Source organism: Kitasatospora sp. NPDC059812 (genome assembly GCF_042732075.1).
GTDB lineage: Bacteria > Actinomycetota > Actinomycetes > Streptomycetales > Streptomycetaceae > Kitasatospora.
In genome coordinates, this window is sequence record NZ_JBHWIO010000062.1 from 1 (window position 1) to 51,715 (window position 51,715).

Below are 51,715 nucleotides of genomic sequence, written 5' to 3' on the forward strand. Positions count from 1 at the left end.
GACGACGGCGACGCCGCGCGGGCCGGCGGTGCCGGCCCCCCCCCACCCCCCCGCGCCCGTTCGTCGAACGGCGCTGTCAGGCCAGGCTGGTGAGCACCGCCGGGTCGTACGGGACGGTCCGGGCGAGGTTTCCGCGCAGAGCCTTGGCGGCCCAGTCCGGGTTGGCGAGCAGGGTGCGGCCGACGGCGACGAGGTCGAACTCGTCGCGCTTGAGGCGGGCCAGCAGTTCGTCGATGCCGGTCACGCCGGCCTGGCTGGTGTAGCCCTGGGCGAACTCGCCCTCGCCGTACTGCTGGTCCAGGCCGACCGAGCCGACCGTCACGGCGGCCTTGCCGGTGAGCTTGCGCGCCCAGCCGGCCAGGTTGAGGTCGCTGCCGTCGAACTCGGGCTGCCAGTAGCGCCGGGTGGAGCCGTGGAACGCGTCGACCCCGGCGTCGGCCAGCGGGGTCAGCAGCTGCTCCAGCTCGGCCGGGCTCTGCGCGATGCGGGCCCCGTAGTTGCCGACCTTCCACTGGGAGAACCGGAAGAAGACCGGGAAGCCCGGGCTGACGACGGCGCGGACGGCCTGCACGATCTCGGCGCCGAAGCGGGCGCGGGAGGCCGGGTCGCCGCCGTAGCGGTCGGTGCGCCGGTTGGTGCCGCTCCACAGGAAGTCGTCGATCAGGTAGCCGTGCGCGCCGTGCAGTTCGATGCCGTCGAACCCGAGCCGCTCGGCGGTCGCCGCGGCCTCGGCGAAGGCGGCCACCGTGTCGTCGACGTCCTGCTGGGTCATGGCCCGCCCGGCCGGGGCGCCGTCCAGGCCGATCCCGGACGGGCCTTCGGCGGGCGGCTCCGTCCCGGTGCGCACGACCCCGGTGTGCCACAGCTGCGGGATGATCCGGCCGCCGGCCTCGTGCACCCGCTGCACCACGCGGGCCCAGCCGGCCAGCGCCTGTTCGCCGTGGAAGTGGGGCACGTGGTCGTACGCGCGGGCGGCGGCGCGGTCGACGTAGGTGCCCTCGGTGATGATCAGTCCGACCTGGTGGGCGGCCCGGCGGGCGTAGTACTCGGCCACCTCCTCGCCCGGCACGCCGCCGGGGGACTGCATCCTGGTCATCGGGGCCATCACGATGCGGTTGGGGACCGTCAGATCACCCACGACGAACGGCTCGTCCAAGCTGGACATGCTTTTCTCCCGAGTTCTCGGCACTCATGGTGTGAACATTCCGTGTGCGCCCTCTCCGCCGCTCCGGCGAATCGCCGCCGGGTCGTGCGGAAAACGGTCTGGGCGGCTGCACATGGGTAACTCACGATTATCGACCCTGTTGATCGCGGCGTCCAGCGGGTGCTCTTGTCCGTGCTGCATTGCCTCAGGCGATCCACCGCATCGACACAATCATGTTGACCGTGTCCGGGAGATCACGGATAGTGGTGCAGGTGGTTCCGCGTCGCCTTCTGGGTCGCAACTGGAGAATTGATTCCCTTGCCGACCAGTGCCGCGGAAATGAATTTCCAGGAACGAAAGGTGGCGGAACCCAGGGTGAGCGAGAGTCGCCTTACCGCGCAGATTTCCCACGACTTGGACGGCAAACGGGCCGTCGTCACCGGCGGCAGCCGGGGCATCGGCGCCGCGATCGTGCAGCACCTGCTCGACGCCGGCGCCACCGTCGTCACCTCCGCCCGCAACCCCACCGAACACACCCCGTCCGCGGCCAAGTTCATCCGGGCCGACCTCAGCTCGCCGGCCGGGGTGCGGGCGTTCGCCGACGCCGCGCTGGACTCCCTCGGCGGGGTCGACATCGTGGTCAACAACGCGGGCGGCTGCCGGGCCTTCCAGACCGCGCTGGAAATCGAGAACGACTGGCAGTACACGGTCGACATCAATTTCCTGGCCGCCGTCCGGCTCAATGCCGCACTCGTGCCGGCCATGCGCGCGGCGGGCGGCGGGGTCATCGTGCACCTCTCCTCCATCGCGACCATTTCCTCCTACCCGATGATCCTGCACTACGCCGCCGCGAAATCCGCGCTGGAGGTGTACAGCAAGGGTCTCGCGGTCGAGTTGGCACCGGACGGAATCCGGGTCGTCGCGATCTCCCCGGGAAACGTGATGACTCCTGGGGCGGATGAGGCGCGCGAGAAGATCGTCGACTATCTCGGCATGGAACCGGAGGGGGACTGGGCCGACGAGGTCCCGCTCGGGCGGATCGGCCAGACCGAGGACATCGCCGAGGCCGTCGGCTTCCTGGTCTCCCGGCGCGCCTCGTGGATCACCGGCAGCAACCTCGTCATCGACGGCGGCAAGAGCGCGTCCCTGTGACCGCCCGCCAGGACTGGAAGGACTGACACGATGACCGCGACAGAAGAAGGGCCGCGGGCCTATCCGTTCGGTCCGGCCGAACAGCTCGACGTGGACCCGAAGCTGGCCGAGGCCTGCGGCGAGCAGCCGGTGCTGCGGGTGAGCCTGCCCTACGGCGGCGACGCCTGGCTGGTCACCCGCCACGCCGACGTCAGGACGGTGCTGGCCGACCCCCGGTTCAGCCGGGCCGCCGCCGCCGGCGAGGACGTGCCCCGCATCGTCTCGGCCGGCCTGCCCCGCACCTCGATGCTGAGCATGGACCCGCCGGAGCACAGCCGGCTGCGGCGCAGGGTCGCCAACCCCTTCACCGTGCGCCGGGTCGAGGCGATGCGCCCGCGCGCCCAGCAGATCGTCGACGAACTGCTCGACACCATGATCGCCACGGGCTCGCCCGCCGACCTGACCCAGATGCTGACCTGGCCGCTGCCGATCACGATGATCTGCGAACTGCTCGGCGTGCCCGTCGAGGACCGCGACCGGTTCAACGCCTGGGTGGACGGCCTGCTGATGCTCTCCGACCCGGCCCGCTCCGCACGGGACCGCGGGCACCTCAACGACTACCTCGCCGGCCTGGTCGCCGAGCGCCGCGTCGAGCCCACCAGCGACCTGCTCGGCGAACTGGTCGCCGTGGAGGACGAGGAGAACCGGCTCACCGAGGAGGAGTTGGTCAGCCTCGGGGTCAGCCTGCTGTCCGCCGGCCAGGAGGCCACCGCCAACCAGATCGGCAACTTCGTCTACACGCTGCTGACCAGGCCCGAGCTGTGGCGCGAGCTCGTCGCCGATCCCGGCCTGATCCCCGACGCGGTCGAGGAGCTCTCCCGGATCATCCCGATCAGCGCCACCGCCGGCTTCACCCGGATCGCCACCGAGGACGTGGAACTGGGCGGGCAGACCGTCCGCGCCGGCGACGCGGTGGTCACCGAGTTCTCGCTCGCCAACCGGGATCCGGAGGTGTTCGACCGCCCCGAGGAGATCGACTTCCACCGGGGGACCATCCCGCACGTCACCTTCGGGCACGGCATCCACCACTGCCTCGGCGCGGCGCTGGCCAGGATGGAACTGCGCGTCGTCCTGGAATCCCTGGTGCGCCGACTGCCCGGCCTGCACCTCGCCGTGCCGGCCGACCAGGTGACCTGGCGGACGGAACGGCTCATCCGCGGAGCGGACACGCTGCCGGTCGCCTGGTGAGACGCCCGTCGGCCGGAACGACCGCCGGGGCCCGACGGGCCGGCGGCCGCTCCGGCCGGCCCGCCCCCAGTTCACACGTCGACATCAGCCGGACGCCGGACATCAACCGGATGCCGGACACCAGCCGGACGCTAAGGGAGGGCTCAGCATGGCCGAACCACTGGAGGCGATCACCGCGGCCGTGCGTGATCCGGACAAGGGACTCGCCGAGGCCATGGCGGCCATCATGGAGGGCTACGGCGACCGGCCCGCCCTCGGCGAACGCACCCGGGAGCCCGTGACCGGGCGCCTGCTGCCCGGCTTCGAGACCGTCAGCTACCGCGAACTGTGGGCCCGGGTACGCGCCGTAGCCACCGAGTGGCACCACCACCCGGACCACCCGCTGAGCGCCGGCGACCGGCTCTGCATCCTGGGCTTCACCAGCACCGACTACGCCACGCTCGACCTCGCGTGCCTGCACGCGGGCGTGGTGGTTGTGCCGCTGCAGTCCAGCGCGCCGCTGTCCCAGCTGGCGCCGATCGTCGCGGAGACCGAACCGCGCGCCCTCGCGGCGAGCATCGAGCGGCTGGACACCGCCGTCGAAGCCGTCCTCGGGGCGCCCTCGATCCGGCGCGTGATCGTGTTCGACTACCGCCCCGACGTCGCCGAGCAGCGCGACGCCCTCGCATCCGCCCGACGGCGCCTGGCCGGGGCCGGCCGCCCGGTGGCCGTCGACCCGCTGGCCGCCGTGATCGACGCCGGAGCCGGCCTGCCGCCCGCGCCCCTGTTCGTCGCCGCCCCGGGTGACGACCCGTTGGCGCTGCTCATCTACACCTCCGGCAGCACCGGGACGCCGAAGGGGGCGGTGTACCCCCAGCGGCTGGTCCGCACCGCGTGGAACGGCTTCAGCTACGGTGCGGAGGACGCGCCCCCGGTCAGCGTCCACTACATGCCGCAGAGCCACCTCGCCGGCCACTGGGCGCTGATGGGCTCGCTCTCCCGGGGCGGCGTCGGCCACTTCACCGCCAGGAGCGACCTGTCCACCCTGCTCGACGACATCGCCCTGGTCCGCCCCACCGAGCTGACCATGGTCCCGCGCATCTGCGACCTGCTCTTCCAGCGGTACCGCAGCGAACTGGACCGGCGCTCCGGCGAACCCGGCGACATCGACACGGCGGTCAAGACCGACCTGCGGGAGAACGTCCTGGGCGGGCGCGTCACCAAGGCCTTCTGCGGCACCGCCCCGCTCTCCGCCGAGGTGGCGGCCTTCGTCGAGTCCTGCCTGGGCTTCCACCTGTACACCGGCTACGGCTCCACCGAGGCCGGCGGGGTGCTGCTCGACTCGGTGGTGCAGCGCCCGCCGGTCATCGACTACAAGCTGGTCGACGTCCCGGAACTCGGCTACTTCCGGACCGACACGCCGCACCCGCGCGGGGAACTGCTGCTCAAGACCGCCACCGCCATCCCCGGCTACTACAAGCGGCCCGAACTCACCGCCGAGATCTTCGACGCGGACGGCTACTACCGGACCGGCGACATCATGGCCGAGACCGGGCCGGACCGGCTCGTCTACGTCGGTCGCACCAAGGACGTCCTGAAGCTCTCCCAGGGCGAGTTCGTGGCCGTCTCCCGCCTGGAGACCGCCTTCGTCGCCAGCCCGCTGATCCGGCAGGTCTTCGTGTACGGCAACAGCGAGCGCGCCTACCCGCTCGCCGTGGTCGTCCCCGCCCCGGACGCGCTGGCCAGGGCCGGCGGGGACACCGAGTCGCTCAAACCGCTGCTCATCGAGTCGCTCCAGCGGATCGCCAAGGAGGCCGAACTCAACTCCTACGAGATCCCGCGCGACATCCTGATCGAGACCGAACCCTTCAGCGCCGCGAACGGCCTGCTCGCCGACAGCCACAAACCGCTGCGCCCCCGGCTCCGGGAGCGCTACGGCGAGGCCCTGGAACGGCTCTACGCCGAACTCGCCGACGGGCAGGAGCGCCGGTTGCACGACCTGCGCCGGGCCGGGCCCGACCAGCCGGTGCTGGACACGGTCGGCCGGGCCGCCCAGGCGCTGCTGGGCTGCGCGGGCGCCGAGTTGAGCGCCGACGCGCACTTCACCGACCTGGGCGGGGACTCGCTGTCCGCGCTGTCCTTCGCCGCCCTCATGACGGAGATCTTCCAGGTCGAGGTCCCGGTCGGGGTGGTGATCAGCCCGGCCAACGACCTGGCGCGGGTGGCGGGTTACATCGAGGAGCGGCGCCGCTCCGGCGCCGCGCGGCCCACCGCCGCCTCCGTCCACGGCGAGCACGCCGCCGAGGCCCGCGCCGGCGACCTCACCCTGGACAGGTTCCTCGACGCGGCGACGCTCGCCGCCGCCCCGACGCTGCCCCGCCCCGACGGCGCCGTCCGCACCGTCCTGCTCACCGGGGCCACCGGCTACCTCGGCCGCTTCCTCTGCCTGGAGTGGCTGGAACGGCTGGCGCCCGCGGGCGGCAGGCTGGTCTGCGTGGTCCGCGGCGCCGACGCCGCCGTCGCGGCGAAGCGGCTGGAGGCCGCCTTCGACAGCGGCGACGACGAACTGCTCCGGCGGTACCGGGAGTTGGCCGACGGGACGCTGGAGGTGCTGGCGGGCGACATCGGCGAGCAGCGGCTGGGCCTGGCCGAGGACACCTGGCAGCGGCTGGCCGACACCGTGGACCTGATCGTCCACCCGGCCGCCCTGGTCAACCACGTGCTGTCCTACGACCAGCTGTTCGGGCCCAACGTCGTCGGCACGGCCGAACTGATCCGGCTGGCACTCACCACCCGGCTCAAGCCCGTCACCTACGTGTCCACCGTCGCCGTGGTGGCCGGCGCCGCGGCCGCGGCCGCGGCCCTCGACGAGGACGGCGACATCCGCGCCACCAGCCCGGTGCGGCACCTCGCCCGGGGCTCCGGCGGCGGATCCGCGCCCGGATCCGACGGGTACGCGCACGGCTACGCGACCAGCAAATGGGCCGGCGAGGTGCTGCTCCGCGAGGCCCACGACCTGTGCGGACTGCCGGTCGTCACCCTGCGGTCGGACATGATCCTCGCGCACGGCAGGTACCGGGGCCAGCTGAACGTGCCCGACGTGTTCACCCGCCTGCTGCTCAGCCTGCTCGCCACCGGCATCGCCCCGGGCTCCTTCTACCGGGGCGGCGGGCGCGCCCACTACGACGGCCTGCCGGTCGACTTCACCGCCGAGGCCGTCACCGCGCTGGGCGCGCGGGCCACCGAGGGCTACCGGACCTTCAACGCGCTGAACCCGCACGACGACGGCGTCTGCCTGGACACCTTCGTCGACTGGCTCATCGAGGCCGGCCACCCGATCCGGCGGGTCGACGACTACGACGACTGGCTCGCCCGGATCACCACCGCGCTGCGCGCCCTGCCGGAGAAGCAGCGCCAGCACTCACTGCTGCCCCTGCTGCGCGCCTTCGCGCGGCCCGGGGAGGCCGTCCCCGGGTCGGCGATCCCCGCCGCCGGGTTCCGGGCCGCCGTGCGGGCCGCCAAGGTCGGCGCCGACCAGGACATCCCGCACCTGTCGGCGGCCCTCGTCCGCAAGTACGTCACCGACCTGCGCCACCTCGGCCTGCTTCCCCGCTCAGAGCACCACCGCACCACCGCGCCACCATCCCCGCATTCGACCCGACGGACACAGGAGTTCGGCATGGCACAGAGCATCGGCGAGACGGTCATCTCGGGTCTGCGGCGGCTGGAGGCGAACGACTTCGCCGGCTTCCGGGCGCTGTGCACCGAGAAGGCCACGGTGTGGCAGAACGACGGCAAGGACGAGCAGGCGATCGACGAGCGGCTCGTGCACTTCAAGGCCTTCGCCGCCGGTGTCGAGTCGCTGCGGTTCGAGGTCCTCCGCCAGTTCGAGAAGCCGGACGAGGTGCTCCAGCAGCACGTCATCCACCTGCTGTCGGCCGACGGGGTCGTCCAGGAGGTCCCGACCGTCGTGTACTTCCGGTTCGAGGGCGGCCTGATCGACCGGATCGAGGAATTCCTCTACACCGTGCCGCAGAGCAACACGGCCTGACGGACCGACCGCCCGCCTTCCTGAACCTGAACCGTCAGGCGGGCGCTGCGGCGCGGGACTCCCGGAGGCTGCGGCGGGCGGCGGCGGTGACGAGCAGGACCCAGAGCAGGCTGAGGCCGCCCAGGGCGTAGACGCCGCCGTGCAGGAAGGCGAGGTCCAGGTCCGTGCCGGCCGGCGGGGCCCAGCCGTCGGGGTCGACGAGGACGGTGGTGGTGGTGCCGGCGGAGGAGGACCCGGAGCAGCCCGAGCCCTGGAACTCGGGGTGCGGCAGCGGCTTCCCGTCCGCGCGGCGGATCGCGCAGGACCAGCTGATCCGGCCGCTGCGGTCCTTCGAGCTGTGGGCCTCGGTGACGACGACCTCGGTCCGCTCCCCACGGTGCGCGAGCACCTCCGCCCGGATGGTGGTGGGTGGCAGGGCCAGCAGCAGGATCCCCAGCAGGACGCCGGGCCAGAGCACCCAGCCGGCGGCCCGGACCATCATCAGCCCGCCCAGGGAGGAGATGAGCACCAGCACGGCGATGACCGTGAACAGGGCGGAGTAGTCCGGGTCCACGGCGAGCGCCATCAGGCCGACGAGCAGCAGCGGGGCGAGCACCGCGACCAGGACCGCCGCCCGGCGGATGGTGCGGGGCGCGAGCGGCGTGTCCTTCCGGGGCTTCCGCTTGGCGCTCTTCGGCCGCTGGGCGGCGGCGGCCGCCGCGCTCAGTGGCCGCTTCTGCTTCTTCCTGCCCTGTGCCATGTGGCCCCCGTTCGGTGCTGCGTCGGACTGCTCGCGACAGTCTGACCTGCGGTGCGGGGGTGCGGAAGACCGGGGGCCGCAAGCCGTCACGGCCGGCCGGGTCAGGCCGGTCAGACCCGCCCGAGTCCGGCCTGCTCCAGGTCGAGGTCGCGCTGGAGGCGGCGCAGGGTGGTGTCGCTGATGAGGTGTTCCTCGTAGAGGCGGTGCAGCCGGGCGTTCTGCACGGTGATGACCTCGCGCCGGAGTTGACGGTAGGCGGCGTCGGCGGTGGTGCCGTCGGGGGTCTCGGGGGTGCGGTCGAGGCGGGCGGCGAGGCCGCGCCGGACCCGGTCGATCGCGGTGTCGGGCATGACCTCCAGGGCGGCGAGGTGGTCTACGTGGTCGAGGGCGGCGCGGTTGAGGGCGTCGCGGGCGTCGTCCTCCTCGCGGGCGGTGTGCTCGGGCTCCAGGGCGAGCCCGGAGCGGTGGACCACGGCGGCGAGGGTCAGGCCCTGCACGACCAGGGTGAGGACGACCACCGCCGTGGTCAGCACCAGGACGAGCGGGCGCCCGGGGATCCGGTTGCCGTCCGCGGTGAGCAGCGGGATGGACAGGGCCGCCGCCAGCGGCATGACGCCCCGGGTGCCGGCCCAGGTGACGACCCCGGCGACCCGCCAGGACAGCCGGCCGCGGGAGGGCTTGACCCCGCGGGTCAGCGGCAGCGTCCACAGCACGCGGACGGCGATCAGCACGGCCGCCAGCGCGAGCGCCTGGAGCGGCCACCAGCCGGTGCCGGCCGGCAGGTCCCGGACCAGGGCGGGCAGTTGCAGGCCGACGATGCTGAACACGACGCTCTCCAGCAGGAACACCACCACCGCGGAGACGGCGTGCAGTTGGAGCCGGATGCGGGCGTCGGTGAGGCGGTGGCCGGAGCGTCCGAGCAGGACGCCGGCGACCACGACCGAGGTCACCCCGGAGGTGTGCGCGGACTCCGCGAGCACGTACGCCGCGTACGGGGTGACCAGGGCTATCACCGTCTCCAGGACGGGGTCGGCGGTGCGGCGCCGGATCAGCCACACCAGGCCGGCCACGGCGGCGCCGACCAGGCTGCCGCCCCCGCCGAGCAGCAGGAGCTCGCCGCCCGCCGCCGGCAGGTCCACCGTGCCGCCCACGGCCACGGCGACGCCGACGGCGACCTTGAACAGCACCAGCGAGGTGGCGTCGTTGAACAGGCTCTCGGCCTGCACCAGCACCTGGACGCGCCCCGGCAGCGCCAGCCGGCGGCCGAGCGCGGTGACGGCCACCGGGTCGGTGCTGGACAGGACGGCCCCCAGCACGAACGCCATCGCGGGCGGGAGCCCGGCGACGGCGACGGCGACGAAGCCCACGGCGGCGGCGGAGGCGAAGACCAGGCCGAAGGAGAGGATCGTCACCGGGCGCCACACCGTGCGCAGATCACGCAGCGACAGTTCCTCGGCGGAGGAGTAGAGCAGGGGCGGGAGCACCACCAGGGCGATGGCCTGCGGCGGTACGTGCAGCGCGGGCACGCCCGGGACCATCGCGACCGCGAGGCCGACCAGGACCAGCAGGGAGGGCGCGGGCACCCGCAACCGCTGGGCGAAGGTGGCCACGCTCGTGGCCAGAACCACCAGAACCAGAACGATCCCCACGGCGCGCATTTGCGGAAACGACCCATCACGACGATCGGGGTCGCCGCCGCCCGAGCGCTGCAGTCGTCCCCCGAGCCGACCAGACTTCCCGGCACACCGCCAGTCATCTTATCGGGTCGTTTGCGCGGGACGGTAGGGTGCCCGGCCGGTCGTGCCTCAGCGGCGCCCGAGCAGCCTCGCCAGGAAGCCGCCGCCCTTGCCCTTCGTCCGGTCGCAGGCGCAGCGGCCGGACTTGGGCACCCCGGCGAGCACCTGCTCGACGTGCATGCCGCACCCCGCGTAGCTTGCCTTGCCACACGTCCGGCAGGTGGTTCGTCGACACATCGCGCTACTCCTCACGTCGCACCCCCGGATGGGGCGGCCAGTTCTTTCAGGATACCCCACCCGGTATTTTTGGACGTGTGCCCCGGGGCCGGCGGATCGGCGCCCCGGACCCGCCGTGCCCGGCCGGGGCTGTCCGGCCTGGCACGACGGGCGTTCCTCGTGGTGTGCCGTGCGGTCAGACGGCCTGTAGGTAGAACAGGTCCGGTCGGCTGTCCTGGACGATCTGGTAGCCCAGGCCGTCGCTGTGGTTCTGGGCGGCGACCCACTTGCCGGAGTTCACGTTCTGGAGGGCGAAGCGGTTGCTGCCCGGAACCTTCGCCATCCAGAACGCCTGGTTCTCGGGGACGACGTCGCCGCAGCCGACCGTGATGATCCAGTTGCCGTCGTCCTTTCCCCAGCGGTCGACGACCATGCACCAACCGCGCCAGCTGTCGCGGAAGTACACCAGCTCGCGGCCGTCGGAGGCGTGCTTGCGACAGACCTGCCACTTCTGGTTCGACTCGTCGCCCCAGAAGTACTGGATGACCGAGCCGTGGTTCCCGGAGGAGAGGGCGACGGTCAGCGGCCGGTCGGCCCCGGCGGTGTTGATGCGGTAGAGGCCGGGGTCGCAGGGGTACTCGCTCTCCGGGTCCGCGGCGAGTGCGGTGGCCGACGTGGGGGCGGCCAGGGCGGCGGGGGAGGCGGTGAACAGCAGGGCGCCGACGGCGGCCGCCGTGCCGAGGACGTTCAGCGGGCGTCGGGCCCGGGAGCGTCGAGGGTGCGGTTCGGGCATGGTGGACTCGCTTTCGCAGCAAATGGGTTGGGTCGTTTCCGCGATCCTGGGCATCAGCAGACGAGTCGCGCCCGGGCGGCCGCGCGCAGGGTGCCGGCCGGCTCCGGGTAGGCGCAGGAGACGGTGCCCTGCTCCGGGACGTCGAAGGTGGTGAAGGTGCCGGGGCCGTTCGGGCTGGTGTTGATCCAGTAGCCGGTGTTCCCGCTGCGGGCGCAGATGTAGCGGACCCACTCGCCGGTGACCTTTCGGGTGCCGCGGTAGAGGCCGTAGTAGCCGGGGCTGTTGAAGTTCACGGTGTCGGTGACGGTGGTGGTGCGGGTGGTCGATTTGGTGTTGGCCACGGAGAAGCCGACCTTGACGCTCACCTTGGCGAAGATCGCCTTGAATTCGGCGCTCACCTCGGTGCTGGTGTTGATCGTGGTGCTCACCGAGTCGACCTCGCTGAGGGTCTTGGTGTAACTGCCGGTGGTGCCGGGGGTGATCGCGACCGCGAGGAAGTCGGTGACGGTCGGTTCGACCCGGGCGGAGGCGATGTCCTCCCACAGGTAGTCGCGGGCGGGGTCACAGGTGGCGGTCGGCGGTGTGGTGTCGGCGTGTGCGGGCGCGGCGCCGAGGCCGAGCCCGGTCACCGCGACCAGCGCGGCGACTCCTGAGGTGAAGGCGGTGCGCCGGGTGCGCGAGCTCATGAGGGTGCTCCTCCGCTGGAAATGGGTGCACTGCGAGCCGTCATGTGCATGACGTGAATCCCCCGTGGGGAAATCTTCACGTTCGCGGCGGGGTCGCGGCCATCCCAGATTCCTGGGGGCGTACGGCGGGGCGCGCGCCTGGGGCGCGGGGCCCCGGGTCAGCAGCGCCCCCCGCCGAGCATGATCCGCGCGATCAGCTCCTGCCGGCTGCCCACCCCGGTCTTGGTGAACACCGACTTCAGGTGGTCCTGCACCGTGTACGGCGTCATCGCGAGCAGCCGGGCCACGTCCCGGGTGTCGCTGCCGCGCACCAGCAGCAGTGCCACCTCCTGCTCGCGGGCGGTCAGCCCGTACGCGGCCAGGTAGAGCGGCATCACCTCGGCCGGCGAGGCGAGCGTGGCCACCACCGTCACCTCGTCGGCCGCCGCGTCACCGCGCAGCGCCGATCCGTGCAGCAGGTACCAGCGATCGTCCCGGGTGCGGACCCGCACCGGCGTCTGCGGCGCGGCCAGCCCGTGCGCCGCCCGGCGGGCGTGCTCGGCGGCCATCGCCACGGAGGTCGGGATACTGAGCGAGGTGGGGGTGGGGTCGGCCAGCCGGTCGAGCAGGTCCTCGGCCGGGCCGGACATCGCCCGCAGCCGGTTGCGCCGGTCGAGCATCAGGACCGCAGGCCCCGCGTCCTCGTGGTCCGGCGCGCCGGCCGGAACGTGGCTCGCCCGCAGCGCGTTGCCCAGGTGGCGGGCGGCGGTGTCGGCGAGCTCGCGCTGGCGCCCCAGGTAGGGGCCGCGGTCCGGGGCCCGCATGAACGCCGCGCACCCCCACATCCCGCCCGCCGCGTCGAACACCGCCCGCAGCTCGTCCCCGAATCCGGCCGGCGCCACCTGCTCCCGGAACCGCACGCTCTCCTGCGGGCGCCCCTTGGTCGCCCGGCTCAGCGTCTCCGCCTGCACCCCGCTGCGCCGGATCTTCGGAAAGGTCGCCAGGTCGTCCTCCCAGACCTCCAGCCTGACGGCGTGCTCGTACGCCGTCAGGCTGAGGTCCTCGCTCTGCACCGAGTTCACCAAACCGGTCGCCGGATCCGCCGTGTGCCAGCACACCGCGTCGAACTCCAGCACCGGGCGCAGCAGTTCGTCCGCCCGCCGGAACACCTCCGGCGCCGTCAACCCCTCCCCGGCGAGCTCCCGCATCCCCTCGATCGCCGACCGCGCCGCCACCCCACGAGCCCCACGTAATCCCATGGCGGGAAGCTAACACGCTGTTCGTACCCCCACCCACGCGCCGATCGGCGGGGGGCGCCTCCTCCTTGGGGTGGTCCGAAGGCCCCCGGCGTCATCCTGACGTACCGTCATGTCGGTCGGGGGCGGCGTGCGCCGGGGGCTCAGCCGGGCAGCGAGTCCATGAAGGAGCTGACCGAGAAGACGGCCTTGCCGGGGCCGGCCGGGCCGTAGCCGGGCGGGGAGGAGAGGCCGAACTCCTCCAGGGTGGCACGGTAGGTCTGGAGCAGGCGGATGTGGTACTCCAGCGGGGCGCCCTGGGGGTTGGCCTTGCCGAGCGGAGTGGTGGGTTCGGGGCACCAGGTGGTGAAGCGGGGCACCACGCCGTGGGACATGAAGAAGCGCAGGCCCTCCCGGGTGGAGGCGATGGCCTCGTCGACGGTGGTGAAGCCGAAGGGCTGCGCCATCTCGACGCCGGCGACGAAGTTGGGGATCACGTTCTCCGGGCCGAACACCTCGGTGGAGTCGAGGATGCGCCGGTGCCACTCGTCGCGGCCGACGTAGCGCTCCTTGCCGGGGCAGTACAGCTCGAACAGCCGCTTGTCCCAGACCTCGAAGTTGGGGTGGTAGATCCGCACGCCGTAGTCGTGGAAGCGCTGGACGTCCTCGCGCGGCAGGGCCTGGGCGACGACCTTGCCGATCCAGCGCCCGGGGAAGCGCTCCTCGATGGCCTTGGCGTACTGGCCGTAGAAGTCGGCCTCGTCCCGGCCGCCGACCTGCGAGGTGATGGCGCCGCCGGTGAGGGTGTACGCCTGGGAGGCGCGGGCGGTGTCGTGGCGGTCGATGAGCTCCAGCGCCTCCAGCACCTCCTCGACCGGCTTGACCCCGGTGTAGGGGCGGCCGGCGGCCTTGTGCTGGCGCCAGTTGTGGTTGATGTCGCAGTACTGGCACTCCTCCTTGGCGCCGAAGTACTGGCAGACCCGGAAGACCGTCAGGTAGATCAGGTAGCCCCACTGGATGGTCGGGGCGACCTCCATCACCGACTTCCCGTTGGCCAGGGTGTGCCGGTAGTAGTCCGGCATCGGGGGCAGGCCCACGTCGGCGATCCGCGCGCCGTCGAGGTACAGGCCGAGCGTGCCGTCCTCCCCGGCGCCGACCCGGTACGGCGAGTCCGGGTTGACGCGCACCGACACCACGGTGCGGCGCAGCCCGTACGGGCCGCCGGTGAGCACGACCTCCTCCGGCGGGCGGTTGAGCGCGGCCGCGCCGAGTTCGGGCAGGGTGCGGTGGTCGAAGGAGAAGATGAAGTACGACTTCGGCTTGACCTCGCCGCTCCCGTCGGCGCCGGTGCTGCCGCTGAGGGCGGACTCGTCGAAGGCCATGCCGCCGCGCAGCAGGTCCTCCTTGATCACGGCCTCCCGGGGCACGTCGGGGAAGCGCTCCATGAGGTCCTCGACCAGTGCGGTGCGGCTGCGGCCCTGGGTCTCCATGTGTTGGTACGTCCTTCCTGGCCCCGTTCCGTCGCGGGGTCGTGGCCATTCTTCTCCCCCTTACACCGGCGGGCGCGGCGGACCGATGCATGAGGAGGCGGCGTTTCAAACGCCATACGGGCCTACGTTCACCTGATCGGGTGTAGAAGATCGTCCGGAACGTTTCCGAACCGGCCCCCGCGCCTACGGTTGTGAACCGAGCGAGACGGGGGCGCGTTCGAAGACCGCCCACGCCGTCGGCCAGGTGACGAGCCGTCATGTCTTGCGATCCTTCATCAGAGTCAGAGGAGGCTCCATGCCCCTGTGCACCAGAGCGGGGACACCCTTCGAGCGCACTGCCGCCGCGGCGGTGGGGTCATGAGCTCCTCGGCGATGGAGCGGATCCTGCGCGGGCCGAGCGGCCTGGGCACCGCGGGCCTGAACCTGGCGCAGAGCGCCCCCGCCCCGAGCGCGCCCGCACTCAACACCTCCGTGCCCGGCGTCCCCGCGTCCGACAGCCCCTCCCCGGGCGGTTCGAAGCCGGGCGGTTCCAAGCCGGGTGGTTCCAAGCCGAAGCCCGGCGACGCCATCCCGGGCCTCTACCACCATCCGGTGGCCGAGCCCGACCCGGTGCGGGTGGAGGAACTGAGCCTCAGGATCAAGGCCTGGGCGCTGGACGAGGTCGAGCTGTACCCGCCGGACTGGGAGAAGCAGTTCGACGGCTTCTCGACCGGCCGCTACATGGTGGCCTGCCACCCCGACGCGCCCAGCGTCGACCACCTGATGCTCGCCGCCCGCCTGATGGTCGCCGAGAACGCGGTCGACGACTGCTACTGCGAGGATCACGGCGGCTCACCGGTCGGCCTCGGCGGGCGCCTGCTGCTGGCGCACACCGCGCTCGACCCGCTGCACACCACCCCGGAGTACCACCCGGAGTGGGAGGCCTCGCTGCACGAGGACGCGCCCCGCCGGGCGTACCGCTCCGCGATGGAGTACTTCACCCGGGCCTCCACGCCCTCCCAGGCGGACCGGTTCCGGCACGACATGGCCCGGCTGCACCTCGGATACCTCGCCGAGGCGTCGTGGGCCGAGACCGAGCACGTCCCGCAGGTGTGGGAGTACCTGGCGATGCGCCAGTTCAACAACTTCCGCCCCTGCCCGACGATCACGGACAGCGTCGGCGGCTACGAGCTGCCGGCCGAACTGCACGCGCTACCCGCCATGCAGCGCGTGATCGCCCTGGCCGGCAACGCGACCACCATCGTCAACGACCTGTACTCGTACACCAAGGAGCTGTCCATCCCCGGACTGCACCTGAACCTGCCCGTGGTGATCGCCGAACGCGAGGACTGCTCGCACCAGGACGGCTACCTCAAGGCGGTCGAGGTCCACAACGACCTGATGCACGTCTTCGAGGCCGAGGCGGCCGCGCTGGCCGCGGCCTGCCCCGTCCCGACCCTCGTACGGTTCCTGCGCGGTGTGTCCGCGTGGGTCGATGGCAACCACTTCTGGCACCGGACCAACTCCTTCCGCTACACCCTGCCCGACTTCTGGTAACCACCGTTTCCGGCAGCCATCCCTCTTCCGTTGATCACCCGCTAGGAGCTGACGCATGTCCCTGACCGACGACATCACCACCCCCGCCGACAACGCCGCCATCCCCGGGCCGGCGACTCCCTACCAGGGCGACATCGCACGCTACTGGGACCACGAGGCACGGCCGGTCAACCTTCGCCTCGGCGACGTGGACGGCCTCTACCACCACCACTACGGCATCGGCGACGTCGACCAGGCCGCCATCGGCGACCCGGCCGACAGCGAGCGCGAGAAGAAGGTGATCACCGAGCTGCACCGCCTGGAGTCCGCGCAGGCCGAGCTGCTCCTCGACCATCTGGGCGCGGTTCCGTCCGACGCCACCCTGGTGGACGCCGGCTGCGGCCGCGGCGGCTCGATGGTGATGGCCCACCAGCGCTTCGGCTGCCGGGTCCAGGGCGTCACGCTCTCCGCCAAGCAGGCCGAGTTCGGCAACAACCGGGCCCGCGAGCTGGGCATCGGCGACTTCGTCCGCTCGCAGGTCTGCAACATGCTCGACATGCCGTTCGAGACCGGCCAGGTGGCGGGCTCGTGGAACAACGAGTCCAGCATGTACGTCGACCTGCACGACCTGTTCGCCGAGCACTCCCGGATCCTCGCCGTCGGCGGCCGGTACGTGACCGTCACCGGCTGCTGGAACCCCGCCTACGGGCAGCCGTCCAAGTGGGTCTCGCAGATCAACGCGCACTTCGAGTGCAACATCCACTCCCGCCGGGAGTACCTGCGGGCCATGGCCGACAACCGGCTGGTGCCGCAGGCCGTCATCGACCTGACCCCCGCCACCCTGCCCTACTGGGAGCTGCGCGCCACCTCCTCGCTGGTCACCGGCATCGAGGAGGCGTTCATCAACTCCTACAGGGACGGTTCCTTCCAGTACGTCCTGATCGCGGCCGACCGGGTCTGATAGGTCTGACGGTCCGGGTCCGTCCGGTCCGGGTGTGACGGTGGCTTCCCCGCAGGTACGGGGAGGCCACCGCCTTCGGCTACCGACCGGTCACCGCCGGGTGAAGGTGAGGTGGGTGACGCCGCTCGGACTGGTCACCGCCTCGGTGCGGAAGCGCTGTTCCAGGCCTTCGAGCCCGTCCCAGAGCCGCTCGCCGCGGCCGAGGACGATCGGCACCACCACCAGGTGCAGGTGGTCGATCAGGTCCGCCGCCAGGAAGGCCCGGACGGTGCTCGGGCCGCCGCCGATCCGGACGTCCTTCCCGTCGGCGGCCTCCCGGGCCTGGCGCAGTGCCTCCTCGGGCGTGGCGTCGAGGAAGTGGAAGGTCGTCCCGCCCGCCATCTCCAGCGTGGGGCGCGGGTGGTGGGTGAGGACGAAGACCGGGGTGCGGAACACCGGCTCCGGCCCCCACCAGCCCTGCCACTCGTGGTCCTGCCACGGGCCGCGCTGCGGGCCGAACTTGTTGCGCCCCATGATCTCCGCGCCGATGCCGTCGCTCCAGGTGCGGGCCATCGCGTCGTCGACGCCGGTGTCGCCGCCGGTGTCGCCCTCCCGGCCGTGCATCCGCCGGAAGGTCCGGGTCTGGAAGAACCAGCCGTGCAGCCGGTCGCCGGCGTGACCGAACGGCGAGTCGAGGCTCTGCCCCTCGCCCGTTCCGTAGCCGTCGAGCGAGATCGAGAAGTTGTGGACGCGGACCAGGGACACGGGAGTTCCTCCGGTGCTCGGTGCTGCGGCGCGGACCGGGCCGCGCCTGCTGGACGGCCCACGCTAACCCGGGCGGGAGCGGTACAGCCGTCACGCTATTGTCGTGTCTTCTTCACCCGAAGCTCGCCCTGGTGGGCGATGCTTCGTCCGACCGTCCGGGAGGGGCGGCCGGAGGCACATCCGCACTTGGGGGGACAGTACCTGTGACCGTACGCCGCACCGCCGCCGCCATCCTGGCGGCCGGCCTGCTCGCCGCCGCCGCGGCCCTGATACCGGCGACCGCCGACGCGGCGCAGGACGCGGCCGCGAGCGGCCCGGCGGACCTGCCGTTCGGCTCGGCCACCACCGTCGGCCTGCACAACACCTACGACCCGGCCGCCTACCCGTACCTCGCCCAGGGGCTCGACACCGGCACCGGGATGATCGAGCTGGACATCTGGACGGACATCGTCACCAAGGAGTGGAAGGTCAGCCACTCCAACCCGCTCGGCAACTCCAACAATTGCACCGCCGCCAGCACCCCGGCGCAGCTCTACAGCGGCGGCGCCAACAAGAACCTGGAGAACTGCCTCGACGACGTCCGGGTCTGGCTCGGCGCCCACCCCGGCGCCGGCCCGCTGGTCGTCAAGCTGGAGCTGAAGGCGGGCTTCTCCGCCAACCTCGGCATGGGGCCGACGGAACTGGACACGCTGATCGCCGCCCACCTGGGCCCGGCCGTGCTGCGCCCCGCCGACCTGCTCGCCAAGCCGGGCGGCGGCTCGTACGCCGGCGTGGACGAGGCGGTGCGGGCCGGCAACTGGCCGAGCCGCGCGGCGCTGGCCGGAAAGGTCCTGCTGTACGCGATCCCGGGGACGGTCGAGGAGAGCAACCCCTTCGACACCCTGCACACCGATGTCGAGTACGGCCGCCACCTGCGCGACCTCGCCGCCGCGGGCCGGATCGGCGACGCCCAGCTGTTCCCCGCCGTGCACGGTGCCAAGACCGGCGACCCGCGCAGCGCGTACACGGGCGCGGACGCCGGGATCCGGCCCTGGTTCGTGGTCTTCGACGGCGACGCCGCCACGTACCTCAACGGCGTCGACACCGCGTGGTACGACCGCTCGCACTACCTGCTGGTCATGACGGACGCGCACAACGTGGCGCCCGCCATCAGTGCCACCGACCCGACGGCCGAGCAGGCCCGCGCCCGCACCGAGCAACTGGCCCGGGCGCACGCCAGCATCGTCTCCAGCGACTGGCGCAAGCTGCCGGCCGTCCAGTCCCTGGCCCTGCCCCGGGGCTGACGCCGAGACGCCGGACGCGCCACCGGGGCGGTGAACGCCCCGGTGGCGCAGGCGTGTCCGGCCTCGGCTCGGCTCGGCTCGGCTCGCCTCGGCGTAGGGCGGGCCCGGCCCGGCTGCTTTCCAGGTCAAGTCTGCCGCGAGTACGTCGAGTTGACCCGAGATGAAGAGTTGGATCAGGGCTTTCGGCGGGCCGGGCCGGTCGCCATGCTGGTTGTCATGACCCGAACTCTACGCGCGTGGAAGTCCCGCGCCGCCGCCGTCACCGCCGTCGCCCTGATGACCCTCGCGCCCGTCGCGGTCGCCACCGAGGCGCACGCCGCGGTGAGCGGCTCGGTGTGCCTGTCCGCCCTGCCGTCGCAGGCGCGCACCACGCTCAACCTGATCGCCTCCGGCGGGCCCTTCCCGTACAGCCAGGACGGCGTGGTGTTCCAGAACAAGGAGCGCGTGCTGCCGAGCCAGTCCTACGGCTACTACCACGAGTACACCGTGGTGACGCCTGGCTCGCCGACCCGCGGCACCCGCCGGGTCGTCACCGGCCAGCGCACCCGCGAGGACTACTACACCGGCGACCACTACGTGACCTTCCGACTGATCAACTTCGGCTGCTGACCACGCTGTTCACGCTCCAGGGCTCCCGGTACCCCCGGCGCAACGGGGGACCGGGAGCGCCGCGCCGTCGCCGTGTCACACCTCGGTGAGCGCCCTGCCCGAGGGCTGCGCGGCCGCACACGGTAGCGTCGCGGCACTGTCCGAGGAGCCCCGCGAGGCTCCGTCTCCCGGGAGGTCTCCGTGCCGCAGATCCTGGTCGACCACTCCGCCGGCCTCGCCCTCGACCAGGCGGGCTTCGCCGAGGAGGTCCACCGGCTGATCGCCGAGGTGATCGACACCACCGTGGCGGACTGCAAGACGCTGTTCCGCCCGGCCGGGCGCCACGTGGTCGGCGACGGGGCGGACGGGCGCGCGGTGGTGCTGGTGGAGATCAAGATCCTGGCCGGCCGCAGCACCGCGCAGCGTGCCGAGCTGACGGCCCGGGTGCTCGCCGCGCTTCAGGCCCGCCTCGACGTGCCCGCCGTGATCGGCGTGGAGGTCACCGAACTGGACCGCGAGACCTACCGCTTCGTCCACCACCCCGGCCGGTAGCACCACCCCGGCCGGTAGCACCGGCCCGCCGGGGGCGGCGGACCTCGCCGCGTCCGATACCGCGGCACCCTGATCGGTGCCATGCTGAGGCCATGACAGATCGGACCGGAACCACCCCGCCGCCCGAGGAGCCGCAAGCCGGCCGGAGGCGACGGGAGTTGGCCGCCGCCACGGTGGGCTCGGTGGTCGAGTCCTTCGACTGGAACATCTACGCCGTCCTCGCCCCGTACTTCGCGGCGGACCTCTTCGGGCACGGCAAGGGCGGGGTCAGCGGCCTGCTCGGGGCGTACGCGACCTTCGCGGTCGGGTTCGTCGCCCGGCCGGTCGGCTCGTACCTGATCGGGCGGCTCAGCGACACCCGGGGGCGGCGCTTCGCCCTGACCCTCGGCATGTCCGTGATCGCCGCCGCCAGCCTCGGAATCGCCATGCTGCCGGACCAGCGGACGATCGGCGCCTGGGCGGCGGTCCTGGCCGTCGCCGCACGGGTGGTGCAGGGGCTGGCCTTCGGCGGGGAGGCGCCCAGCGTCGCCGCGTACGTGACCGAGACGGCCCCGCCCCGGCACCGCTTCGCGTTCAGCTCGGTCTCCTACGGCGGGATCATCGTCGGCTCGCTGCTCTCCTACGGGGTGCTCGCGCTGCTGCTGCACACCCTCGGCAAGTCCGGTGTGACCAACGGTGGTTGGCGCTGGGCCTTCGTGGTCGCGGCGCTGCTCGGGCTGGCCGCCGTCTGGGTGCGCCGGGCGGCCCCGGAGAGCGCGGAGTTCCGCCGCGCCCGGGCGGAGTCGACGGGTGCCCGCCCGCCGTTCCTGCGGGTGCTGCGCGAGCACCGCTGGGCGGTGCTCACCGTCTTCCTCAACACCCTGGGCGGGACGGTCGGTTACTACTTCGCCCTGGTCTACCTGCCGCAGTACGCCGCCGCCTACGGGGTGGTCGACCGGGAGGAGGCGACCTCCTTCATGACCGTGGTGCTCGCGGTGGTGCTGGCCACCATGCTGCTCAGCGGCGCCGCCGCCGACCGCTTCGGCCTGCTGCCGGTGGCCCGGGCCGGGTTCGCGCTGCCGGTGCTGCTGGTCCCGGTCCTGCTGATCGGGCTGCGGCAGGGCTGGCTGCCGTTCCAGCTCGTCGCCGTGCTGCTGGGGATGCTGGTGGCGACGGTACTCGGGACGCTCAACGTCTTCACCGGCCTGCTGTTCCCGACGGAGGTCCGCGCCCTCGGCCTCGGCGTGGTCAACGCGGCCACCATCGCCGCGTTCGGCGGCTCCTTCCCGCTGCTCGCCGAGTGGCTGCACGACCACCACCGGCTCGGCCTGATCCCCGGCTACGTCACCCTCTGCACGCTGGGCCCGGCGCTCGGCCTCGTCACCGCCCTGCGGGTGCCGTCCTTCGTCGCCGCCGTGGGGGCTCCGGCGGTCAAGGCGCGCAGCGGTCGGGTACCGTCCCAAAGCGGCTGACGTTCGATCACCTCCTGTGGTTGAGTGGGACGGGAACGAACGTGCGGAAGGGCAAGACATGGAGAACAGCGGTCCGGACGGCTGGCTGACCGGGGTCCGGTTCGAGGAGGCGCCGCAGGTGGACCTGCGCACCGACCGCGCGCACCCGGCCCGGGTCTACGACTACCTGCTCGGCGGCAAGACCAACTTCCCGGTGGACCGCGAGGTCGGCGACCGCATCCTCGGGGAGTGGCCCGGCTCGCGCGCCGCCACCGTCGAGGCCCGCGCGGTGATGCACCGGATGGTCCGCCGGCTGGTCGAGGTGCACGGCGTCCGCCAGTTCCTGGACGTCGGCACCGGCATCCCCACCACGCCCAACCTGCACGAGGTCGTCCAGGCCGTCGACCCGTCCTGCCGGGTGGTGTACGTCGACAACGACCCGATCGTGCTCGCCCACTCGCGCGCGCTGCTCACCAGCACCCCCGAGGGCCGCACCGCCTACGTCGAGGGCGACCTGCGCGAGCCGGGGAGGTTCCTCGCCGATCCCGCGGTGGCCGCCACCCTGGACCTCGACCGGCCGATCGCGCTGACGCTGATCAACATCGTGCACTTCCTCTCCGACGAGGCCGCGCACCCGCCGGTCCGCACGCTGGTCGACGCCCTGCCCTCCGGCAGCTTCCTCGCGCTGACCGCCGGCACCGCCGACTCGATTCCCGACCTGGTCGCGATCGGCTCCCGCCGCTACTCGGAGGCCGGAATCGAGAACCACCTGCGCCCCCGTGCGGGCGTCGAGCGCTTCTTCGCCGGGCTGGAACTGGACGACCCGGGCGTGGTGCTGATCAACCGCTGGCACCCGGAGCTGGGCGAGGGCCCGGTGCTCGGCGACCACGAGGTGGCGGCCTACGCGGGGCTGGGCCGCAAGCCGTAACGGCCTTGCGGCTTAACTGCCCAACGGCTTAACTGCCCTACGGCTTAACGGCCTTACGGCGCCATGGTGAGCCCCGCCGCGCCCGCGTCCCGGCTGAGCACCACCGAGCGGATGTGCTCCAGGGCGCGGGCGTAGTCGGCGCGGCCAGGGTTGCGGCGGACGGCCTCGCGCAGGTCGAGCACCCGGTAGGGCGGCCCGAGGTCGGTGATCTGCGGGACGAACTCGGCGCGGCTCACCGTCCAGCGCAGCCCCGGCCGGGCGGGCGGGGTGACGGTGAAACGGGCGAGGGAGCTCCAGTTGCCGCGCGGGTCCTCGGCGCCGTCGTAGGTGAACATGTGCCCGGCGAGCTGGTCGCCGAGGCCGTAGACCGTCCAGGTGTCGCCGATCTTCTCGTAGGCCTGCGGGATATGGGCGTGGGTGCCGAGGATCAGGTCGATGTCGGGTTGTCCGGGCGCCGGTTCGACGGCCAACTCGCGGGCGAGGGTGAGCTGCTGCTCGTTCGGCGCGTCCTGCCACTCGGTGCCCCAGTGGACGCTGACCACCACGAGGTCCGCGCCGTCCGCCCGGGCGGCGCGCGCGTCGGCGAGGATCCGGTCCCGGTCGATCAGGTTGACCGCCCAGGGCTGGCCCTCGGGCGGCGCGATGTCATTGGTCCCGTACGTGTAGGCGAGGTGGGCGACGGTGGCGCCGCCGGCCCGGAGCAGGGCGGGCCGGCCGGCCTCGTCGGCCGTCCGGGCGGAGCCGGTGTGGGCGAGGCCGACGGCGTCCATGGCGTCGAGGGTGCGTCGGATCCCGGCGGGGCCGTCGTCGAGGGTGTGGTTGGAGGCGGTGTCGCAGGAGGCGTAGCCCGTGTCCTTGAGGGCCCGGGCGACGTGCGGCGGGGACTTGAAGGTCGGGTAGCCGGTGTACGGTCCGCCGTCGGCGCCGTAGACCGTCTCCATGTGGCAGATGGCCAGGTCGGCGCCGCTGACCAGTGGTTTGATGCCGGCGAGCATGGCGGTGAAGTCGTATCCGCTCCCGCCGGCGTCCTCCTTGGCCTGCTGGATGATCTCGGTGTGCGGCAGGACGTCCCCGGTGGCGACCAGGGTGAACGGTCGCGGCCCGGTTGCGGTGGGGGTCGCCGTGGCGGCGGGCGGCGGGGCGGTGTCCGGGGCGCCGCAGCCCGGGAGGGCGAGGAACAGGGCGAGGGCCGCGGTGGCGGTCCGGCGGTGGGGCAGCAACATCGTCGGCTCGTCTCACGATCGGAAGGTGTGACTGGCCATCCGACTATGCGAGGCCCCGTCGACGGACCGCCGGACCCACGCCCGCAGGTCACCCGGGAGGTGCGTCACCCCCTGTACGCGGATGCCCCGAGTGTGGTGACATAGCCATGTCAATTTCGGGGTCGCGCTCGAAACGCCAACGCGCTCGGACTGTCACCGCACTCGGAACGTGACCGCGCCGGCCCCGGCTCCGTGGACGATCGAAGGGGAAGCCCATGCTGCTCCGTGTACTGGCCACGACCGGAATCGCCGCAACCCTGTTCGCCTCGCCGGCCCTCGGCGCCGGCGCGCTCCCGACGCCGCCGGATCGGATCGTCATCGACGTCGCGACCGTCAACGGCTCCGGCTGCCCGGCGGGGACGGCCGCCGTGGCCGTCTCCCCGGACAACACCGCCTTTACCGTGACCTACAGCAGCTACCTCGCCCAGGTGGGGGTCGGCTCGAAGCCGACCGACTTCCGGAAGAACTGTCAGCTCAACCTGCGGGTGCACGTCCCCCAGGGCTTCACCTACGCGATCGCCTCCGCCGACTACCGCGGCTTCGCCCACCTGGAGAAGGGTGCGAGCGGCACCCAGCAGGCCAGCTACTACTTCCAGGGCGATCCTGCGACCGCCCAGCTGAGCCACCACTTCAACGGCCCCAAGGACGATAACTGGCAGGCGACCGACACCGTCGACGTCGCCGCCCTGGTCTTCGCCCCCTGCGGCGAGGAGCGCAACTTCAACATCAACACCGAACTGCGGGTCGGCGCCGGCAGCTCGGACCCGAACAGCACCACCAGCTTCATGACCATGGACTCGACGGACGGCAGCATCAACACCGTCTACCACCTCGCCTGGAAGCAGTGCCCCTGATCCCCGGCGCCTGATTCTCGGCGCCTGACCCCCGGGCCCTGCGCCCGACCCCTGCGCCCGGCCCCGGCGGAGCCCCCGACCCCCGCCGGGGCCGACGCATGCCCTCCGTCGTACCGGTGGTGACCGTCCGTCATATCGATCGTTTCTGCATGCACATGTCTGTACAGTGCTCCGGGTCGACACCCCCACTCGGCAGGCGGAGCTCCATGACGATCGCACGCAGGTCCATTCTCAAGGGCACATCCGCGGCCGGCGCCGCGCTGGTCGCGGGCGGTGCGGCCGCCCAACCGGCCGCGGCGGCGGACCCGGAGACAGGCCCGGAGACAGGCCCGGAGACAGGCCCGGAGGCAAGCCCGGAGACAGGCCAGGAGGCGGCGGGGCCCGCCGCGAGCCCGCTGCTCCAGTCCACCCCGCACCGGACCGGGGCGCCCAGCGTGAGCGGGCTGCACCTGCAGTTCGGCACCGACCCGTCCGCCGACATGACGGTCTCCTGGATCACCCCGCAGTCCGTGCGCCGCCCGCAGGTCCGGCTCGGCTCACCGGACGGCGGCCTCGGCCGGGTCGTCGAGGCGCAGACCCGCACCTACCGGGACGCCCTCGGCAAGGAGGAGGTGTACGTCCACCACGCCCGCCTCACCGGCCTGCGCCCCGCCACCACGTACCTCTACACCGCCGGCCACGACGGTGCGAGCCCCGAGCCGGGCTCCTTCACCACCGCCCCGCGCGGCCGCGCGCCCTTCACCTTCACCAGCTTCGGGGACCAGGCCACCCCCAACCTCCGCCGCCAGGTGGTCTTCCCCGACGGCATGCCGTCACCGCTCGGCAAGTACCCGGTGTTCACCAGCAGCCAGGTCGGCACCCCGCACTCCGCCGACATCGTCGCCGCCGTCGAACGCGTCGGCCCGCTGTTCAACCTGGTCAACGGAGACCTCTGCTACGCCTCCTACAGCGGCCGGCACGGCCAGAGCCGCACGCTGACCTGGGCCGACTGGTTCATCAACAACAGCCGCTCGGCCCGGCTGCGCCCCTGGATGCCCTGCGCCGGCAACGGCGAGAACGAGGCCGGCAACGGCCCGATCGGCGCCCTCGGCTACCAGACCTACTTCGAACTGCCCGACTCCGCGGCCGCCGACGACGCGGAGACCCGGGGCATGTGGTACGCCTTCACGGTCGGCTCGGTGCGCTTCATCAGCCTGGCCAACGACGACGTGGCCATCCAGGACAGCGGCGACCACTATCTGCGCGGCTACTCCGGCGGGGCCCAGCAGCGCTGGCTGGAACGCGAGTTGCGGTCGGCGCGGAGCAGCCGGGCGATCGACTGGATCGTGGTCTGCATGCACCACCCGATGATCTCCAGCTCACAGCACGGCGCCGGCAGCGACCTCGGCATCCGCGAGGCCTGGGGCCCGCTGTTCGACGCCTACGGGGTCGACCTGGTGGTCAGCGGCCACGAGCACTACTACGAGCGCTCCCACCCCGTCCGCGGGACCCTGCCCAACGACACCCGCACCCCGGTGCCGTCCGGCACCGACCTGCACACGGTCGACACCAGCCGCGGCACCGTCCACATGGTCATCGGCGCCGGCGGCAACGCCGCCACCACCCAGGACGACCTGTTCGGGGAGCCCAAGGGCCGGGTGGTCGTCGCCCTGGAGGACGCGCCGCGCCCGCCGGCCCCGTACCGGCAGTCCGTGTGGCTGACCGAGGACGCCCCGTGGGCCGCCGTCCAGGACCGGCAGCACACCCACGGCTTCGCGGCCTTCGACGTCGACCCCGGCGACCGGCGCGGCGGTCTGACCAGGATGCGGGTGACGTACTACACCTTCGACGGCCCGCACGGGGACCTCACCCCGGTCGACACCTTCACCCTGCAGCGGCCCCGCACCGACCGCCACTAGCGACGGGCCGTCAGCGCCGGAACAGGCCGGTCAACGTCCGCCACCAGCCGCGCCGTTGCGCCGGGATCCGGACGGCGGCCGGTGCCTCCGCCACCGCCTGCGCCTGCGCCTCCTCCACCGCCGGCGTGGGTTCGGGTGCGGTGACGGCCGCCGGGTCCGGGGCGTCGACCGGCTTGGAGTCGGGGTGCGGCTCGATCTCGCGCGGGGTGAACTCCACCGGCAGCTCCACCAGGTGCCGGGAGATCCAGGCGGAGGTCCAGGTCAGCTCCTCCTCCGGCACGGCGAGCCGAAGGTCCGGCAGGAGGGTCAGCAGGATGTCGATCCCGGCCTCGGCGACGGAGCGCCCGATGTCCTGGCCGGGGCACTCGTGCGGGCCGGCGCCGAAGGAGAGGTGGGAGCGGTTGCCGTACAGCGGGGTGGCCAGGTCGGGCCGGACGACCGGGTCGACGTTGCCGGCCGCGAGTCCGAGCAGCAGCAGGTCACCGGCCCTGATCTGCTGCCCGCCCAGCTCGGTGTCGACGGTCGCCCAGCGGCCGGCCACCAGCGACATCGGCGGGGAGTCCCACAGCACCTGGTCCAGCGCCTCGCCCAGGGTCATCTGACCGCCGGACAGGTGGGCGCGGAACCGGGGGTCGGTGAGTACCATCTTCAGGGTGTCCGCGATCAGGTTGACGGTGGTCTCGTTCGCGGCGAGCAGCACCACTCGCAGGTGCTCCATCACCTCGTCGTCGGTCAGCCCGGCCGGGTGCTCCAGCAGCCAGGTGACCAGGTCGCCGCCCGGGTCCTCGCGCTTGGCGGCCATCGTCCGGCGCAGGCTCGCCACCACGTACTCGTTGCTGGCGATGGCTGTCTCGGTGCCCTTCATCAGGTCCCGGGCGGCGTTCACCAGCTGCGGTCCGTACTCGTCGGGCATGCCGAGCAGCTGGGTCATGACGAGCATCGGCAGGTGCTCGGCGAACTGGGTGACCAGCTCGGCCCGGCCGGTCTGCCCGACCACCTGGACCAGCTCGGTGGTGAACCGCCGGACGTGGCGGCGCACGCCGCGCCGGTCGAAGCGGTTCAGGCCGTCCAGCACGGCGCCGCGCAGCCGCCGGTGCTCCTCGCCGTCCGCGAACACGCACAGCGGCTGCCAGGCGATCACCGGCATCAGCGGGGAGTCCATCGGGACGTCGCCGTCGCGGAACGCCGACCAGAGGCGGGAGTCGCGGGAGAACAGGGACGGCGAGCGCATCGCGGTGATGTTCGCGCCGTGGCCGAGGATCAGCCAGGCCGGGAGGTCCCCGTGCAGCAGGACCGGGGCCACCTCGCCGTGCTCGGCGCGCAGCTTCTCGTACAGGCCCGCCGGGTCGGCCTCGGCCTCCGGCCCGTACAGGCGCCGGACGCCGCCGGGGCCGAACGGTTCGAGGGCGTGCCCGTGGGCCGGGCAGCCGGGCGGCGGGGTGGGGGCGGCATCGTCGGGGAACGGGGTGCTCACGGGCTCTCCGGGGTCGGGTGGGGTCGGCGGGGCGGACGGGGGGGGGTGTCAGCGGGTGGCCGGTCAGCGGGCGGTCGGGGCCGCGAGCTCGTACAGGTACCGCATCAGGGTCATCAGGGTGTCCCGGCTGGACTCGCGGCTGCGCGCGTCGCAGGCCACGATCGGCACCTCGGGCGGCAGGTCGAGGGCGGCCCGCAGCTCGTCGACCGGGTGCGCCGGCGCCTCCGGGAAGTCGTTGACGGCCACCACGAAGGGCACGCCGCGGTCCTCCAGCCGCCCGATCACCTCGAAGCTGACCTCCAGCCGGCGGGTGTCCACCAGCACCACCGCGCCCAGGGCGCCCTCGAACAGGCCGTTCCAGAGGAACCAGAACCGCTCCTGCCCGGGGGTGCCGAACACGTACAGCACGAGCTGGTCGCTGATGCTGATCCGGCCGAAGTCCATCGCCACCGTGGTGGAGGTCTTGCGTTCGACCCCGGTGGGGTCGTCCACGCCGACCCCGGCCTGGGTCATGGTCTCCTCGGTGGTCAGCGGGCGGATCTCGCTGACCGAGCCGACCAGCGTCGTCTTGCCGACGCCGAAGCCGCCCACGATCACCACCTTGACCGCCATCGCGACGGAGTCCGGCAGCAGGTCCGAGGCGGCCGGCCCGACCACCGTGTCAGAGCCTTTGAAGTCCATGGATCACCGCCTCCAACAGGGCACGGTCGGGAAGTTCCGCCTTGGGGACGGCGGCGCGGGCCTCGATCCGCCCGTCGTCGAGCAGGTCCGCCAGCAGCACGGTGACGACGCTGGTGGGCAGTTCGAGGTAGGCGGAGACCTCCGCCACCGAGAGCGGCGAGCGGCACAGCCGCAGGATGGCCGCGTGCTCGGGCTGCATGGTGGGCGTCGGCTCCGCGCGGGAGACGATCAGGGTGACCAGGTCGAAGACGCCCGGTCCGGCCGGGCCGCTGCGGCCGCGGGTGATCACGTACAGGCGGGCGGGGTCGGGGCCGTCCCACCCGTTCTGGTCGGCCGTCGTCATGTGCCCGCCTCGCTGTGCTCGTTCATGTGCCCGCTCCGCGGTGCCGGGTCAGGCGGTCGCGGTCCCTGTCGCGGTCCCGCTCCCGGTCGCGACCGGGACGGCGCACCGCCCGCCGCTCCGGCCGGTTCACGCGACCACCTCGGGGTTGCGCGGGGGAGTGGCCAGGTGCTCGCCGATCCGGGCGACCAGGTCGCGCATCTGCTGGCCCACCAGTCCGGCGTCGACCCCCTCGTCGGCGAGCACCGCGAGGTACGCGCGGGAGGCGGCCGCCATCAGGTAGAAGAAGCCGCCGTCCACCTCGATCACCACCAGCCGCATCGAGCCGTCGCCGTGCGGGAACTCCTGCCCCACCGCCGCGGCCAGGCTCTGAAGCCCGGCGCAGGCGGCGGCGAGCCGGTCGGCGGTGTCCGGATCGGTGCCGTGCTGGGCGATCCGGAGGCCGTCGCCGGAGAGTACGACGATGTGGCGGATGTACGGCACGCTGTCCGCGAGGTCCTTGAGGATCCAGTCCATGTTGCTGCGGTGCGGAATCACTGCTCGCCCTTCCCTGCCGTCTCTTCACTGGTCTGACCGGCCGAACTCGCGGCCGGCCCATGGCCGTTGATCCCCTCGGTGAACGCCTCCAGCCAGAGGCCGGGCTGCACCGGCTCCTTGGCGTGACGCCCTCCCGTCCCCGGGGCGGGGCCCGCGGCGGGCCCCGCGGCCGGGTTGCCGTACTGTCCGGCGGTCCGGGCCGAGCCGGGGTAGCCCGCCGGGGGGGTCGGCGGGCGGCGCCGCCGCTGCGGCAGGCCGTTCGCGGTGCGCTCGGTGACCACCACCTCGTCGTCCCCCGGGCCCGGCCCGCTCGGCGCCCACGGACCGGACGCCCCGAAGGACGGTCCGGCGGACGGCCCCGCCACGCCGGTCGTCGCCGCCCGCGCCCCCCACGGCCGCGACGGGGCCGCCGACTTGGGAGGGTTCGCCGGGAGCGGCCGGGGGCCGGAGAACGCGCCGATCCCGTGCGCCCGGCCGGTCGGGGGCGCGGTGGTGACCAACTCCTGCGGCACCACCAGCACGACCCGGACGCCGCCGTAGGCGGAGCGGCGCAGCGAGATCTGGAAGCCGTACGCCTGGCACAGCCGGCCGACCACCGCGAAGCCCAGCCGGGGCGACTCGGTGAGGTCGTCCAGGTCCTTGGAGACCTGGGCCTCGCGCAGACTGCGCTCGGCGCGGATCCGGGCCTCGTCGGTCAGGCCGAGGCCGCCGTCCTCGATCTCGATCGCTATGCCGCTCTGCACCTCGGCGGCGCTCAGGTGCACATGGGTGTGCGGCGGCGAGTAGCGGGTGGCGTTGTCGAGCAGTTCGGAGACGGCGTGGATCAGCGGCTCGACGGCCGGTCCGATCACCGAAACCTGGGCCACCGGGTGCAGGTCCACCCGCTGGTACTCCAGGATGCGCGACATGCCGCCGCGCAGCACGCTGTAGAGCGCCACCGGCCTGGTCCACTGACGGCCGGGGCGGGCGCCGGACAGGACGGCGATGCTGTCGGCGAGGCGGCCGGTCAGCGCGTTGCCGTGGTCCAGGCGCAGCAGGTCGTCGAAGACCGCCGGGTCGTTGCCGTGCCGGTCCTCCATCTCGCGCAGGTCCTTGGCCTGCCGGTGGATGATCGCCTGCACCCGGCGGGCGATGTTGACGAAGGCCCGCTCGGCGGAGTCGCGCCGGTTCACCTCGTCGTCGACGGCGACGATGATCCCGCGCACCACCGACTCCAGCGCGCCCCGGAACTTCGGCGCGGCCAGCGGATCGCGCACCTGGTACGACCGGGCCAGGCTGTCCATCGACGCGCCGTACCGGACCCGGGCCACCAGCCTCGGCAGCTCCTCCTTCGCCAGCCGCACCGCCTCGGCTTCCTGGCCGGCCAGCCGCCGCTGCAACTCGCCCACCTGCCGGGCGTGCTGCTCCCGCAACGCGGCCAGCGCACGCCCCCGGCGGGCCGACTCGGCGGCCACCACGGCCACCAGCACGGTGCCCGTCGCCCCGCACCAGAGCACCTCCGCACGGACCCCGGCGGACACCACCGCCGCGGCGGCCGCCACGGCCGCCGCCATCACGGCGGTGGGCAGCAGCCACCCGAGCAGGGGCGCGGACGGCCGTCTGGCGGGTGATGATCCAGCTCGAAGCATTCTCGGCATCCTCAAACGATCGGAACAGTACGGGGACGGGCGACGGCCGGCGCCGGAGGCATGGTGATGCAGCATAGCCAAGTTCAGGACAATCCTGACGGAAGTTCAAGAATCCAGCTGTACAGCCGACTTGTCCCGCCGTGCCGGACATGCCGGACATCTCGCACACCAGTCTCAGCCCCGGCCGGCCGCCGTCCCGCCACCAGGCTTCTCGCCCCGCCCCGCCCGCACCGCCAACCCGCCCCGGATTCGCTCATGAGAAGGGTTTCTTCGCCAATTCCCCGTTCCGAAAGACGAGTTCGTGCTACGGGACGCCCCTGCGCGATTCCCGACCGGACGGCCCAAGGGAAATTCCGGCGGGAGACCGCATCCGTCTGCGCTCCCGCCGTGGCGGCTCCTAAGGTCATCGCATGAACGATCACGGCCAAACGGCAGACCCCCTGGGCCAGACCCTGTGCCGACTCATGGGTGACGCGACCTGGAAGAGCATGCTGGCCGAGGCCTTCGAGCGCCGGCATCCGATCGGCGCCACCCTGCTGCGCCAGGCGGAGCCCGGAACGCACGTGCTCGCCCTGCTGAGCGGGGTGGCGAAGGTGACCCGACGGGAGCGCACCGGAGACGTCAGGCTGCTGGCGTTCCGCGGCCCCGGTGAACTGCTCGGCGAGGTGGCCGTGCTGGACGACGGGGTCCGTTCGGCGAGCGTCGAGGCGATCTCGGACTGCACGGTCGCGGTCCTCACCAAGGCCGCGTTCCTGCGGTTCGTCACGGACCAGGGCCTGTTCCCGGTGATGGTCCGCTACGCCATGGGCAGGCTGCGGGAATCGGACCTCGCCCGCACCGGCGGCGACATCGTGGCCCGGCTGGCGGCCGCCCTGGCCGCTTTGGCCGACGTCTCCGCGGACCCGGCGGGGCCGCCGGGTCGGCGCACGGAACTCGCCCTGACCCGTGACGAACTGGCCCAGCACCTCGGGGTGTCCCGGAACACCGTCACCGCGGGCCTGGCCGAACTCGGCTCCCACCAGGTCCACGCCGGACGGAAGTCGATCGTCATCGGCGACCTGTCCGCGCTCCGGCGGGTGGCCGGCGGGGCGCGTGACTGACGTGGCGCCGGTTCGTCCGGAGGAGCCCGCGCGACTGACGCCACGTCAGTTCGTGTGACGGGCGTCACCAGGTTTCCGCACTGAGCGAGCACACCGTACGGCGTGCGCTCGCGAAGCTTGGGGCACACGGTCCGCACGGGAACCACAAGGAGCACAGATGTCGCAGTCCGACCAGCCGATGCCCGAGGCCAGCGCCCTGCCCTACAGCCGGAGCCGCCAGCTGCCGCCGTACCGGGGCATCGTGGCAGTCGACGCCAAGGACTTCACCGGCTACCCGGCCATCGAGCACGGCATGATCAGCCAGGCCGTCCCGAAGGTCCTCCAGTGGTCCTTCGAGCGCGCCGGGCTCGCCGAGGTCTGGCACGGCCGCCGGTTCCCCGCCTCCACCGGCGACGGCTACGTCTTCGGCTTCGACCCCGCGTGGATGCCGTTCCTGATCCACCCGTGGCTGCACACCCTCCAGGAGGTGCTGACCGAGTTCAACGTGCACTCGGTCGGGACGGTGCGGATCCGGCTGCGGGTCAGCCTCCACATCGGGCCGCTGCCCGACTCCGGCGGCGAGTTCGATGGCAACGGCACGCCCCGCAACGACACCCACCGCCTGCTCGACTCCCGCCCGGTGAAGGCCATGCTGGCCGCCTCCAACGAGAGCATCACCCAGGTCGCCGCCATCCTGTCCGACCGCTGCTACCAGGACGCGGTGGCGGGCGGATTCACCGGCCGCCACCCCGACCACTTCATCGAGGTGCCGGCCACCGTAGAGGGCAAGCAGTTCGACCAGCGGGCCTGGCTGTACGTGCCCGCTCCCTCAGGGAACCTCTACGACCGCCGCATCCTGGGCGACGCCGTGGTCGGGGAGCACGAGCGGGCGCAGGCCGCGGCGGCGGAGCCCTCGGCCGGGCAGGCGGACGGCGGCCGCGCGGGAGGCGGGCCGGTGAGCTACCAGGCCGACCGCGGAAACATCAACAACGGTACGGTGCACGGCAGCCAGCACGTCACCAACGTGGAGGGCGGCCAGCAGGTCACCAAGGTGCGCGGCGACTACGCCGGGCGCGACTTTGTGCGCGGCGACTCCTTCGGGGGCGACTACGTGGCGGGCCACAAGGCCGATACGGTCCACGGCAACCAGGGCGACACCTTCCACGGTGACAAGAAGGGGCGCCGCCGGTGAGCGCCGAGGACCGGGCTTCTGCCGCTGGTCCGTCCGGCAGCGGCACCGACGACCCGGCGCCCGACCGGGACGAGACCGCGTCCGGGTATGCGGATCCGGACGACGTCGACGACTTGGCCGACCTCGACCGGGACTTTCCCGGCCGGCGCTATGTCATCTACGCCCCGAACGGCAACATCAACACCGGCGCGGTGCACGGGGACCAGCGCGTCGAGAACGTCGGCGCGACGTCCGCCCCGGGCGGCCCACACGTGGAGGCGCACGAAGGCCCGATCTCCGCACTGGAGATCCTGGAGGCACGGGCCGGCTTCGCCCAGCCCGAGTGGTTCCCCTCGGCACTGCGGCAGCTGGACACCGGCCTGCTGTTCCTGGCGGGCGAGCCCGGCACCGGGCGCCGCACCGCGGCCCTCAACCTGCTGTCCCAGCACAGCGGGCACAGCGTGAAGCTGCGCGCGCTCGACAGCGACGAGGACCTGTCCACCTGGCGCCCCCGCGACGCCGAGGCCCGCGGGTACCTGGTGCACGGCCTGCTGCCCACCCTCCGGCTGGGCCCGGCGGTGGTCGCCAACCTCCGCCGCCTGCTGGCGGATGCGAGGGCGCGCATGGTGGTCATGCTGCCGCACGACCCGGACCTGCTCCGCAGCCTCGCCCGCGACCTGGACCTCACCCCGGTGCGCTGCGTGCCTCCGCCACCCGGCGCGGTCTTCGAGGCCCGGCTGAAGGCCGCCGTCCCCGACCCCGACCGGCGCCGGCACCTGCTGGAGCGGTTGCGGCCGGGGCTGGACGACCTCCTGGCGTCGGAACTGGTCCCCGCCCAGGTCGCCGAACTGGTCGCCGAGGTGGCCAGGGCCGGCGATGAGGGACCCGACCTCGCCGATCTCCGCAGGCGGCTCAGCTTCCTCGCCGAGAAGGAGGTCCCCGACCTGCTGAAGAAGCTGCACGACGACCCGGACGGACTCGCGTTCCTGCTGGCGACCAGCGTCTTCGAAGGACTCGACCACCGGATCGTCCGGGACGAGGCCGACCGGCTGCTCAAGCTGGCCGACGGCCGTCTCGACTCCGTCCTGCCGACAGGTGGTGACGACGGCCAGAGCGGCGTGGTGAGCCGGGAGGCCCCCCGCCCGAACCCGCGCTTCGTCTTCCGGCGGTCGCTGGACGAACTCCTGGCGACCGTCCGGGCCGAGTGCGCGCCCGGCGAGATCCGGGCGACCTCCCGCTACACCTACACGGTGGAGCCGGTGCGCTTCACCCGGCACCGCCAGGCCGAGACGGTGCTGCGGCACGTCTGGCGGCAGTACGGCGAGTTGTCCAGGCTGCTGACCGATTGGATGGACACGGTTCCCGAAAAGGCCCCCGAGCTGGCCGTGCCCTTGGGGCGTGTGGTTGGTCTGGCGGCCAGCTGGGGTGGCGGTCGGAGCGCCTTGAAACACATCGCCGACCTGGCCAAGTCGGAGCGCGGGCAGAGCCGGAGTGCGGCCGCCTTCGCCCTGAGTATCGCGGGGCAGGACCCGGTATTGGCCAGTGAGGTGAAGTACCGACTCACGGATTGGAGCTACGCACGCAGCTGGCGGCTGCGATCCACGGCCGCCGACGCTTGTGGAAGGGACTATGGGGTGTCCCGGCCGGAGTTCGCGATGTCGCTCCTGCGGCGCTGCTACCAGGGGCGGGAGGGCGACGAGTCGAGGGTCGCGGCAGCCGTCCGGCGGGCACTGCAGGCGTTGTTCGCGGCAGGAAGCCAGGCGCTGGTCCTGCGCCATCTTGCGGCCTGGGCAGACCGTTCCGAGTCCGACGCCGAACTCTCGCTCCAGGTCTTCCCTGCTCTGCTGTGGAATCCGTCCTGGCTCCAGGACCAGCTGCTCACCGACGGCGAGCTCGCCGACATCGTGATCACCTTCATCCGGCGATCGCTCAACGACGACGGCCTCTTCGACGAGACCCGCAGCGCACTGCTCTCCTGGTGCGCCTCGGCGGTCTGGAACGAACCGCTGCGCGCCGCCGTGGAGACGCTGCTGACCGCGCTCGCCCAGGAGATGAGCCTCGGTGAACTGCGCCTGTTCGTCGAGATCGACGCCGACGACAACCCCGACCTGGCCGGACGGCACATCGCCCAGCACGCCCTGGACGCCTGGCGCCGGGGCGAACCGCAGCCGTACCGGCCCGCCCCTGCCGATGGAGGAGCCCGATGACCGCCGACAGCGACCCGCCCGTCTACGCCCGCGCCACCCAGGCGCCGTGGCGGGAGATCCTGCGCCACCGCTGGTCCGGGCGACGCGACCGCGCGCTCGTCCTGCTGGACCGGGACGGGCTCTACCACCAGGTGGGGCACCGCCGCCGCGCCCGCGCCGATGAGGACCCGGACCTGGAGGGCCCGGTGGCGGTCCGGACGGGCCTGCGCGGATTCGACGAGGCCTACCTGGTCGAGCTCGACGAGCGGTCCGGGACGCGGGCGGTCGGCCTGTCGACCCCGTACGGCACGAAGTCGGTGGATGTCCACGTCCTGTGGTGGGTGCACGACGCCGTGAACGTCGTGCGGGCGCGGACCGTGCGGGGCTGGCTGCCGGTCCGCAAGGACCTCGAACAGCGTCTGCGCCAGCTCAAGGAGCAGTTCGCCACCGCCGGGCACGGGCTGACCGAGGCCGAGCTGATGCACTACCTCGCGACGCCCCACCTCCTGCCGCACTGCGGCCTCGGCTACCGCGTCACGGACGTGTCCGCCCGGGAGCACGACGCCGAACTGCGGCTCGGGGAGCCGGACGGGGCCGACGTGCCCTACAACTGGATGGACAAGAGCGAGGACGAGTACGCGTTCTGCCGCCGGGCCGTTCAGGAGGGCCCGGTGTCGCTCGCGGCACTCTGGCTGGCCAGACACCCGGACCAGGTCCGGGAGGTCCTGGACTGGGCGGTCGGCCACGCCGACCTGCTCCGGGGTGAGACCACCTGGCAGGACCAACTGGCGATGATGCTCGGCAAGTTGAGCGAGCAGGAGAGGCAGGAGCTGTCCCGGATGCTGCGCGACCGGTTGGTCGCGCTCGGGCGCCGGGTGCCCGGCCCCGGGCCGCAGGGCCCCGGGCCGGAGTTCGTCAAGATCCGCTCGCAGGCCAACGGCTGGGCAGGCGGCGTGGCGAACGGGAGCCCGGTGTGACCGCCGCCGGCATACCCGGCGGCCGGGTGCCGACCACACCGTCCGCCGCCTCGGGCGCCGCCCCGAGCCCGTCGGCGGTGGCGGCGATCGAGCGCCTGGTGGCCGCCAACAGCATGGAGCTCACCCGGGCCGATGCCAAGGCCGCCGTGTTCCTGGCGTTCACCGGCGCGGTCCTCGGGGTGTTCATCCCGCTGGGCGGGGGCGGCGGGAGCGGCGGCGGATCCGGGCCCCGGGCCTGGGCGGTCCCGTTCCTGTGGTGGAGCGCGGTGGCGAGCGCGCTGCTGGCCGTCGCCTGCTTCGTGGCCGCCCTCGCCCCCCGGTACCGGAAGGGCGAGCGGCAGGCCCCGACCAGCCCGGCCTACTTCGGGCACATCGCTCCGGGTGCCGGGGTGGACCGGCTACGCCGCGGCTTCGAGCGCGGGGGCGGTGATCCGGTGGGGGCGCTGTTGTCCTCGCTGGCCGGGACCAGTGCGATCATCCGGGCGAAGTACCGCTGGATCGAGGTCGGAACCGCCGTGCTGCTCCTCGCGCTGCCCCAGTTCGCGCTGACCCTGCGGCTGGCCTGAGGCCGGTCTGAGGAGATGTCCCGTCCACGGTCCGCCCCAGGGCTCCTGGGGCGGGCGGCCGTCAGGACTCGACGAGGGTTGCGCGGTAGGCGGTGATCACCAGGTGCACGCGGTCCCGGGCGGCGAGCTTGGCCAGCAGGTGGCCGACGTGCGTTTTGACCGTGCCGGTGCTGACGGACAGCTGCTCGGCGATCTCGGCGTTGGTCAACCCGCGGCCGATCAGTGTCAGCACCTCCAACTCCCGCCCGGTGACGGCGCGCAGGACCCGCTCCCGCTCGTCGCCGCCGGGTGCGGCGGTCGCCGGCTCGGCGGCGGGCCGGGCGGCGAACTCGCGGATCAGCCGGCGGGTGACGCTCGGGGCCAGCAGCGCCTCCCCGGCGGCGACCACCCGGATCGCGGCCAGCAGTTCCTCGGGCGGGGTCGACTTCAGCAGGAAGCCGGACGCCCCCGCGCGCAGCGCGCCGTAGATGTACTCGTCGAGGTCGAAGGTGGTGAGGATCAGGATCCGCACGGCGCTCTCGGCGGTGATCTGCCGGGTGGCCGCCAGGCCGTCTGTGCCCGGCATCCGGATGTCCATCAGCACCACGTCCGGCTGCCCGGCGCGGGCCAGCCGGACGGCCTGCGCCCCGTCGGCGGCCTCGCCCACCACCTCGAAGCCGTCGGCGGCGGCCACGATCCCGGCCAGGCCCGCCCGTACCAGGGTCTGGTCGTCGGCCACCACGACCCGGATCGGTGGGCCGGCGGGTGCCCCGTTCGCGGCGTCTCCCGTCACGACGTTTCCTGCCCGCCCGCGTCGGCCAGCGGCAGCACGGCGCGCACCCGGAACCCGCCGCCCGGCAGCGGCCCGGCCTCCAACCGGCCCTCGTACAGCCCGACCCGCTCGGCCATTCCCGCCAATCCGTGCCCGCCGACCCCGACCGGCCCGCCGCGACCGGCGTCGCTCACCTCCAGCACCAGCGCCTCCTCCTCGAACTCCACGGCGACCCGCGCCTCGGCCGCGTGCGCGTGCTTCACCACGTTGGTCAGCGCCTCCTGGACGATCCGGAACGCGGACAGCTCGACCCCGTCGGACAGCTCCCGGACCACGCCGCCCACCCGCAGCTCCACCCGCACCCCGGCCTCGGCGCTGCTCGCCACCAGCCGGTCCAGATCGGCCAGCCGGGGCGCGGGCGCGAGCCCGGCCCCGTCGGCGCCGCGCAGGACGGTCAGCAGGCCGCGCATCTCGACCATCGCGTCCCGGCTCACCGCCTGGATCGCGGCCAGCGCCTGCTCGGCCTGCGCCGGATTCCGCCCGATCACGAAACGGCCGTACCCGGCCTGGACGTTGACCACGCTCATGCTGTGCGCGATCACGTCGTGCAGCTCCCGGGCCAGCCGGATCCGCTCCTCGGCCAGCTCCGCCGTGGCCAGGTCGACCTGGTGCCGGCGCAACTCGGCGCCGTACGCCCGGTAGCGGGCCACCGCGCAGCCGAGCGCCCACGCGGTGACGACCTCCAGCGCGGACAGCACGAGGTTGTTCCACAGCTCCCGCGACCCGAACCGGCTCAGCCCGGCCCCGACCAGGCCGAACGCCAGGACGGTGAGGCCCAGCCGCATCGGCCCGGCAGCCGCGACCAGGTAGACGACCATCGCCGCCGCGACCACCACCAGGAACCCGGCCAGGTTGGCGATCGTCAGCTGCCCGGCCACCGCGACCACCACCGCCCAGGCGGCGAACACCACCCCGGCCGCGGCCACCGGCGCGAGCCGGCGCAGCCCGGCGGCCGCGCCCACCGCCACCACGCACACCAGCACCGTCACCAGCTCCGCCGACGTCGGCTTCGGGTAGCCGCGGTGGTGCGGGTCGAACACCCGGTAGGCGTCCAGCACCCGGAACCAGGTGAGCACGGTCAGGGCCAGCGAGACCGCCAGGTCGACCGCGACCCAGTGGCCCGGGCGCAGCCTCCTGGTCACCGGCGGATGCGGAGCACGGGGCATTTCCCCAGGCTAGCGGCGGCCCCCGCGCCCGGCATCGCCCTGTGGGCCTACGACCACGGGCAGAGGCCGGCCCCGCCGAACGCCGTGATCTCCCCCCACGGCGGGACGCCCCGCACCGGGCCCGGGCGGGAGCGTGGAGCCCGCGTCGGCCCCCTCGGCCGACCAGGAAACCCGGAAAGGCACCACGATGATCGAGGTACGCGACCTCACCAAGCGCTACGGCGGCGCCGTCGCCGTGGACGGGCTGACCTTCACGGTCCGGCCGGGACAGGTCACCGGCTTCCTCGGGCCGAACGGCTCGGGCAAGTCCACCACGCTGCGGATGATCCTCGGCCTGGACGCCCCGACCAGCGGGCGGGCGACCGTCAACGGCCGGCCGTACGCGGCCCTGCGCCACCCGCTGCGGGAAGTCGGGGCGATGCTCGACGCCGGCGCCGTCCACCCCGCCCGCTCCGCCTATCACCACCTGCTCGGCATCGCCGTCACCAACGGCATCGGGCCGTCCCGGGTCCGCGAGGTGCTGGCCCGCACCGGCCTGGAACAGGCGACCCGCCGCAAGGCCGGGCGGTTCTCCCTCGGCATGAAGCAGCGCCTCGGCATCGCCGCCGCCCTGCTCGGCGACCCGCCCGTCCTACTGCTCGACGAACCGGTCAACGGGCTCGACCCGGAGGGCGTGCACTGGATCCGCACCCTGCTGCGCGACCTGGCCGCCGAGGGCCGGACCGTCCTGCTCTCCTCGCACCTGATGAGCGAGACGGCCGTCACCGCCGACCACCTGGTGATCATCGGGCGCGGCCGGCTCGTCGCGGACCGCCCCACCGCCGACTTCCTCGCCGAGAACGCGCGCACCGACGTCCTGGTCCGGTGCGCCCGGCCGGCCGAACTGGCCCGGCTGCTGCGCGCCGCCGGGGCCGCCCCGGTCACCGATGAGCCCGGCGGGGCACTGGCCGTCGGCGGCCTGGAACCGGCGGCGATCGGCGAGCTGGCCGCGGCGCACGGCCTCGGCGTCCACGAACTCACCGTCCGGCAGGCCTCGTTGGAGCAGGCGTTCCTGGACGCCACCGGCGAGACCGTCGACTACCGCGCCACCACCGGTCCGTCCGGAAGGCGGACTGCATGACGGCCACCACCACTACGTCCGGAAAGAGGACCACATGACCGCCCCCACCACCCGAGGCGCACTGGCCGGCGAGTGGGTCAAGCTGCGCAGCGTCCGCGCGACCCCGCTCACCGCCGTCGTCGCGCTCGCCGCCGCCCTGTTCATCGGCCTGATCGACTACGGCAGCGCCGCCGACAACTGGGACGTCTGGACGGCCGTCCAGCGCGAGCGCTTCGACCCCGTCCGCTACGGCTTCTCCGGCGGCTTCTACGTCGCCGTCCTGGCGATCGGCACGCTGGGGACCCTGGCCGCCTCCAGCGAGTACACCACCGGCCAGATCCGCAGCACCCTGGCCGCCGTGCCCCGGCGGGGCCAGGTGTTCGCGGCCAAGGCGCTGGTGGTCGGCGGGGTGTCGGCGCTGCTCGGGCAGCTGCTGGCGTTCCTGACCTTCCTGCTCGGCCAACGGGCCCTGGCCGGGAAGCACCTGGCCGTGTCGCTCGGCGACCCGGGCGTGGCGCGCGCGGTCGTCGGCTGCGGCGTGTTCCTCTCCGTCTTCGCCCTGCTCGGCCTGGCGCTCGGCTTCCTGGTGCGCCACACCGCGGGCGCCGTCGCCGTGCTGTTCGGCCTGTTCTTCCTCTCGCCAATGCTGCTGGCGCCGCTCGGTGACGGTGCCACCCGGTTCGGCCTGCAGAGCGTCTTCGAGGGCCTGGGCAGTACCGTCGCCTCCGCGGGCGGCACCGACCGGCTCGGCGCGGCCGGCTGTCTGGCCACCCTCGCCGGCTACCTCGCCGTCGCCCTCACCCTGGCCGCCCTCAGCCTGACCCGCCGGGACGCCTGAGCACTACGGGACGCCTGAGTACTGTCGGTGGCGGCTGCGATGATCCGCCCATGGACCTCGCCCACGCCCTCGACGGACTCGACGCCCACCCCTGGGCATCCGTGTCGCACGCCTACGGACCCGCCGAAGACCTGCCCGGCCTGCTGCGCGCGCTCGCCGCCGGCGGCGAGCAGGCCGACGAGGCGCTCGCCGAGCTCTACTCGTGCATCCTCCACCAAGGCTCGGTGTACACCGCCAGCGCGGACGCCGTCCCCTATCTGGCCCGGATCGCGGCGGCCGGTTGCGGGACGGTCGAAGTCCTGGGCCTGCTCGGCGGGTTGGCCGAGAGCGAGAGCGAAGGAGAGTGGGACGGGGAGCGGGGTGGCGGCGGGGAGGGCCCGCCCGCCCCCGTCCGGGCCGCCGTCGTCGGCCAACTCCCGCTGCTGCTGCCGCTGCTGGCGGACGGCAGCGCCGGCGTCCGGCAGGCCGCCGCCTGGGCCGTCGGCCAGACCAGGGCCGTCGAGCCCGCCCTGTCCGCGCTGCGCCGCCGCTGGGCGAGCGAGGCCGACCCTGTCGTCCGCGGTGAACTGCTCACCGCCCTCGGCCGGTTGGACCGGTCCGGGGCCGCCGCCGAGGCCGGGCCGCTGCTGGGCGAGGACACGCCGGCGCCGCTGCGCCTGGCCGCGGTCCTCGCCGGGCTGGACGCGGGCGAGCCGTGGACGGGCGCCCACCACGCCGCTGTCCTCGCCCTGCTGCCCGCCGACCCGGTCGCCGCCGACCGGTACGACCTGGACCGCCGGGAGCCGTTGCGCGCGATCACCGAGGAGCTGCTGCTGCGCGAGACGCCCGCCGACCGCGACGCCGCCTACGCCCTGCTCGACCGGGCCCTGCGCGACGAGCGCCCCGAGGTGCGGGCCGAGGCCGTCTGGGCGGCCGACCACGCCTGCCAGCTGTCGCGCAGCGCGCCCCGGCGGCTGCTTCCGGCGCTCGCCCAGCTCGTCGCCGACCCCGACGTGGTGCACCTGCTCGGCAACCTCGGCCCGGCCGCCGCCGAGGCCGCTCCGGGGCTGGCCGCCCGGGCCGCGCAGGCCGAGGACGGGCCCGCCGACGAGGCCCTGGCCGCGCTCGTCCTGGTCGCACCCCGGACGGCGGCCCCGCTGCTCGCCCGTGCCCTGGGCCGGAGCCCGCGCGCGCTGGAGGCCGCGGCCGGCCAGCGGGCCCCCGCCGACGCGCCGTTCCCCTTCGACCCCGAGCTGCTCGCCGCCGTCCGCGCCCGGCTGACGGCCGGGCAGCTCGGCGGCAACGAGCACCACCAGCTGTTCCGCCTGGTGCGCCAGTGGGGCCGCGCGGCCGCCCCGGCCCTGCCCGAGCTGTGCGCGGTGCTGCCGCACCGCCCGGAGGCGGCGGCCGCCGTCGCGGCCGTCGCGGTGGACGGCCCGGCGGCGGAGCGTGACCGCGCCGCCGCCGCGCTGCGGGAGGTGCCCGGTTCCGTCGCGGCGGCCCGGGCGCTGTACGACCTCACCGGCGATCCCGAGGCGCTGCTCGGGGTACTCGCCGACCGGCTCGCGGCCGGCCCGTACGCGGTCGCCGAGGCCGCCCGGGCCGCCGCCGGCCTGGGGCCCGAGGCCCTCCCGCTGGCCCCCGCCCTGCGCGCCGCGCTCAGCGCCGGAGGCGTGCCCGACACCTCCCCGATGCCCGACACCTCTCCAGTGCCCGACACCTCGCCGGTGCTGGAGGCCGACCTGGCGGTGGCCGACGCGCTGTGGCGGATCACCGGGGCCGCGGCCGAGGTCGTCCCGATCCTGGACGGCGTCCTGCGGCGCGCCGATGACGGGGCGTGGTTCGACCGGACGGCCGTCCGCGCGGCCCGCGTCGCCGCCCTCCTGGGGCCGGCCGCCCGCCCGCTCACCGCCAGGCTCGACGGGCTGCTCGCCGACCGGGTGAAGGCCCCGGCCGCCGTGCTGGCCCTCCTCGCGGTGGCCGACGGCGCCGCTCTCGACCGCGGCCGCCTGGTCGAGGCCGCCCTGCGCGCGGCCGAGACCGGGTCGGACCTCCGGGGCGCGGGCGAGGCCCTGGCGGCCCTGGGCACCACCGCCCTGGACGACGGTCAGCGCCGCCGCCTCGCCGATCTCGCCGGGCGCGACCGCCGGATCGTCGGGGGCTGTTTCGCGGGCGCCGGCATCCGCGACGACGAGGCCCTGCGCGCCCTGCTGGCCGCCGTGGCCGGAGGCTGAACGGCGAACGCGGTGCCGGCCTCCCCGCCAGGGGTGAGGCCGGCACCGCGCCGGTGTCGTGCGTCAGGGCAGCGGGATCCGCACGACCTGCGGGTCGTGGTCGCTCAGCTGGGTGCTGAACTCGCTGTTGATGTGCACGATGTCGTAGCTGTACGGCTTCGCCGCCAGTGCGCCGGAGATGAGGATGTGGTCCAGCACCTGGGAGTTGCCCTCGTACACGTAGGTGTAGCGCTCGGGCAGCGGCAGGGTGCGCGGCAGGTCGGTCAGCGAGCCGCCGGCGGTGAGGATGTCGGCGGTCTGCGAGAACTCGAAGTCGTTGAGGTCGCCGAGCACGATGACCGCCGCGTTCGGGTCCACCGCCAGGATCTGGTCGGTGAAGCTCTTCACCGCCGTCGCCTGGTTGTGGCGCTGGGTCTCGGACGGGTGCGCGGGCGGCTGGTAGCGGCCGAACAGGGGCTGGTCCCCGCCCTTGGAGTTGAAGTGGTTGGCGATCACGAAGACCGGCTTGCCGTTCCAGCGGAACTCGCCGGCGAGCGGCTTGCGGCTGGAGTTGAACGCCGTGTTGGTCGGGTCGATCCGGCCGGGGGAGTAGGCGAGTTGGGGCGTGCCGCCGTTGTTGACCACCGAGTCGGCGGTGGTGGAGCCGGCGCCGGGGCGGTCGGTGAAGCTCAGGCCGCGGTCGGTGCGGAACAGGAACACCTGGCGGATGTTGCCGCCGGGCTGGCCGCCGTCCTGGCCGTCCACCGGGTCGATCTGGCGGTAGGAGTAGGCCGGGCCGCCGGCCGCCGAGATGGCGGCGGTGAGCTTGGCGAGGGTCTGGTCGGGGGCGGTGGTGCCGTCGTCGGTGGGGCCGCTGTTGTCCTGGATCTCCTCCAGGGCGACGAGGTCGGGCGCGCGCAGGTTGGTGACGATGCCCGCCGCGAGGCCGTCGAACTTGCTCTGCGGGTCGGCGGGGGAGAGGTTCTCCACGTTGAAGGTGGCGGCGGCGAGCTGGCCGGCCGTCGGGGCGGCGGTGACCTCGGGGGCGAGGTTGCCGGAGGTGACTGCCGGGGTCGCGGTGACCTGGAGCTTGAAGTTGCCGAAGGAGTAGTCGAGCACGCCGACGGTCGCGCCGGTCAGGGTGTCGCCGACGTTGGCGGCCGGGGTGGGCGCGAGCGCGTTCGCCAGGGTCACCCGCTCCGGGTTGCCGTCGTTCGCCTGGAGCAGGATGCCGCCCCGGTTGGTGCGGGTGGTGCTGCCCTGGGGCACGACGGGGAGGTCGCCGTACTTGTTGCTGGGGCCGACCACGGCCGCGTTGTCGATCTCGACCCGCATGCCCTCCAGCGAGGCCCAGAAGTCGATGCCGTCGGTGGCGGGTTGGTAGTTCCCGGCGGTCTCGACGTCCCCGCCGGTGACGCTGGAGATCACCGCCGCCGGGGGCACCCGCCCGCCGGGGCCGACCAGGGTGGGCGCGGGCAGCGGCGCGTTGTGGGCGATCACCGTGACGCTGGGCGCGGTGAGTTCGGTGATCGACAGGTTGGTGGTGCCGCCGCTGCCGCCGGGGCGGTACTGGCTGACGGTGGCGCTCACCGTGACGGAGTCGCCGACGGCGACGGTGGGGGCGCCGGCGGTGTAGACGTAGACGCCCTCGCTGGTGCCGGGGTCGTTGTCGGGCTGCGGGTCCTGGTACCAGAAGCCGTTGGGCCCGACGGCGGTGACCACGCCGGGCACCGCGCTCACGGCGCTGCCGGCGAGCGGGGAGGTGCGGGCCGCGCCCTGGATGTCGTGTATTCGGGCGCCGGTGGTGGTGCCGCCGCCGGTGGAGGCGGAGTTGCGCGGCGTTGGGGCGCCGATGGTGAAGTCCGCCGCGTTGTTGTCGGTGTCGGTGGCGCCGCCGCCGACGCGCAGGGCGGCGGTGGCGTTGGACAGGTTGCCGGTCGGCGAGCCCTCGGCGGAGCTGGCGCTCGACCCGTAGCCGACCAGGTCCTTCACCCCGGGCTGCGTCGCGCAGCCCGAACCGCAGGTCAGCGCCGTGCCGTTGGTGACCAGCGCGACCTTGCCGGAGGTCGCGGCCAGGTTGAGGGTCCCGGTGGCGTCCGGCGTCGGCAGTGCCGCGCCCGTCCCGGCCCCGGCGGCCTCCTGCACCAGGAGGAAACGCCCCGGCGCGATCGTGCCGGACAGCGTGGTCCGCCCCCAGGACGTGCCGCCCGCCGAGGCGTACTGCACCGTCCAGCCGGTGACGGACACCGGCGCGGTGCCGCGGTTGTACAGCTCGATGAAGTCGTTGGCGTACGGGGCACCGGAGTTGCCGCCCCCGCCGTACACCTGGCTGATCACCACGTCGGGTGACGCCGCCTGGGCGACGCCGCCGGGCAGCGCCAGCAGCGCCCCCACCACGGCTGCGGCGGACGCCCCCGCCATCGCTCTGCGCCGGACTCGCTGGGTACTCCGCATGAGCTTCCTCCTGACGGCCGCTCGGGCTGGTGGCCCGGCGGTCTGAGCACGGACAAGAAAGTTCGGGCGCTGCGGTTCTAGCAACGCCACCCGATCCCTACCGTGCGCGGCGGGCGACGGCCAGATGTACGGCGGAAGAATGGTTCGTGAGGCGACAAGTGGGAAGCGGGGTTCCGGGCAAGCCCAGCGGGACGCGCTGTCAGTGCCGCCCCCTAGGTTGGGGGTTGTCGGTGAGCGGGGCCGCGAACAGGCCCCGCCTCGCCTCCCGTCTCTGTTGCCCGAAAACCCGAAAGGGGACTTCGTCGTGTCCGTCGCCGTGGAAGAGCAGGTCACCTACCTCGAACTGTCCGAGGAGGAAGGGAGCGCGCACAAGTTCTACGAGGTGCGGCTCGTCGGCAGTACGGTGACGGTCAGGTACGGGCGGATCGGCGAGGAGGGGCAGGCTAAGTCGACCAGCTTCCCGAGCGCCGAGAAGGCCGCCGCGTCGGCGGCCAAGAAGATCGGTGAGAAGGTCCGCAAGGGCTACGCGCCGGCCGTCCAGGGCGTGCGCCAGCGCCGGGCGGTGACCAGGCGGCAGCTCGTCAGCACCCGTTCGACGGCGAACCAGGCGCCGCTGCTGTGGCGGTTCCGCTCCGGCTCGCCGGCTTTCGGCGTCTTCGTCGGCGAGGAGCACGCCTGGGTCGGCAACGAGCGCGGCGACGTCTACACCCTCACCCACGACGGCGAGGTCACCGCCCGGTTCGGCCTGCCGGACGGCGTCAAGTGCATCGTCGCCGACGACTGGTGGATCTACGCGGGCTGCGACGACGGCAAGGTGTACGACCTGGGTGGGAAGGTCCCCCGGGTGGCGTACGAGATAGCCGAGGACGTGGACATCTTCTGGCTCGACATCCACGACGGCGTCCTCGGCGTCGCCGACGAACGCGGCGGGCTGACCACCGTCGACCACGAGGACGAGTTCCAGTGGCGCCGCAAGGCCGAGGGCCGCTCCGGCTGGATGGTGCGCTGCGACGCGGACGGCGTCTACCACGGCCACTCGCGCGGCGTCGCCCGCTACGCGGCGCGCGGCGGCGACCAGCTGTGGCACACCGCGACCAAGGGCGAGGTGCTGTTCGGCTGGCAGGAGGCCGACGAGGTGTTCGCCGGCACCGGGCGCGGCTGGGTGCACCGGCTGCGCAAGTCCGACGGCTCCGAGGTCGCCGCCTACCGCTGCGACGCCGCCGTGTTCTCCTGCGCGGCCTCCCCGGACGGCGAGTACGTCTTCGCCGGGGACAACCACTCCTCGGTGTACTGCTTCGCCGCCGACGGCACCCGGCTGTGGAAGCTCGCCACCGGCTGCGGCTCCGCGTACAGCATGCAGTACCGGGACGGCCGGCTCTACCTGGTGACCACGGACGGCTCGCTCGCCTGCCTGGACGCGAGCGAGCAGGCCGTCCGGGCGGCCGAGGCCGGGACCCTGCCGGCCACCGCCGAGGTGCGTAACGCCGGCTGGGAGGCGGTGCGGCCGGGCACGGCCCTGGAGACGGTGGTCACCGGCACCGGCGGCCTGCCCGGCGGCGGGATCGAGGTCGAGTGCGTGCAGGACGGCGCCCGGCTGCGGGTGCGGGTGGTGTCGGCGGGCTTCGACCCGGGCCGGCGGGTGCAGTTCCCGAAGGACGTCCGGGTCGCGGGGGCGCGGTACCTGGTCGCCGAGGTGCGGGAGTCCGCCTCGGGCGGCTTCTACCGGGCGCGCGGCGAGATCAAGCGCCTGCTCTGAACGCCCCCGGTGCGGCGGCGGACACCACGTCGCCGCCGCACCGGGCCGGGATCAGCTCAGCCGCAGCACCAGCTTGCCGGTGTTCTCCCCGCGGAAGAGCATCCCGAGGACCGCCGGGAAGTCGTCCACCGTCCCCTCCACCACGTGCTCCTTGACCTTGATCCGGCCGTCCGCGATCCAGCCCGCGAGCTCCCGGGCCGCCTCCGGGTAGCGGGGCGCGTAGTCGAACACCACGAAGCCCTCCATCCGGGCCCGCCGCACCAGCAGTGACAGGTAGTTGGACGGGCCCTGCACGGCGGTCTCGTTGTTGTACTGGCTGATCGCCCCGCAGAGCACCACCCGGGCGTGCATCGCGAGCCGGGTGAGCGCGGCGTCCAGGACGTCCCCGCCGACGTTGTCGAAGTACACGTCGATGCCGTCGGGCGCGTGGTCGCGCAGCGCCTTGCGGAGGTCCTCGGAGTGGTAGTCGATCGCCGCGTCGAAGCCCAGTTCCCCGGTGAGCAGCGCGCACTTCTCGGGGCCGCCCGCGATGCCGACCACCCGGCAGCCCTTGATCCTGGCGATCTGCCCGACCAGGCTGCCGACGGCCCCGGCGGCGCCGGAGACCACCACGGTCTCGCCCTCCTTGAGCGCCCCGACGTCCAGCAGCCCGAAGTAGGCGGTCATCCCGGGTAGGCCGAGCGCGCCGAGGTACGTCGACAGCGGCGCGAGCGCGGGGTCGACCTTCAGTGCGCCGTTGCCGTCCGAGACCACGTACTCCTGGACGCCGAAGCTGCCGACCACGTGGTCGCCGACGCGGAACTTCGGGTGGTCGGACTCGACGACCTCGACCACGGACCCGGCCCGCATCACCTCGCCCAGCCCGACCGGCGGCAGGTAGGACGGCCGGTCGTCCAGCCACCCGCGCATCGCCGGGTCGAGCGACACGTACCGCGTCCGCCCCACGAACTCCCCGGGCCCGGCCGCCCCCACCGGCTCCGACCCGTGTGCCCAGTCCTCCGCCCGCACCTCCCCGACCGGCCGACGGGCGAGGCGGATCTGACGGTTGGTCGCGGTCATGACGTCTCCTGGGGGCGCGCGCGGGCCTGCACTGGAGGCCCGAGTCTAAGCAAGCGCTTAGTCATCTGACCAGTGCCCGCCCGGCGCGTCGACGTCAGCGGCCTGGCCGGTAGTAGGCGTCGAGGGGTGCGCGCGCCTCGTCGAACAGGGCCGGGCCGTCCTGGGCCACCGTCGGCCAGGCGCCCGACTGCGGGTTGAGCTCGACGAGTTGCTCGGTGGAGAGCGCGAAGACCACCCGGCCGAGGCCGGAGCGGACGATGCCGCCGGCGCACATGCCGCAGGGCTGGCAGCTGGTGTAGAGGGTGGTGCGGGCGGCCAGGTCCGGGTCGAGTTCGCGGGCCGCCCAGCGGGCGAGCTTCAGCTCCGGGTGGGCCGTGATGTCGTCGTCGCGCCGCACCGTGTTGTGTGCCTCGGCGAGGATCGCGCCGTCCGGGCCGGCCAGCAGGGAGCCGTACGGTGCGTCGCCCAGGGCGACCGCCCGGGCCGCGAGGGCGACGGCGCGCCGCAGGAGGGTTTCGTCGGCCGGGGTGATCACGATCGGTCCTTCCAGTGGGTGGCCACGGTGGTGAGCGCCTGCCAGGCCGCGCGGGGCCGACGGGTCTCCTCCGGATCGCCGTGGTAGGGGTCGAGGACGACGGTGTCCGCGCCGAGCAGCCGCAGCTGGTCGAGGTCGTCGAGGACCTGCTCGACGGTGCCGACCCCGGCGGGCCGCTCGGGATCGTCGACCGGCGCCTCGGTGATCCGCAGGGCGATGCGGGGGGAGAACCCCGGCAGCGAGTGCTCCGCCAGGATGGAGCGCATCAGGGGCAGGGGGAGCCGCAGCGGGTGCCAGGCATCGCCGAACCTGACCGCGCGCCGGATCGCCGCCTCGCTGTGGCCGCCGACCCAGACGGGCGTCGGGGCGGCGTGGCCCCCCGTCCCCATCTCCGCCCCCGGAGTCTCCGGACGCCAGGCGTCCCGCAGCACGCCCAGGTACTCGTCGGTCAGCCGGCCGCGCGCGGCGAACGGCACGCCGAGCGCGTCGAACTCCTGCCGCGCCCAGCCGACGCCCACCCCGAGGACGAACCGGCCGCCGCTGAGCCGGCTGAGGTTGGCGGCCAGCCGGGCCGTCAGCAGCGGGTGCCGGTAGGGCAGGATCAGCACGCTCGTGCCCAGCCGCAGGTCCGTGGTGAGACCGGCGAGCCAGGACAGCGTGGTGAACGGCTCGTAGAACGGCTCCGGGTACCGCACGGCCACGTCCGGGGTGATGGTCACATGGTCCGACAGCATGAGGAGGTCGAAGCCGAGCCCCTCCGAGGTCCGCGCCCATTCGCGCAGCACGCCGGGGTCCGTCCCGGGCCCGAAGTTCGGTACGTTGACGCCAAGTTGCATGGACCGAGGCTATCCCGGTGATCATGGCGGACGGAACCGAACCATCCCGGTGATCACCGCTCTCCGCCGTGGTTCTGCCGGTAGAATCACACAATGGCCGTGAATCTCGACGACGTCGACTGGCAGATCATCGGACAGCTGCAACGGGAGGCCCGGATCTCCCTCAGCGAGCTGGGGCGGCGGGTGAACCTCAGCTCGTCCGCCACCACGGAACGGGTGCGGAACCTGGAGGCGCTGGGCGTCATCACCGGCTACCACGCCGTGGTCGACCTGGCCAAGGTCGGTTACCCCGTGCTCGCCGTCGTCCGGCTGAAGTACCCGGGCAACCGGCACGAGCCGCTGCGCCGGCTGCTCGCCGAGCGGCGGGAGCTCCTGGAGTGCCTGCGCACCACCGGCGACGACTGCTACACCCTCAAGGTCGCCGCGACCTCCATGGAGCATCTGGAGACGCTCGTGGACGAGCTGGCCGGCTTCGGCAGCACGACCACGAGCGTCGTCTACAGCCAGACCCTGCCCACCCGCGGCCCCGACCGGCCCTGAGCCGCCGCGCCCCTCGGCGCGGCCGGACGCCGGGTCAGCCGTGCCCGGTCGAGGGCTGCCAGCCGAGGGCGGGGCCGAGGCGGGTGGCGAGGTCGGTGAGGATCTGCACGTAGTCCTGGTGGTCGAAGGTGAAGGGCAGGGCGAAGGCGACCTCGTCGACCTCCTGGTAGCCGGCGTGGGCGTGCAGCCGCTCGGCGATCTCCTCGGACGGGCCGACCAGATCGGGCGCGAACACCATCCGGGCCGGGCCCTGTGGGGCGAGGGTGCGCGGGGTGCGGGCGAGGGCGTACGCCTGGTACTTGGCGCGCTGTTCGGGGCTGGCGCCGTCGGTGGGGATGACGACGAGGCCCTGGGAGACGCGGGCGCGCTCGCCGTCGGGGTGCTGGGCGCGGAAGGCACGGATCTGGGTGCGCTGGATCTCGGCGAAGTCCTCGGACTCCCCGGGCTCCCCGGCCTTGACGATGCTGCTGGTGAGCAGGTTGAGCCCGTGCTCGCCGGCCCAGCGGGCGGAGCGCAGGCTGCCGGCGCCGTACCAGAGCCGGGAGGCGAGGCCGGGGGAGTGCGGCTGGACCCGGCGGGAGTACACCTCGATGCCCTCGGTGCCGGCGAAGTCGGAGGCGGGTTCGCCGCGGACGAGGCCGAGGAGGCGCTCGGCGCGACCGGTCCCGAAGTCCTCGTGCTCGCCGGTGTCGGGGTGGAGCGCGCCGCGGACCCGGTCGTAGTGGGTGGGCGGGCCGACGCTGAAGCCGGGGTTGAGGCGGCCGCCGGACAGGATGTCGACGGTGGCGAGGTCCTCGGCGAGGCGCAGCGGGTTCTCCCAGCCGAGCGGGGTGACGGCGGTGCCGAGGTGGATGCGGCTGGTGCGCTGGGAGGCGGCGGCGAGGACGGCGACGGGGGAGGAGATCCCGTACTGGAGGTGGCGGTGGCGCAGCCAGGCGCTGTCGAAGCCGAGCTGCTCGCCGAGGGTGATGAGGTCGAGGGTGGCCTCGTGGCCCCGGCGCGGGTCGGCCTCGTCGAACAGTCCGATGGTCAGGAAGCCGAGTTTCCGCAGCGGTCGTGGGGTCGGCGGCATGGTGGGTGGCTCCGGGTGGTGTGAGGCGGCCCCGGGAGGGCCGGGCGGGTGGTGCCCGTCGAACGTACGCAGGCGGCTCGCGTCCCCACAAGATCGGCGCGGGATCGGACATCGGCGCGCAACACGGCGCAATCCCCCCTCAATACCGACCCGGTACGGGGCGGGGGGGGGGGGCGCCCCCCGCGGGGGGGCGCGCGGGGCGCGGGGGGGGGGTGGGGGGGGGCGCAGGCGGGGCGGGGGGGGGGCGGGGGTGTGGTGGGCGGGGTAGTAGGGCGG

Annotated in this window: 42 protein-coding genes and 1 pseudogene; 22 read left to right on the forward strand and 21 right to left on the reverse strand. The window is 73.4% G+C overall.

What is annotated here, in order from left to right; all coding sequences use genetic code 11:
• Nucleotides 1-76: 76 nt before the first annotated feature.
• A complete protein-coding gene (locus ACFV6D_RS26735; protein WP_063345949.1) occupies nucleotides 77-1,165 on the reverse strand; it encodes an NADH:flavin oxidoreductase in 1,089 nt (362 codons plus the stop codon).
• Nucleotides 1,166-1,462: 297 nt separating this feature from the next.
• On the opposite strand from ACFV6D_RS26735, the gene ACFV6D_RS26740 reads away from it, so the two are divergent.
• The 3 genes from ACFV6D_RS26740 to car all read left to right on the forward strand — a co-directional run bounded on the left by ACFV6D_RS26740 (nucleotide 1,463) and on the right by car (nucleotide 7,553).
• Entirely contained in the window at nucleotides 1,463-2,296 is an 834-nt protein-coding gene (locus ACFV6D_RS26740; protein WP_380561353.1) for an SDR family oxidoreductase, read from the forward strand.
• Nucleotides 2,297-2,326: 30 nt separating this feature from the next.
• The gene (locus ACFV6D_RS26745; protein ID WP_380561354.1) at nucleotides 2,327-3,523 is read left to right on the forward strand and encodes a cytochrome P450; all 1,197 of its coding nucleotides are present in this window, start codon (nucleotides 2,327-2,329) and stop codon (nucleotides 3,521-3,523) included.
• Nucleotides 3,524-3,671: 148 nt separating this feature from the next.
• Nucleotides 3,672-7,553, forward strand: coding sequence for a carboxylic acid reductase (car, locus tag ACFV6D_RS26750; protein WP_380561355.1), 3,882 nt, complete (start codon nucleotides 3,672-3,674; stop codon nucleotides 7,551-7,553).
• Between the two features lie 34 nt (nucleotides 7,554-7,587).
• Here the strand turns inward: car and ACFV6D_RS26755 are convergent, their stop codons facing one another.
• The 6 genes from ACFV6D_RS26755 to ACFV6D_RS26780 all read right to left on the reverse strand — a co-directional run bounded on the left by ACFV6D_RS26755 (nucleotide 7,588) and on the right by ACFV6D_RS26780 (nucleotide 14,427).
• Nucleotides 7,588-8,292, reverse strand: coding sequence for a hypothetical protein (locus tag ACFV6D_RS26755; RefSeq protein WP_063345944.1), 705 nt, complete (start codon nucleotides 8,290-8,292; stop codon nucleotides 7,588-7,590).
• A gap of 110 nt (nucleotides 8,293-8,402) precedes the next feature.
• The gene (locus ACFV6D_RS26760; RefSeq protein WP_063345943.1) at nucleotides 8,403-9,950 is read right to left on the reverse strand and encodes a Na+/H+ antiporter; all 1,548 of its coding nucleotides are present in this window, start codon (nucleotides 9,948-9,950) and stop codon (nucleotides 8,403-8,405) included.
• Between the two features lie 490 nt (nucleotides 9,951-10,440).
• The gene (locus tag ACFV6D_RS26765) at nucleotides 10,441-11,037 is read right to left on the reverse strand and encodes an RICIN domain-containing protein (protein ID WP_063345942.1); all 597 of its coding nucleotides are present in this window, start codon (nucleotides 11,035-11,037) and stop codon (nucleotides 10,441-10,443) included.
• A 53-nt stretch (nucleotides 11,038-11,090) separates the two neighbouring features.
• Nucleotides 11,091-11,723, reverse strand: a complete 633-nt coding sequence (locus ACFV6D_RS26770; RefSeq protein ID WP_063345941.1) for a hypothetical protein — start codon at nucleotides 11,721-11,723, stop codon at nucleotides 11,091-11,093.
• A gap of 158 nt (nucleotides 11,724-11,881) precedes the next feature.
• Nucleotides 11,882-12,961, reverse strand: a complete 1,080-nt coding sequence (locus tag ACFV6D_RS26775) for a helix-turn-helix transcriptional regulator (RefSeq protein WP_380561356.1) — start codon at nucleotides 12,959-12,961, stop codon at nucleotides 11,882-11,884.
• 140 nt (nucleotides 12,962-13,101) lie between these two features.
• Nucleotides 13,102-14,427: a radical SAM protein gene (locus ACFV6D_RS26780; protein ID WP_380493028.1), complete on the reverse strand. Its 1,326-nt coding sequence runs from the start codon at nucleotides 14,425-14,427 to the stop codon at nucleotides 13,102-13,104.
• Nucleotides 14,428-14,793: 366 nt separating this feature from the next.
• On the opposite strand from ACFV6D_RS26780, the pseudogene ACFV6D_RS26785 reads away from it, so the two are divergent.
• Together ACFV6D_RS26785 and ACFV6D_RS26790 are read left to right on the forward strand one after the other, a co-directional pair.
• Nucleotides 14,794-15,963, forward strand: a pseudogene (locus tag ACFV6D_RS26785) (family 2 encapsulin nanocompartment cargo protein terpene cyclase); the annotation flags it as partial.
• Between the two features lie 55 nt (nucleotides 15,964-16,018).
• The gene (locus ACFV6D_RS26790) at nucleotides 16,019-16,903 is read left to right on the forward strand and encodes a geranyl diphosphate 2-C-methyltransferase (protein WP_063345938.1); all 885 of its coding nucleotides are present in this window, start codon (nucleotides 16,019-16,021) and stop codon (nucleotides 16,901-16,903) included.
• Between the two features lie 90 nt (nucleotides 16,904-16,993).
• Here the strand turns inward: ACFV6D_RS26790 and ACFV6D_RS26795 are convergent, their stop codons facing one another.
• On the reverse strand, nucleotides 16,994-17,647 hold the full coding sequence (locus ACFV6D_RS26795) for a dihydrofolate reductase family protein (protein ID WP_380561357.1): 654 nt from the start codon (nucleotides 17,645-17,647) through the stop codon (nucleotides 16,994-16,996).
• A 203-nt stretch (nucleotides 17,648-17,850) separates the two neighbouring features.
• Here ACFV6D_RS26795 and ACFV6D_RS26800 point away from each other — a divergent pair, with 203 nt between their 5' ends.
• The 5 genes from ACFV6D_RS26800 (at nucleotide 17,851) to ACFV6D_RS26820 (ending at nucleotide 22,428) form a co-directional block, all read left to right on the forward strand.
• Nucleotides 17,851-18,930 (forward strand): phosphatidylinositol-specific phospholipase C domain-containing protein, encoded by a 1,080-nt coding sequence (locus ACFV6D_RS26800; protein ID WP_380493024.1) that lies wholly within the window; start codon nucleotides 17,851-17,853, stop codon nucleotides 18,928-18,930.
• 276 nt (nucleotides 18,931-19,206) lie between these two features.
• Nucleotides 19,207-19,539, forward strand: coding sequence for a ribonuclease domain-containing protein (locus ACFV6D_RS26805; protein ID WP_244293569.1), 333 nt, complete (start codon nucleotides 19,207-19,209; stop codon nucleotides 19,537-19,539).
• Between the two features lie 180 nt (nucleotides 19,540-19,719).
• Nucleotides 19,720-20,070 (forward strand): 5-carboxymethyl-2-hydroxymuconate Delta-isomerase, encoded by a 351-nt coding sequence (locus tag ACFV6D_RS26810; protein WP_380561358.1) that lies wholly within the window; start codon nucleotides 19,720-19,722, stop codon nucleotides 20,068-20,070.
• 92 nt (nucleotides 20,071-20,162) lie between these two features.
• A complete protein-coding gene (locus tag ACFV6D_RS26815; RefSeq protein ID WP_380561359.1) occupies nucleotides 20,163-21,521 on the forward strand; it encodes an MFS transporter in 1,359 nt (452 codons plus the stop codon).
• A 58-nt stretch (nucleotides 21,522-21,579) separates the two neighbouring features.
• Nucleotides 21,580-22,428, forward strand: a complete 849-nt coding sequence (locus tag ACFV6D_RS26820) for an SAM-dependent methyltransferase (protein WP_063345934.1) — start codon at nucleotides 21,580-21,582, stop codon at nucleotides 22,426-22,428.
• A 53-nt stretch (nucleotides 22,429-22,481) separates the two neighbouring features.
• Here ACFV6D_RS26820 and ACFV6D_RS26825 read toward each other — a convergent pair whose 3' ends face one another.
• Nucleotides 22,482-23,651, reverse strand: coding sequence for a CapA family protein (locus ACFV6D_RS26825; protein WP_380427590.1), 1,170 nt, complete (start codon nucleotides 23,649-23,651; stop codon nucleotides 22,482-22,484).
• A gap of 254 nt (nucleotides 23,652-23,905) precedes the next feature.
• Here ACFV6D_RS26825 and ACFV6D_RS26830 point away from each other — a divergent pair, with 254 nt between their 5' ends.
• The gene (locus tag ACFV6D_RS26830; protein WP_063345932.1) at nucleotides 23,906-24,544 is read left to right on the forward strand and encodes a DUF4360 domain-containing protein; all 639 of its coding nucleotides are present in this window, start codon (nucleotides 23,906-23,908) and stop codon (nucleotides 24,542-24,544) included.
• A 206-nt stretch (nucleotides 24,545-24,750) separates the two neighbouring features.
• Nucleotides 24,751-26,442 (forward strand): purple acid phosphatase family protein, encoded by a 1,692-nt coding sequence (locus ACFV6D_RS26835; RefSeq protein WP_380561360.1) that lies wholly within the window; start codon nucleotides 24,751-24,753, stop codon nucleotides 26,440-26,442.
• A gap of 10 nt (nucleotides 26,443-26,452) precedes the next feature.
• Here the strand turns inward: ACFV6D_RS26835 and ACFV6D_RS26840 are convergent, their stop codons facing one another.
• The 5 genes from ACFV6D_RS26840 to ACFV6D_RS26860 all read right to left on the reverse strand — a co-directional run bounded on the left by ACFV6D_RS26840 (nucleotide 26,453) and on the right by ACFV6D_RS26860 (nucleotide 31,102).
• The gene (locus ACFV6D_RS26840) at nucleotides 26,453-27,916 is read right to left on the reverse strand and encodes a cytochrome P450 (protein ID WP_380427594.1); all 1,464 of its coding nucleotides are present in this window, start codon (nucleotides 27,914-27,916) and stop codon (nucleotides 26,453-26,455) included.
• Nucleotides 27,917-27,979: 63 nt separating this feature from the next.
• A complete protein-coding gene (locus ACFV6D_RS26845) occupies nucleotides 27,980-28,597 on the reverse strand; it encodes an ATP/GTP-binding protein (protein ID WP_063345929.1) in 618 nt (205 codons plus the stop codon).
• Nucleotides 28,578-28,940, reverse strand: coding sequence for a DUF742 domain-containing protein (locus tag ACFV6D_RS26850; RefSeq protein ID WP_380427596.1), 363 nt, complete (start codon nucleotides 28,938-28,940; stop codon nucleotides 28,578-28,580). The genes ACFV6D_RS26845 and ACFV6D_RS26850 overlap by 20 nt, the downstream gene beginning before the upstream one ends.
• Before the next feature lie 126 nt (nucleotides 28,941-29,066).
• On the reverse strand, nucleotides 29,067-29,453 hold the full coding sequence (locus ACFV6D_RS26855) for a roadblock/LC7 domain-containing protein (RefSeq protein ID WP_208869028.1): 387 nt from the start codon (nucleotides 29,451-29,453) through the stop codon (nucleotides 29,067-29,069).
• Between the two features lie 17 nt (nucleotides 29,454-29,470).
• On the reverse strand, nucleotides 29,471-31,102 hold the full coding sequence (locus ACFV6D_RS26860; protein ID WP_380561361.1) for a sensor histidine kinase: 1,632 nt from the start codon (nucleotides 31,100-31,102) through the stop codon (nucleotides 29,471-29,473).
• Nucleotides 31,103-31,566: 464 nt separating this feature from the next.
• On the opposite strand from ACFV6D_RS26860, the gene ACFV6D_RS26865 reads away from it, so the two are divergent.
• The 5 genes from ACFV6D_RS26865 (at nucleotide 31,567) to ACFV6D_RS26885 (ending at nucleotide 37,081) form a co-directional block, all read left to right on the forward strand.
• Nucleotides 31,567-32,202, forward strand: coding sequence for a Crp/Fnr family transcriptional regulator (locus tag ACFV6D_RS26865; protein ID WP_380427602.1), 636 nt, complete (start codon nucleotides 31,567-31,569; stop codon nucleotides 32,200-32,202).
• A gap of 157 nt (nucleotides 32,203-32,359) precedes the next feature.
• Entirely contained in the window at nucleotides 32,360-33,373 is a 1,014-nt protein-coding gene (locus ACFV6D_RS26870; protein WP_380561362.1) for a hypothetical protein, read from the forward strand.
• Nucleotides 33,370-35,559, forward strand: a complete 2,190-nt coding sequence (locus ACFV6D_RS26875; RefSeq protein ID WP_380561363.1) for a hypothetical protein — start codon at nucleotides 33,370-33,372, stop codon at nucleotides 35,557-35,559. Before ACFV6D_RS26870 ends, ACFV6D_RS26875 begins: the two co-directional genes overlap by 4 nt.
• Nucleotides 35,556-36,515, forward strand: a complete 960-nt coding sequence (locus ACFV6D_RS26880) for a hypothetical protein (RefSeq protein WP_380561364.1) — start codon at nucleotides 35,556-35,558, stop codon at nucleotides 36,513-36,515. The genes ACFV6D_RS26875 and ACFV6D_RS26880 overlap by 4 nt, the downstream gene beginning before the upstream one ends.
• On the forward strand, nucleotides 36,512-37,081 hold the full coding sequence (locus ACFV6D_RS26885) for a Pycsar system effector family protein (RefSeq protein WP_380561365.1): 570 nt from the start codon (nucleotides 36,512-36,514) through the stop codon (nucleotides 37,079-37,081). The genes ACFV6D_RS26880 and ACFV6D_RS26885 overlap by 4 nt, the downstream gene beginning before the upstream one ends.
• A gap of 61 nt (nucleotides 37,082-37,142) precedes the next feature.
• Here the strand turns inward: ACFV6D_RS26885 and ACFV6D_RS26890 are convergent, their stop codons facing one another.
• Nucleotides 37,143-37,853 (reverse strand): response regulator, encoded by a 711-nt coding sequence (locus ACFV6D_RS26890; RefSeq protein ID WP_380561366.1) that lies wholly within the window; start codon nucleotides 37,851-37,853, stop codon nucleotides 37,143-37,145.
• Nucleotides 37,850-39,058: a sensor histidine kinase gene (locus ACFV6D_RS26895; protein ID WP_380376020.1), complete on the reverse strand. Its 1,209-nt coding sequence runs from the start codon at nucleotides 39,056-39,058 to the stop codon at nucleotides 37,850-37,852. The genes ACFV6D_RS26890 and ACFV6D_RS26895 overlap by 4 nt, the downstream gene beginning before the upstream one ends.
• 187 nt (nucleotides 39,059-39,245) lie before the next feature.
• Here ACFV6D_RS26895 and ACFV6D_RS26900 point away from each other — a divergent pair, with 187 nt between their 5' ends.
• From ACFV6D_RS26900 to ACFV6D_RS26910, 3 genes are read left to right on the forward strand one after another with little or no spacing between them, the layout of a single operon-like run.
• Nucleotides 39,246-40,178, forward strand: a complete 933-nt coding sequence (locus tag ACFV6D_RS26900; protein WP_380561367.1) for an ABC transporter ATP-binding protein — start codon at nucleotides 39,246-39,248, stop codon at nucleotides 40,176-40,178.
• A 34-nt stretch (nucleotides 40,179-40,212) separates the two neighbouring features.
• Nucleotides 40,213-40,995, forward strand: coding sequence for a hypothetical protein (locus ACFV6D_RS26905; RefSeq protein ID WP_380494269.1), 783 nt, complete (start codon nucleotides 40,213-40,215; stop codon nucleotides 40,993-40,995).
• A gap of 50 nt (nucleotides 40,996-41,045) precedes the next feature.
• Nucleotides 41,046-43,208, forward strand: a complete 2,163-nt coding sequence (locus ACFV6D_RS26910) for a HEAT repeat domain-containing protein (protein ID WP_380561368.1) — start codon at nucleotides 41,046-41,048, stop codon at nucleotides 43,206-43,208.
• Between the two features lie 63 nt (nucleotides 43,209-43,271).
• Here the strand turns inward: ACFV6D_RS26910 and ACFV6D_RS26915 are convergent, their stop codons facing one another.
• The gene (locus tag ACFV6D_RS26915; protein WP_380494272.1) at nucleotides 43,272-45,641 is read right to left on the reverse strand and encodes a lamin tail domain-containing protein; all 2,370 of its coding nucleotides are present in this window, start codon (nucleotides 45,639-45,641) and stop codon (nucleotides 43,272-43,274) included.
• A 304-nt stretch (nucleotides 45,642-45,945) separates the two neighbouring features.
• On the opposite strand from ACFV6D_RS26915, the gene ACFV6D_RS26920 reads away from it, so the two are divergent.
• Nucleotides 45,946-47,397: a WGR domain-containing protein gene (locus ACFV6D_RS26920; protein ID WP_380561369.1), complete on the forward strand. Its 1,452-nt coding sequence runs from the start codon at nucleotides 45,946-45,948 to the stop codon at nucleotides 47,395-47,397.
• A 51-nt stretch (nucleotides 47,398-47,448) separates the two neighbouring features.
• On the opposite strand, the gene ACFV6D_RS26925 is transcribed toward ACFV6D_RS26920, so the two are convergent.
• From ACFV6D_RS26925 to ACFV6D_RS26935, 3 genes are all read right to left on the reverse strand, one after another.
• Nucleotides 47,449-48,456 carry an NADP-dependent oxidoreductase gene (locus ACFV6D_RS26925; protein WP_380561370.1) on the reverse strand — a complete coding sequence of 336 codons (1,008 nt, stop codon included), beginning with the start codon at nucleotides 48,454-48,456 and terminating at the stop codon, nucleotides 47,449-47,451.
• 94 nt (nucleotides 48,457-48,550) lie between these two features.
• Nucleotides 48,551-48,991 carry a nucleoside deaminase gene (locus ACFV6D_RS26930; protein WP_063345918.1) on the reverse strand — a complete coding sequence of 147 codons (441 nt, stop codon included), beginning with the start codon at nucleotides 48,989-48,991 and terminating at the stop codon, nucleotides 48,551-48,553.
• Nucleotides 48,988-49,827: a TIGR03619 family F420-dependent LLM class oxidoreductase gene (locus ACFV6D_RS26935; RefSeq protein WP_380561371.1), complete on the reverse strand. Its 840-nt coding sequence runs from the start codon at nucleotides 49,825-49,827 to the stop codon at nucleotides 48,988-48,990. The genes ACFV6D_RS26930 and ACFV6D_RS26935 overlap by 4 nt, the downstream gene beginning before the upstream one ends.
• 93 nt (nucleotides 49,828-49,920) lie before the next feature.
• Between ACFV6D_RS26935 and ACFV6D_RS26940 the strand changes: the two genes are divergently transcribed.
• Nucleotides 49,921-50,367: an Lrp/AsnC family transcriptional regulator gene (locus ACFV6D_RS26940; RefSeq protein ID WP_363375796.1), complete on the forward strand. Its 447-nt coding sequence runs from the start codon at nucleotides 49,921-49,923 to the stop codon at nucleotides 50,365-50,367.
• A gap of 34 nt (nucleotides 50,368-50,401) precedes the next feature.
• Here the strand turns inward: ACFV6D_RS26940 and ACFV6D_RS26945 are convergent, their stop codons facing one another.
• Entirely contained in the window at nucleotides 50,402-51,439 is a 1,038-nt protein-coding gene (locus ACFV6D_RS26945) for an LLM class flavin-dependent oxidoreductase (protein ID WP_380561372.1), read from the reverse strand.
• Nucleotides 51,440-51,715: the final 276 nt, after the last annotated feature.

What these genes read in the sequence shown, in the direction of transcription:
- ACFV6D_RS26735 (WP_063345949.1), bottom strand. Translation starts at nt 1,165, where the DNA reads ATGTCCAGCTTGGACGAGCCGTTCGTCGTGGGTGATCTGACGGTCCCC.
- ACFV6D_RS26745 (WP_380561354.1), top strand. Translation starts at nt 2,327, where the DNA reads ATGACCGCGACAGAAGAAGGGCCGCGGGCCTATCCGTTCGGTCCGGCC.
- car (WP_380561355.1), top strand. Translation starts at nt 3,672, where the DNA reads ATGGCCGAACCACTGGAGGCGATCACCGCGGCCGTGCGTGATCCGGAC.
- ACFV6D_RS26755 (WP_063345944.1), bottom strand. Translation starts at nt 8,292, where the DNA reads ATGGCACAGGGCAGGAAGAAGCAGAAGCGGCCACTGAGCGCGGCGGCC.
- ACFV6D_RS26760 (WP_063345943.1), bottom strand. Translation starts at nt 9,950, where the DNA reads ATGCGCGCCGTGGGGATCGTTCTGGTTCTGGTGGTTCTGGCCACGAGC.
- ACFV6D_RS26765 (WP_063345942.1), bottom strand. Translation starts at nt 11,037, where the DNA reads ATGCCCGAACCGCACCCTCGACGCTCCCGGGCCCGACGCCCGCTGAAC.
- ACFV6D_RS26770 (WP_063345941.1), bottom strand. Translation starts at nt 11,723, where the DNA reads ATGAGCTCGCGCACCCGGCGCACCGCCTTCACCTCAGGAGTCGCCGCG.
- ACFV6D_RS26775 (WP_380561356.1), bottom strand. Translation starts at nt 12,961, where the DNA reads ATGGGATTACGTGGGGCTCGTGGGGTGGCGGCGCGGTCGGCGATCGAG.
- ACFV6D_RS26780 (WP_380493028.1), bottom strand. Translation starts at nt 14,427, where the DNA reads ATGGAGACCCAGGGCCGCAGCCGCACCGCACTGGTCGAGGACCTCATG.
- ACFV6D_RS26790 (WP_063345938.1), top strand. Translation starts at nt 16,019, where the DNA reads ATGTCCCTGACCGACGACATCACCACCCCCGCCGACAACGCCGCCATC.
- ACFV6D_RS26805 (WP_244293569.1), top strand. Translation starts at nt 19,207, where the DNA reads ATGACCCTCGCGCCCGTCGCGGTCGCCACCGAGGCGCACGCCGCGGTG.
- ACFV6D_RS26815 (WP_380561359.1), top strand. Translation starts at nt 20,163, where the DNA reads ATGACAGATCGGACCGGAACCACCCCGCCGCCCGAGGAGCCGCAAGCC.
- ACFV6D_RS26820 (WP_063345934.1), top strand. Translation starts at nt 21,580, where the DNA reads ATGGAGAACAGCGGTCCGGACGGCTGGCTGACCGGGGTCCGGTTCGAG.
- ACFV6D_RS26825 (WP_380427590.1), bottom strand. Translation starts at nt 23,651, where the DNA reads ATGTTGCTGCCCCACCGCCGGACCGCCACCGCGGCCCTCGCCCTGTTC.
- ACFV6D_RS26830 (WP_063345932.1), top strand. Translation starts at nt 23,906, where the DNA reads ATGCTGCTCCGTGTACTGGCCACGACCGGAATCGCCGCAACCCTGTTC.
- ACFV6D_RS26835 (WP_380561360.1), top strand. Translation starts at nt 24,751, where the DNA reads ATGACGATCGCACGCAGGTCCATTCTCAAGGGCACATCCGCGGCCGGC.
- ACFV6D_RS26845 (WP_063345929.1), bottom strand. Translation starts at nt 28,597, where the DNA reads ATGGACTTCAAAGGCTCTGACACGGTGGTCGGGCCGGCCGCCTCGGAC.
- ACFV6D_RS26850 (WP_380427596.1), bottom strand. Translation starts at nt 28,940, where the DNA reads ATGACGACGGCCGACCAGAACGGGTGGGACGGCCCCGACCCCGCCCGC.
- ACFV6D_RS26855 (WP_208869028.1), bottom strand. Translation starts at nt 29,453, where the DNA reads ATGGACTGGATCCTCAAGGACCTCGCGGACAGCGTGCCGTACATCCGC.
- ACFV6D_RS26860 (WP_380561361.1), bottom strand. Translation starts at nt 31,102, where the DNA reads ATGCTTCGAGCTGGATCATCACCCGCCAGACGGCCGTCCGCGCCCCTG.
- ACFV6D_RS26865 (WP_380427602.1), top strand. Translation starts at nt 31,567, where the DNA reads ATGGGTGACGCGACCTGGAAGAGCATGCTGGCCGAGGCCTTCGAGCGC.
- ACFV6D_RS26870 (WP_380561362.1), top strand. Translation starts at nt 32,360, where the DNA reads ATGTCGCAGTCCGACCAGCCGATGCCCGAGGCCAGCGCCCTGCCCTAC.
- ACFV6D_RS26880 (WP_380561364.1), top strand. Translation starts at nt 35,556, where the DNA reads ATGACCGCCGACAGCGACCCGCCCGTCTACGCCCGCGCCACCCAGGCG.
- ACFV6D_RS26895 (WP_380376020.1), bottom strand. Translation starts at nt 39,058, where the DNA reads ATGCCCCGTGCTCCGCATCCGCCGGTGACCAGGAGGCTGCGCCCGGGC.
- ACFV6D_RS26900 (WP_380561367.1), top strand. Translation starts at nt 39,246, where the DNA reads ATGATCGAGGTACGCGACCTCACCAAGCGCTACGGCGGCGCCGTCGCC.
- ACFV6D_RS26905 (WP_380494269.1), top strand. Translation starts at nt 40,213, where the DNA reads ATGACCGCCCCCACCACCCGAGGCGCACTGGCCGGCGAGTGGGTCAAG.
- ACFV6D_RS26910 (WP_380561368.1), top strand. Translation starts at nt 41,046, where the DNA reads ATGGACCTCGCCCACGCCCTCGACGGACTCGACGCCCACCCCTGGGCA.
- ACFV6D_RS26915 (WP_380494272.1), bottom strand. Translation starts at nt 45,641, where the DNA reads ATGCGGAGTACCCAGCGAGTCCGGCGCAGAGCGATGGCGGGGGCGTCC.
- ACFV6D_RS26925 (WP_380561370.1), bottom strand. Translation starts at nt 48,456, where the DNA reads ATGACCGCGACCAACCGTCAGATCCGCCTCGCCCGTCGGCCGGTCGGG.
- ACFV6D_RS26935 (WP_380561371.1), bottom strand. Translation starts at nt 49,827, where the DNA reads ATGCAACTTGGCGTCAACGTACCGAACTTCGGGCCCGGGACGGACCCC.
- ACFV6D_RS26940 (WP_363375796.1), top strand. Translation starts at nt 49,921, where the DNA reads ATGGCCGTGAATCTCGACGACGTCGACTGGCAGATCATCGGACAGCTG.
- ACFV6D_RS26945 (WP_380561372.1), bottom strand. Translation starts at nt 51,439, where the DNA reads ATGCCGCCGACCCCACGACCGCTGCGGAAACTCGGCTTCCTGACCATC.